Genomic DNA, 57,671 nt, shown 5'->3' with positions numbered 1-57,671 from the left:
AATTAGCGAAGGCAAAGCGGTCATCAATAGTATTGAAGTCGAAAAACCCGAGTTAACGATTATTCGTCACGAAGATGGCACGTATAATTTTGAAGATTTGCTGCAAAGCAAAGGCAAGCAGATTCATTTGGCCTTAGATCGTTTCAGTTTTTCCGATGCGCAACTGGCTTGGCAAGATGAATTAGTCAATGAAACACTGCATTTAAGTCAGCTCAATCTAGAACTCGACAATCTAACCGACCCTAAAAAAGGCGATTTAAGCCTAGACGGCGAAATTTACCTCAATAACAGCGGCGAATTAGCGCGTTGGCGCGGCAAAGTCAAAGGCTCGGCCGCGATGCGCTATGTTGAGCAAGAACGACGCTTGCATATCGCCGACATTAAAGTGGCGCTCACCCAAGAAGGCGCCAGCGATGCTGGGCTTAAAGTTAGCAATACCCAGCTACAAATCACCGGCAATTTAAATTACGGTTGGGATCCATTGCGACTCACTGGCGGTGATTTAAAGCTCACAGGATCGGCCAATCGTGCTGGGCAGCAATGGAAAACCACGCTGGACGTACCTGAAATTCGACTTACCGACAGCGCATTGGCGCTCAATCGCTTGCAGTTTGATATTGAGATGCAAGACAAAGACGCCAAATTTAGCGCCTCGGCCACGGTGCCAACCCTCAGCGGCGCCCAGCGACACTTTTTGCAAAGTAATGCTGCCAAAATCAGCGTTAAATTCAATAGCCCAGAACAAAATCTGGACGTGGTTTTTAGTACGCCACTGGCGATTGAGCGCGGCAATTTAACCCGGCTATCAAACTACCGACTTACCGGTAGCTATACCAACCGCAGCTTGCCACGCGGCGCGATTCGCTTGGATTTAACCGGTAAAGGCGATATTGATTTACACAATGAACTGATCAATCTCGATAGCAATGGCACGCTAGATTACGAGCCATTGCACGCGCAAATTGGCATGGAAAGTTTTGTTGATCCGCAATTTAGGATCAATATGAATCTGGCTAAATTTGATTTAACCCCTTACCTCCCCGCCGTTGCTGCCGGAGCCAAAAAGAGCAATCCAAATACTAATTTTGATTTGTGGTGGCTAGCAAAATTCAACGCCATTGGCTCAATTAAAATCGGCGAGTTGGTGCTCAATAATTTGCACGTTGACGATTTAGACGTCACCTTAATTGCCCGCAAAAATCGTCTGGTGCTCGATCCACTGTCGGCCACGCTATACGAAGGCCAATTGGCTGGCCGCGTTGAAATCAACTCAACGCAAGCGTTGCCGTTTTTCCGGGTTGAGCAAACCTTATCGAATATGAATATCAACACTTTGCTCACCGATACCTTAGACACCAGCCGCTTTGAAGGCCGTAGCAATCTAACGATTGATGTCAGCGCCAAAGGGCAAAACTTGGCGGATTTACGGAAATCGGCCAACGGTAAAATCAAAGCTAGCCTCAAAGAAGGCGCAATTCGCGGCATCGACATTAGTGGTTTACTGAGTTCGGCCAGCCAGCAAATCAAACTCATGAATGGCGAAGTGAGTAAAGCTGACCATAGCAATGGCAAAACTATTTTTTCAGAACTCAATGCCACCTTACATCTTAAAAATGGCATCGCCGAAAATCATGATTTAAGTGTAAGCGCCGACGTATTAAAACTCAGCGGTGGCGGCAAACTTGATTTGGTGGCTGGCACACTCGATTATCAAATGCAGGCCAGCGCCAACCCTAAAGTGCCAGAATTGGCGGGCTTAATTGGCTTAACCCTGCCAATTACCTTAAGCGGCCCGATTCAAAATCCGGTGTATAAAGCCGATACCGCCAACTTAAAAGAGCAAATCATTGCGCGGCAAAAAGCCGAGGCACAGGCAAAAATAGATCGCGCCGCAGCAGCACAAAAAGCACGAGAAGAAAAAATAGCGGCACAAAAGGCCGCAGCATTAGCTGAAAAGAAAAAAGCCGAACTCGCCGCCAAAAAGAAAGCGCGTAGCACGCAGCGCAAAACCACTAAAGCGGTAAAACCTTAATGCCTGATTTTTCTTTACGTTTGCGCCAATGGCAGCAGCATTCTGGCCGCCATCATTTACCGTGGCAAGTGAACGACGCTTACTGCGTTTGGCTGTCTGAAATCATGCTGCAGCAAACGCAAGTGAGCACGGTGCTCGACTATTACCCGCGATTTTTACAGCGTTTCCCAACGCTAGCTGATTTGGCCGCTGCGCCGCTCGATGATGTGTTGGCGCTATGGAGTGGACTGGGTTACTACACCCGAGCGCGTAATTTGCATGCTTGCGCTCAAGCCGTGGTGCGAGATTTTGCTGGGCAATTTCCTAACGATCCAACACTCATTGCCACCTTACCCGGTATTGGGCGCAGTACCGCAGCAGCAATTGCCGCTTTTTCCTACGGCTATCGCGCAGCGATTTTAGATGGCAATGTGAAACGCGTATTAACTCGCTGGGCAGGGATTGAAGGTTATCCGGGCGTAAAAGCCATCGAAAACCAGCTGTGGCAATTGGCTGAATCCTTACTCCCCGCCAGTTGCAGCGATAGCAATCAAGCCGCCAGCGAAATCAAAGCCCATACGCAAGGACTGATGGATTTAGGTGCGACGATTTGCACCCCAAAAAATCCAAGCTGCTTGCTGTGCCCGTTAGCCAGTGATTGCCAAGCTAGGCAGAGCGATCGGCAAGCGGTGTTGCCGACGAGAAAACCGAAAAAAACCATCCCAGAAAAAGCCACCACCATGATTTTTTTGCGCAATGATCAAGGTGATTTATTGCTGGAAAAACGCCCACCAACCGGCATTTGGGGCGGATTATGGAGCTTGCCTGAAGTCGCTCAGGATGCCGATCCAGTCGCTCAAATTGCAGATAAATTGGGTTTAAACATTGCGCTGAGCAACAGACTCCCAGATTTTGTTCACGTATTTACTCATTATCGCCTCACCATTACCCCGCAATTGGCGCAACTGGTGGGTAGTGATTGCGCCAAAGACAGCGCCAGTACCGCGTGGTTTAGCCCCACCGCAGCGCTGGCGGCCGGCATCCCAACGCCATTACGCAAAATCATTCACTCAATTTAAAACGCCGCGCAAGGGCAAATACAGTTCACTTAACGACAAACCCTGAAAATCTGACGCAGAGACACAGAGGCGCGGAGGAAATTCAGGGGTTTTCAATTGATTTTTTCTGCGCCTTTGCGTCAAAAGCGACATCAGCAATGAAATCGAGGAAAAAAATGCCGCTCACTTGGCTTAAGTGAACGGCATTACCGCGCAAGGGTTTTATTTATAGAGGCGGCAGCCAAGGTCAATAAACGCTAGCGTTTACTTTTGCGATTAGGACATTGGCTGCAGTCTTTTACTTCGCCAATTTTTTCTAAAGATTGGCTCAAAGCACACACCGAGCGGCGGCAGGCAACAAAGCGCACTTGCTCATCGTTGGCCAATTCTCGATACGCCTTCATCACGTTGTGACTTAAAAAATCAGTAAACAAAATCAATAAATCCGCCCCGTTTAAGCTTGCAGGCTTGCGCTGATGCGACACATTGCGCCCGCTAATGTGTTTTTGCACGCTAATGCCGTGCTCAGCCAATAGCTGCGGGATATTCCCTAAGGCATCGGCGCCAACCAGATAGGCCTTCATTGATTTTCCTTCGTTGGGTATGGAGGTAGAGCGATTATTGTATAGATGAGAATAATTATCAATAGCAATTGATTGATTTTTTTCATTCAATGAAATCATTACGTCAACAACACCTTACCTAGGGTTTTTACCTAAGTTGCTTTGCATCAAACTGTAACAAGCGCAGATCAGGCTAAATACCCTCATCATTCACTGTGCACAGGGAATAAAGCCAAGATGTTGATTGTGATCCCAAAAGAAAGCCAATACGGCGAGACCCGTGTCGCCGCCTCGCCTGAAACGGTAAAAAAGCTCATCAAACAAGGGCATCAAGTTCGCGTTCAGTCGAATGCCGGCCTCGCGGCAACATGGCAAGATAGCGATTACCAAGCTGCTGGCGCCAGCATTAGCGAAAACATAACTAGCATGTATAGCGATGCAGCGCTTATTTTAAAAGTGCAAGCGCCCAATACCCAAGAAATCGCCCTTTATCCCGAGCACGCTGCACTAGTAAGCCTGTTTGATATCCATCGCTACCCGCATCTAGGCTTACTCGCCGCCAAACACATCGACGCTTATGCGCTCGAATTGATTCCACGCATTACCCGTGGCCAAAGCATGGACGTATTGTCGAGCCAAGCCAATATTGCCGGTTATCGCGCAGTCCTGTTGGCGACGCATTATTTCCCACGCTTTATGCCGATGCTGATGACCGCCGCCGGCTCAGTCAAACCCGCACGAGTGTTAATTTTGGGTGCTGGCGTAGCCGGCTTACAAGCGATTGCCACCGCCAAGCGTTTAGGTGCCATCGTTGAAGTGTTTGATGTACGCCCAGCCACGCGCGAACAAGTTGAATCACTTGGCGCTAAATTTGTTGAAGTTGAACTCTCCAGCGAAGAGCAAGCGGCGTTTGCCCACACCGGCGGCTACGCCAAAGAAATGTCCGACGATTATCGGCAACGACAAAGCGAGCTGATTGCGCAACAAGCAGCGCAAGCCGACATCATCATTAGTACCGCCCTCATTCCGGGCAAAGCCGCGCCGATTTTACTCACCGCAGCCACCGTGGCGCGGATGAAATCCGGCAGCGTGATCATCGATATGGCCGTCAGCCACGGCGGCAATTGTCCGCTGTCGCAAGCCGATCAAGTGGTGGTGAGCGACAACGGCGTCAGCATTGTTGGGCAAAGTAATTTAGCCGCTTTAATGCCAACCGATGCTTCCAGTATGTTTGCGCGCAATGTGCTGACGTTTTTAGCACTGTTGGTCGATAAAGACGCCAATTATGCACCGCAGCAAGAGGATGAAATCGTTCAAGCCACTCGGGTTTGCCACGCCGGTAGTATTTATTTTGCTAGTGCCGGCCTTGCCGCTCAAGTCACTGCCGCCCAATCCAGTCAGACCAGCGCGGTGTCGGCCACTGCTGACGCAATCACTGCAGATGTCATCACTGCAGATGCCAACACAGCAGACGTCATCACTGCTTAAGGAAAACTCATGTCTACTCTTGCCCTAACCGCTTCTACAACGGCCGTCGCCCCCATCGCCCATGCCGCAACGAGCGATCCATTTATGGCCAGCTTAACGATTTTTGTCTTGGCGATTTTTGTCGGCTACCACGTGGTGTGGAATGTCACGCCAGCGCTGCATACGCCGCTCATGGCGGTGACCAACGCGATTTCGGGGATTATCGTCGTTGGCGCCATGCTGCAAGTGGTGGATATCAACGCCCAGCAAATTACGCTCACTAGCGTTCTTGGCGCGGTGGCGATTTTCTTGGCCAGCATTAATATTTTTGGCGGCTTTTTGGTCACTCAGCGCATGCTCGATATGTTCAAATCGAAAAAAGGAGCGAAATAATGGCGAACTTAACGGCCCTGCTCTATCTGGTTGCTGCGGTACTGTTTATTTTATCGCTACGTGGTCTTTCCTCTCCGCACACCGCTTTGCGCGGCAATTTATACGGCATGGTCGGCATGACCATCGCCGTGTTAACGACATTTTTTGTCGCCAACAGCCCGGTGGTATGGTTAATTGTCGCCGCAATGGCCGCTGGCGCCTTGGTTGGCGCGTATAAAGCACGCACCGTGGCGATGACGGCGATGCCAGAATTAGTAGCCGCAATGCATTCTTTGGTCGGTTTATCAGCGGTGCTCATCGCCATTGCCGCAGTGTTCCATACCGGAATGAGCCACACTGGCGCACAGCAAATCGAGCTATTTTTAGGCGCATTCATCGGCGCGATTACCTTTACCGCCTCGGTCGTCGCCTACGGCAAATTGTCGGGCAAATTTGGCGCACGCGCGATCAACTTTAAAGGCCAGCATTTAGTCAATCTACTACTGGCGCTCACCATGGTCGGCCTTGGGATTGCGTTTTACGTCACCGGCAGCCAAGCGGCATTTTTAGCCATGGTGGCGATTGCCTTAGCGCTCGGGGTGCTGCTAATTATCCCGATTGGTGGCGCTGATATGCCGGTGGTGGTATCGATGCTCAATTCGTATTCGGGCTGGGCGGCGGCTGGCATTGGCTTTACGCTAGATAACCCGGTACTGATTATCGCTGGTGCCTGTGTTGGCGCATCCGGCGCGATTTTGTCGTACATCATGTGTAAAGCGATGAATCGCTCGATTGTGTCGGTGCTACTCGGTGGCTTTGGCGCCGAAGTGGCTGCTGCGGGCCCAGCAGGCAGTGCGCAAAAAAACTATCGTTCAGGCTCGGCTGACGATGCGGCATTTTTAATGGAAAACGCCGAACGCGTGATTATCATCCCCGGCTACGGTTTAGCGGTATCGCGTGCGCAACATGCGCTGCAAGAGCTGACTGATTTACTCACCGAACGCGGTGTGGATGTGCGCTATGCAATCCACCCGGTGGCAGGACGTATGCCCGGCCACATGAACGTGCTGTTGGCCGAGGCCGAAGTACCCTATGAGCGCGTTATCGAAATGGAGGAAATCAATAGCGATTTTGCCAGCACCGACGTGGTGCTCGTCATTGGTGCCAATGACGTGGTCAATCCTGCCGCCAAAAACGATCCGAGCAGCAGCATTTATGGCATGCCGATTTTGGACGCGTATAAAGCGCGCACGGTAATGGTCGTTAAGCGCTCAATGAGCGCCGGTTATGCGGGGCTCGACAATGAGTTGTTTTATATGGATAAAACCATGATGGTATTTGGCGACGCGAAAAAAGTCGTTGAAGGCATGCTGCAAGCGGTGCATTAATCGCCTTTTACGCCACGAATATCTTCTTATTCGTGGCGTTAGAACGGATTTGCATAAAAACCCAAGGCCGCTTTCTGCGGCCTTTTGTCATGGCCTTTTGCAATTTCTACGAGTCAAAAAACCAAGAACAAGGTAAGCTTACGTTTTACTGCAGAAAGACCGCCATGATCACCACCACCAGCACCGACCAAACCGGTCGCCCAACGCCAAAACCCTGTCCTAAATGCGGCGCCATCGCCGAGCAGCACAAAGCCGGATCAAATCGCTTTTGGGTGCAATGCAGTAAGCTGGGTAAAAACGGCAATTGCAGCGCCATCGGCCAGCAAGGCAGCAATAAAAAAGAAGCCATCGCCAACTGGAATTCACTCCGCTAAAACAGCATGGGTATTTACCTCTAGCACGCTTGCCGCATGGCAAATGAAGTCATACCCAGTGTTATCTTTAGGCCACATTTTCACCTATACCGAGCGATGCTTTTGACGTGCCTGATTACACCGGCATATGCTGTCTGCTTGTGAAACCTTTTACTTGATATTCCCGTGCCTAATTAATTAGCCCCCACTGCCGATCAGCCACTTGCCAGCCAAGTTGGGATTTTGATCGTCCGCTACTTTCAGGCTATCCACTACCCGCCTTACAGAAGGCGCGGATGGTCACGGCTAATTTTAGGAATATCAAGTATGCAAACCTCGCTTTCTACTGCGCGCCTCGTGCTACGCACTTTCACCGGCAACGACTTTGCCGCGCTACGCGATCTCACCCAGCAAGCTGAAATCATCGACATCCTGCCCGACTGGGCGATGAGCGATGCGCAATTGCGCGATTATCTAGCGGCATGGCAGCGCATCTATTTGGCCGAACACGAACACGTCAGCGAATGGCTGTACGCCATTACGCTCGCCAAGAGCAATGAACTCATCGGCTGGGTCGGCATTTGGCCCAAAGACGGTCTGCAGTCGAGCTTCCCCGAAGTGGCGTATGCGATCAGCCACGAGCACCGTCAATGCGGGCTGACCACTGAGGCCGTAGCTGCGGCAACGCAGGCGTTTTTTGCCGGCAGCAACACCGCTGCCTTGGTAGCGATTGTTAAAGATTGGAATATCGCCTCGCGCCGCGTGATCGAAAAAACGGGCTTTTTGCCGCGAGGCAAAACCAACGTGCCGCGCGGCGAAACTACCGCGCCACGAGGCAAAACCAAGCTACAGGACGATGGCGAATTTGATTTCTTCATCCTACCGCGCCCAGCGCTAGCCAGCACCGCAGCCGTTCAACTACGCCCCGCCACGGCAGACGATGCCGAGCAATTGACCGCCATTCAGCGAGCGGCATATCAAGAACACGCCACGCGCTGGGGGCCGTGGAGCTCGGACAGTGATAGCGCAGGATCTGGCGGCTATGATTGCCCGCACAAGATGGCGTATGCGATTGCAAGCTCGCACTACTTTGCCATTGAAATCGCGGGTGTCTGCATTGGCGGCATTGCTTATCTGGGCCCCATCGCCGGACAAGCCTATGTTGAATATCTGCACGTTGACCCTGCATTTGGCCGCCAAGGCATTGCCACTCAAGCTTTGGCGCAACTTGAAGGATTAGTCCCCCAAGCCAATAGTTGGTCGCTCAGCACCAGCGCGCACAGCAAAGATAATGAGCGCTTTTATATTAAATGCGGCTACCAAGTGGTTGATCGCTACGACAATTGCGTCACTTTTATTCGCCACTTACGCGCCAACCCGAGCAATGCGCAGCACCATTGCGGTCTGAATTTAAACGCCAACGACTGGAATGACTGCGCCATCGCCGATGCGACATTTTTTAGTAGCAATTTAAATGGCAGTCGCTTTATTGATACCTGCATGCAAGACGCGCAACTGCACAATGTGAACCTGTCGCGGCTCTCCATTGGCGACGCGAGATTGGGCGGCATTAAAATCGGCCACGCCTCGTGGGGCGGCGCGCATTTACACGATTTAGCGCGCGGTTGGCATGGCGATACCGATGCGGTCACGATAGAGCGCTGCGATTTAGCGGGTGCGCAAATTCGCGATTGTGACCTAAGCCAAGCGCAGATAAATAGCGATCAACTCGATGGCCTACAGATCAACGGCGTCGCCTACGCCGATCTACTTGCGGCGTGGAAGAGGAGTCAAAAAACTTAAATCTAAACGGTATTTACCACCAAGCCATGCAATATATAGCTTGGTGGTAAATACCCACTAATCATTGAGCATCGGCAATAGCGGCAAATCGGTCACGCCAACATCAATCCCCTGTTGCATCAGCAAGGTACTCACTTGGCCGCGATGATGCGTTTGGTGATTGAAAAAATGCTGCACCTGCACCCAGCGTGGAATGGTTTGGGTAAAACCATACACCTGACTAGTCCACGTCACTGGCTCGTTTAGCCAAGCCGCATCCAAACCATTGGCCCACTCAATGATCCGTGCATCAAGCGCCATCCGCGCGGCGTGCAACTCGGCAAAATCAGCGTAAACATCCACGCCCGATGGTGAGCTAATCAGCGTTTCTCCGGTAAAGCGCGACAACCACATTAAATCCCCCCAAACAATATGATTGAGCGTGCTATGAATCGACTTAAAAAACGCCCCACGATCCGCCTTGCGCTCAGCATCACTCAAGGAGGCAGCGGCAGCATACATTTGCTGATTTTGCCATTGGTTATACGCCGCCATCAGTTGCGGCATGTTGCCTTGAAACATAAACCCTCTCTTATTCAATCGATTCGGTAAGGAGCACCACTTTGCCGCAATTGCGACTGGCGGCAATGTATTCATGCGCGGCTTGCGCGTCTTTGAGCGCAAACGTGCGATTGAGCGTAATGCGATATTGGCCGCTCACGATGCGCGGCAACACCGTATCGCGCAGCGCCTGCGCCAATTTGGCCTTTTCGGCTAGCGCTTGGCTGCGTAGCGCCGAGCCTTGAATTTTTTGCCGCTTGACCAGCAGCAAGCCCAAATTAATCTCGCAGCTCAGGCCTTTGAGTAAGCCAATCACAATGATAGTGCCGTCGCTATTGAGGCATAGTTGATTGGCGGCGACATAATCGCCGCCCACCGTATCCAAAATTAAATCCACCCCGCCAGCGGCTTTAAGCGTGGTTGCAAAATCTTGGCTGCGATAATCAATGACTAAATCCGCGCCCATGTCACGACAAAAAGCCTGCTTTTCAACAGAGCTGGTCGTAACCGCCACCCAAGCACCGACTGATTTTGCTAGCTGAATCGCCGCCGCCCCCACGCTACTAGCGCCAGCGTGAATCAACACCCGCTGCCCGGCTTTGAGCTGGCCAACGTCGATTAAATTCAACCACGCCGTCATCCACACTTCGGGCAAACTGGCCGCCGCAGCAAAATCGAGGGTATCGGGCTTTAAGCAGCAAAGCGATTGCTCCAGCAAGCAATACTCGGCATAAGCACCGCCACCGACCAACCCGAAAACCGCGTCGCCGACCGCAAAATCGCTCACGCCCTCGCCCAAGGCCACCACCACGCCTGCCACCTCCAAACCGATGATCAGCGACTCACCGGCGGGCGGCGGATATTTGCCTTGCGCCTGCATCAAATCCGCCCGATTCACCCCCGCCGCCATCACCTTAATCAACAACTGGCCCGCTGCCGGCTGCGGTGTTGGATATTCAGTCAAAACCAATTGTTGATTCAGCGTCGTAATCGCCAACATAAGCCACCTCGATAAAAGGGAAGAACAGGGTTGAGTTACCGGCAAATAGCATTAATTTGGTTTTAATAGCAGGGTATCTTGCGTCAGCTCATGAAAATATTGAGCTAGCAGCAGATACATCCAATATAGGGTTTAATCAGCGCCAGCGCATTACACCAAACCATGCAAACGGTGCAATGCGCTATCGCTTATTGGCACCCTACGAAATTGCGACCAACGAAAACAGCTGTCATTCGGCGCGCTGCGCCTACACCGCTTAGATTTTGTAAGTTGGGCTAAGCGTCAGCGCAGCCCAACAATCGCGCGGTAAACGTTGGGCTATCGAGCCCAACCTACTGGACTAAAGCCAATGAGTTAAATAGGTTTCAGACATTTGTCTAACGGAATTGCATGATCTAAGTTTATATTTTTCCACCATATCAATGCAGCTTCTGCAACATCATAAAAATATTTCTTATTTCCACAATACGTTAATGTTGGAATAAAATACATAATTCTGCCTTCTTCTGTTAAACGACCAAACCCCTTTTGTTCATACATTTTCATGCTTTGCTCAGGAACAAGAGAAATATCAAAAATAACCGCCAAATCTAAACTATTTGCACTGTAATTAGAACATTTCCGATTCGCGTGTTTGCATTCATTCGATATATCAATAAATGCAGCTACTTCTGGACTTTGAGAGCGAATCCAATTACTAAAATGTGTTTCTTTGGATACACTCCATTTGGGTTGATCAGTAAGGCGGAGATGAAATGTCCAATCGGCAATAGAGGCAATAGTTACAGAAAAATTGATCATATGGTCATACATTAGTAAAGCATCCTGACAACTCTTCACACGTCCTAGCTCTCGAATAGCTTTCTCAAGCATAAAGTTTTCATCAAATCCAGGGCCACTCAAAAATTGATGCGCAGAAAGAGTTACCATTTATTTACCCCTGTAATTTCTGTGAATACTACTTGGCAATATTTGTCCAAGCCCATTCATCACGTCTCCACCACCCCCGCCGTCTGTTGTTCCAACGTTTGATGCGCGAGGGCGAGGTATTCTTTGGATTGCATTTCAGTTAGGCGGCTGGCGGTGCGAAAGAATTCGGACGCTTGCAAGCCGGCAACGTAGACTTCTTCCACTGGCACATCAGCGGCGATGATGAGTTTGACGCGGTTGTCGTAAAACACGTCGACCAGCCAAGTAAAGCGGCGCGCGAGATTGCTTTGTTCGGCGGTCAGTTTGGGCAAACCGGATAAAAATACCGTGTGATATTCCTGCGCCAAGGCCAAGTAATCGGCTTGGCCACGGCCGTCGCCGCACAGCACAGCAAAGTCAAACCAGATTGCGCCACCGGCGCGGCGCCGTGCTTTTAGCTTGCGGCCTTCGATTTCAATCTGGGTGCTTTCATCGTGCGCGGTGGCCATTTTGATAAAAAGCTCGGTCAGTTCCTGCTCGTGCTCGGCGTTATTTGGGTATAAATAGGTGCGCGCTGCAGTGAGCGTGCGCAGGCGAAAATCTTGGCCACCATCAACATTCAGCACATCGAGTTTGGCTTTTAAGAGTTCAATCGTCGGCAAAAAACTCGCCCGATGCAGACCATTGGGGTACAAGCCATCGGGTGGATAGTTCGAGGTCGTCACCAAAATCACGCCGCGCGAAAATAACTGCTCCATCAACCGCCCCAAAATCATCGCGTCGGCAATGTCAGACACATGAAATTCGTCAAAACACAACACGCGGCAAGACTTAGCCCAGTGCTCGGCGACTTTACCCAACGGATCATTTTGCCCTTGCTGGGCGCGTAAATCTTTATGGATTTGCTGTATAAAATGATGAAAATGCAGCCGCTTTTTGCGCTTAAACGGCAAACCGGCGTAAAACGCATCCATCAAAAAGCTTTTACCGCGCCCCACGCCGCCCCAAAAATACAGGCCACGCGGTAGCTCAGGCATGGGCAATAAACTTTTGCCAAACAGGCGATTGCGCTTTTGCTTAAACACCACCAAAGCTTGCCAAAGCGTTTCGAGATGATCAATCGCTGTGGCTTGCGATTGATCGCTAATAAAGCCTTCTTGGCTCGCCAGCGATTGATACCAAGTGAGCGGACTAATGCCAGCGGCGGGCGGCGCAATAACATGTTGTGACATACAAAATCTCGTGGTGAAGCCAAGCAATTCAAAAACCAACAGCAAAAAAAACCCTGCAACAGGGGCAGGGTTTTTATCGTTTAGCGAAAAATCAATTACAACGCTGCGGCGTTGTTCGCAAGGTAATCGGCAACACCGTCAGCCGATGCCGTCATGCCTTTTTTGCCTTTGTTCCAGCCGGCTGGGCAAACTTCGCCGTGTTCTTCAGTAAATTGCAAGGCATCCACTACGCGCAGCATTTCGTCGATATCACGACCCAATGGCAGGTTATTGATCACTTGGTGCTGAACGACACCGGCTTTGTCGATCAAGAATGAACCGCGCAAGGCCACGCCAGCGTCAGCCAATTCAACGTCGTAGGCTTTGCAAATTTCGTGTTTTACGTCGGCTACCAAGGTGTAGCCAACTGAGCCAATCCCGCCTTTATTCACTGGGGTTTTGCGCCATGCCGAATGCGAGAATTGGCTGTCGATCGAAATACCAATCACTTCTACATTGCGTGCTTTAAATTCAGCCAAACGATGGTCAAAAGCGATTAATTCTGACGGGCATACGAAGGTGAAATCCAATGGATAAAAGAAAATCACTGCATACTTGCCAGCAGTGGCTGCTTTCAAATTGTAGTTTTCAACGATTTCGCCCGAGCCTAAAACAGCAGCGGCGGTAAAATCAGGGGCTTGCTTCGCAACGAGTACAGACATGTAATGCTCCTAGCGGGATTAAATCGTAAGGGTTGAACAGCTTAAATATCGGGGCATGCCGAGTCAATTCAAGGCTTGCAGTGTGATTTTTACTGATTATTTCATATTCCATAGCAAATACCATCAACAAGTAAGCGGTGCTTGCCAATTTTCTTACAGCTTGCCATCATAGGCAAACTGACATATTCATCACAGAGGCTTGCAATGATCGGCTTAAAACTCACTCAGATTGCGACTGGTTTTTTACTATTTGCCGCAAGTTTATCAGGGTTTGCCAATGAGAAAACCATTACGATTCTGACACAACAAGATGTATTTAATGACTACCAGCAATTTATTGCCGGCCGCGACCCCATCACACTTACGCAATATGGCGGCACGGGCTCGCGCCGTGATGTCGTCGAGCTGGTTTTAGTTCAGCAAGCACTCAAAGCCGGCGGCAATAGCTATCCGGTAAAAATCGTCAAGGTCGACAACACCAGCGATTCATATAGCCGCTACATTAAAGAAATTACCTCGGGTACGGCGACCATGGGGGGCAATAGCGCTTGGTTTATCGACTTAAAACAAATTAACGACAAAGTGTTTATTAGCGAGCCTAGCATTCGCCAAGGCGAATTTGAGGCTGGACTGTACACCACCGCCGACAATGCCGATGCGCGGCTATCAAAAACGCTACCACAAATTCAAGCGCTGACTGCCGTCGTAGCCGAAAGCTGGCTGCCCGATGTCGCAACGCTTGAGGGCATTAAATTTAAGCATGTATTAAAAACCCAAAGCTGGGATTCAATGGTAGGGATGCTGGGAAAAAAACGCGCCGATGTCTTACTGGCGCCGTTTCAACCGACTGCCGATTTATCCATGGAAGCGGGTGGGCGTAAACTAGTGCCGATTAGCAATGTTAAGGTCGGGTTACAAGGTAGTCGGCATTTCTTTGTTAGCAAAGCCTCACCGATCGGCAAAGAAGTCGCTCAGTCGCTCAATCTAGGTTTAGCCAAACTCAGAGAGCAAGGCACCATCGAAAAAGTGTATCGTGACTCTGGTTTTTTCAACCAAGCCACTCGCAATTGGAATCGACTCAATTAGAACGACGGTTTAATACCCAGTAAACCTCGCGCCGTCATCGTCCGTGCCAAACACAAGCGATGACGCGCTAGTAGGCACAAACCGAAATAACATCCTCGCCACAATGATTCAAGCTTTGCTGCAAACACCATCAGAACGTGGTGGGTATTGCCTTGTACCCTTTCCAATAAATAGCGTAGCGAGCAATACCCTTAGCTACCTTGGTTACACCAAGGGTGCAGGCTCACCAAAGTAATAGCCCTGCGCAAAATCGACGCCGATCGTCGCCAATTGCGCCAAAATCTCTTCGGTCTCGACAAATTCGGCAATGGTTTTGCAGCCTAAGCTGTGCGCGATGTCATTAACGGCAATCACCATTTGCCGGCAGACCCGATCATCCACAATATCGGTCACTAAACTGCCATCGATTTTTAAATAATCCACTGGCAAGGTTTTCAGGTAATTAAACGATGAAAAACCACTACCAAAATCATCCAAGGCAAACATACAGCCGCGAGCACGTAAGGTTTCAATAAACTGCGTTGATTCTTTTAAATTAGAGATTGCCGCCGTTTCGGTGATTTCAAAACACACAAACGTTGGCGACACGCCGGTTAAATCCAGCTGCTGCAAAATAAATGCCAAGGTTTTTTTATTTAATGATTTGCCGGATAAATTAATCGCTAATTGCGGTAATGCGCGCTGCTCCAGTTTGCATTGCGCCAAGTATTTCAAGCTGTGCTCTACCACCCAGCAATCAATTAAAGCCATCATATCGTAACGCTCGGCAGCCGGAATAAAAGCCCCCGGCGGAATGATTCGGCCGTTGGCATCGACTAAGCGCAATAAAATCTCATAATGCGGCAGTTGATGCAGCTCGCGATCAAAGGGTTCAATTTTTTGGTAATACAATTGAAAGCGATTTTGCTCGATGGCTTCTTTTAGGGTGGCGAGTAATTGCAATTCGTTATGTCGCTCTTGCAATTCAGTATCATCCTGACTGTACCAACTCAGGCGATTGCGACCAGCGTCTTTGGCGGCAAAACACGCGATATCCGCTTGGCTCATGGCTTCTTGCGCGCTAACGCAATGCGCGTCAATCATTACCAAACCAATACTCACCGTCACACCGTGCGGCCGTCCTTGCCAGACAAAACGAAACTGCGCCAAAGCGTGCAAAATGCGCTCTGCCAAAATTTGCGCCTGCGGAATTTGGTCACCAGAAATTAAAATCCCAAACTCATCCCCGCCTAAGCGCCCTAGCATGCTGTTTTCGCTACTCATTAAGCTTTGCAATAAATTAGTGACTAAGCGCAGTAATTCATCGCCAGCCAAATGCCCGCAGGTGTCGTTGACTAATTTAAATTGATCCAAATCGAGCAACATTAAAATGTGCTGCTGATTCGATTCGGTGGCCAGCTGATGCGCCGCGATCAATGCACGTTCAAAACCACGCCGATTGGTAAGGCCAGTCAGGTAATCATGGTCAGCTTGGTAAGCGAGCTTGGCGGTGAGCGCTTGCGATTCAGTCACGTCGTGCAGCACCAGCACCATGCCTTCAACCTGACCATCGGGATCATTAATCGGTGCTACTGCATACTCAACGATAAATCGCTCACCGCGACGATTGGCCAAGGCCACGGTTTGCCGTGCAATGGCTTTATTGCGCTCGCGGGCATGCAGCAAAACGGCAAAAAAATCATCGGCTTTTAAATCTCCCCCCTGACAAACGACTTGGCTCACACAAAGATCTCGCGCCTCAGCTTGCGTCCAAGCGAGCAGTCGCTCTGCGGCAGGATTGAGTAATTTGATTTTAAAGTCGGGCGTGGTGGTTAAGATGGCATCGGTAATTGAAATCAGCGTCACATCGGCCAATTCTTTTTCTACATACAAAGCCCGCTGCGCTTCTTCTCTTTGCTTTACACCATACTGCAAATTGATCCGCATTTGATTAAAAGCATGGACTAATGATTGCAGCTCATCATTCTCTGCGCGGCGTGCCAACTTGAGTGGTGCAGCCAATAAATTGTAATTTAACTGCCCGGTGTATTGCGCAATGTGGCTTAAGTGACGAGCAATTAAGCGATGATACAAAATCAAAAAGCACAGCCCGGCCGCCCCCATACCAAAGCCTTCGAGCAACAGTAAACGCAAAAATTGATCGAGCAATTGGGTTTTAAACCCATCGAGCGACACCGTCAGGCTCAATTGTCCCAGACTGACGTGCTGATTGGTGAGCGGATGCAAATAGGCAATTGGAAAGGTTTCGGTCAGCGTGTTTTCTGCGCCTTGAATGTCAACACCAGAAGCGTAAATTTGCCCGTCATTTTCAAGCAATTGCACATAGTCAATCACCCGCGTTTGCCGCAGTGAATTGAGCTGACTATGCACCGCCTCGGTATTGACCAGCCATAAATTACTCGCCAATTGCGAGACGGCGCTATGCCCTAAAGTTCGCAAATCGGACCGGGCTTTTAATAAGCCACGGTTATATTCAACCTGCAGCAAAACCAAGGTGAGCGAAACGGTCACGACCAAGCCGGCAGCAAAAACCGACCATGCCAAACGCCATGCCAAACGATTGCCTGCATACCAAGCGCTTAAACGGGAAAACAAAGAGGGCTTCACACCGAGGATTTCCAAATCACAAGCGTTCGAGGATAAACGCGTAGTCGTTTAGAAACAACAAAAACCGTAAGGAATATTAGGAAATGCTACGATTGACTAAAAATCAACAAGCTGATTATCAGGCTGTAAAAATCAGGCAAGAAAAACGGGGAGAATAAGTAGAAATGGTGCGCCCGGAGCGATTCGAACGCCCGACCCTCTGGTTCGTAGCCAGATACTCTATCCAACTGAGCTACGGGCGCACTGGCATGAATCAAAGGCTGACTCATGCAAAGAGGCGTGATAATACAGCCCCTATTCGCTATCGTCAAGCCCATTTCGCCAATTAATCGGCCTATAATGCGCCAATCCAATCCACTTCAGAGACGGCCAACATGCAATTTGAACATCTCATCCAAATTAACGACCTCACACAAATGCTCACGCCATTACTCACTCGGCAACAACTGTGGCAAGGCTTAGTCTATCGTGCTGAATCGCCAATGGCATTTATGGACCACGTCGATGAAGTCACGCTGCTTGAGCGTGGCCAAGACTGGGTGCAACGCAAAATGGTGATGGGCAAACTGACTGTCATCGATAAAATCCAATACGAGCACCAAACTCGGGTGCATTATCATACCGCAGCCAGTAGTGAGCATGGCGGCGGACAAATGATCATGAAAATTGAAGAGCCAAGCCCAGAAGCACTATTTGTTCGTTTTACTTATATCACGCCGCATCCAGACTCTCCTGATCCGGAAACGGCGCATTATCTTGAGTTTCTTAAATCAGCATGGCGTGAAACCGATATTGATACCGTTCGCAAAATCCGTGAGCTCGCCGCATCAGGACAACTGGGCTAAATCACCTGACACCGAGCAGCCAAAAAGATTACACTCAAAGGCTTTCTTCGCTTTTTGGCACTCGGCATGCAACTCGGCATTATTTACACCCTGCTGGCCTTTTTGATCTGGGGATTATTTCCGCTTTATTTTAAAGCACTGCATGGCATCGCTCCTGAAGAGATTGTGCTGCACCGCTTTATTTGGTCGCTCATCTTTTTAAGCGCAGTGCTACTGATCAAACAACGCTGGGCATGGCTTAAACCGGCACTCAAACAACCCAAACTCATTGGCGTTTTTATCTTGAGCGCCGTTTTACTCGCCAGCAACTGGTATACCTATATATGGGCCGTCAATGCTGGGCGCGTGGTTGATGCCAGCCTAGGGTATTTTATTAATCCTTTGATTAATGTGTTGCTAGGCGTTATTTTTTTGCACGAACGGCTACGCCCTACCCAATGGCTAGCGATTGCCATTGCCGCAACAGGCGTTGCTTGGCTTACGTGGCAAGCTGGCCATTTACCTTATATTGCGCTGATCTTAGCGTGCACCTTCGCCCTGTATGGTTTACTGCGCAAAACAGCACAACTTGGCGCACTCGAAGGTTTGTCGCTTGAAACCTTGGTGTTATTTCCCATAGCGCTGGCTGCCATGGTGTATTTACTCGCCACAGGGCAAAGTGATTTTGTACGCGCACCAGCATCCACCCAAGCGCTAGTCTTGTTGGCGGGCCCGATTACCGCCATTCCACTGCTTTTGTTTGCCGCTGGCGCTAGAAAAATCCCACTGTCTTTGGTTGGTATTTTGCAATACACCGGCCCAACGCTACAGCTATTGATCGGCGTGTTTGTTTTTCATGAAGCGTTTGACGCGGCTCGAGCCATCGGCTTTGGCTTAATTTGGCTGGCCTTAGCGGTGTATGCCATCGATGGCTGGCGTAGTTATCGCGCAAATAGTAAATAATTATACCAATCAGCTATTTATTGATACGTTACAAATCCTATATCATTGCGCCCCTGTATAAAGCAGCTCTAATTGACAATTTATAGGAATACGCAAGATGACGGCCCCAACACTATTTGCCGAGAAAGACCTTACTGCCAACCCTGCGCCATTGGGCCTAATGGGTTTTGGCATGACGACTGTGCTGCTAAACCTGCACAATCTGGGCTTGTTTGGCAATAGCGCCATGATTTTAGCCATGGGCATTTTTTATGGCGGCCTAGCTCAATTGATCGCCGGCGTCTTGGAATGGAAAAAAGGCAATACCTTTGGCACGACTGCATTTACTTCATACGGCTGCTTCTGGCTGTCTTTAGTTGGTTTGTTGGTACTGCCTAAAATGGGCCTAGCCGAAGCGGCAACCAGCTCAGCCATGGGTGCTTATTTATTAATGTGGGGTATTTTCACTGCATTCTTGTTTATCGGCACGCTCAAAATGGACAAAGCATCGCAATTTATCTTTGGTTCTTTGACCCTGTTATTTGCTTTGCTGGCGATCAGCGATTTCAGCGAATCAGCAACGATTAAACAAATCGCCGGTTTTGTGGGTTTACTCTGCGGCGCATCGGCAATTTACACCGCCATGGCGCAAGTACTCAACGAAGTGTACGGCAAAACAATTTTCTGCCTTGGCGGTAAAAGCCATTAATCGGTATTAAATCAATTCCGAACAGATCAAAAGCCATTCAATCTATTTGAATGGCTTTTTTTACGGCAGCGCATCGAGCAAAGTGCGCGTGGCAAAGTCGGGATTGCGGCTCGCAACTTTGGACAAATGTAATCTAGTGCATTGTCGTTCATACATAAGCATGAAACACTCACGCATACTGATCACTTGGAGTTGACGCCATGTCATTCAAAACCAAAGCCCTATTTCCCTTACTGTTGGTTGTAGCAACTTCAGCATGGGCATCTAGCCCTTGGCGCGAAGGCCGCCATTACCACCAAGGTGAGATTGTTCGCTATCAAGGCCAAACGTATGAAGCGCGTCAAGGCCATAAAGCCGAGCGTGGTGCCAATTGGAATCCCGAAGCAGCAGCTTCACTGTGGGCGCCGGTTGAACGGCGTAATCACGGTCGCTTTGGCTGGCAAGAAGGCAAGTACTACAGCAAAGGTCAAATTGTTAATTATCAAGGCCGCAGCTATCGCGTTCGCCAAGGGCATCAATCTGAGCGTGGTGCCAACTGGAATCCTACAGCCGCGCCATCGCTGTGGGAAGCTTTAGATGGCGATCTCAATTGGCGCTAATTGAATTGGCAACAATTGACTTTCGCCTCGCAATAAAAAAGCGCATCAATCGATGCGCTTTTTTATTGGGCAATATACCGCTTAATGCAGTTTCAACGACGGGCGTGCGACTCGGCGCAATTTATCCCCCACCCACAATAAGCCGGTCAATACCCAGCCATGCACTGCCGCTTGATGCATCCGGTAGAGTGAAGCGTAAATCAATTTTGCGCCACGGCCTTCAACATAATAATTGCGTTTAGGTCCAACAATCGACGCCAAACTGCCCACCGCCGTATGCTTACCCAAAGACACCATCATGCCTTGCGGCTTAAACACAAACGGCAAAACTTCACGCCCCGTCAATTGCTGCCAAATCGCATCAGCCAACCATTCCGCCTGTTGATGCGCTACCTGCGCCGTCGCCGGCAAAATCACCCCATCATCATTGGGTGAGCATGACGCGCAGTCCCCAATGGCATAGATGTGTTTATCGGTTAAGGTTTGCAAGGTGGCGGTCACTTCAATTTGATTTAAACGATTGGTTTTTAATCCCAAAGTCGTCAACCAATCTGCGCCTTTCACACCAGCAACCCAAACTCGAATATCACTGTCAATGGTGCGGCCATCGGCCAAGACAAAACCTTGCTCGGTGACTTCAACAACACGGCTATTATTGGCAACGAGAATCCCGCGCTCAGCCAAAGACTCGGTTGCGTATTCAGAAAGAGACTCCGGCGCACCAGCCAAAATCCGATTCATGCCCTCGATGATGGTGATTTCTAGCTGTGCTGGGCTCAATTCAGCGCCATAAATATGCATTTCACGAATGGTATGATCAATTTCAGCCGCTAACTCAACGCCAGTCGGGCCGCCACCCACAATGCCGATATTGAGTTTACGCACTGAATTGCCTGAAATCCCGACGGCAAAAGAGAGATCGAGAATTTTTTTGCGCAGCTGTTCGGCTTCAACGGGATTATTTAAAAACATGCAGTGCTCTTTGGCACCGGGCGTTGCAAAATCATTAGCAATCGCCCCCAATGCCAGCACCAAGGTGTCGTAGGCAATTTCACGCGGCGCGGCGATTTCATTACCATCTTGATCCAAGACTGCGGCCACTTGAATCACTTTACGCTCACGATCAACGCCGGCCATCCAGCCAAATTCAAATTGATAATGATTACGCCAAGCATGACCAAAATAATTGACTTCGTCTTCACCGGTATTGAGCGCACCAGTCGCCACTTCATGCAATAAAGGCTTCCAGATATGCGTCGCCGAGCCATCGACTAACACTACCTTAGCTCGCTTGCCCGAGCCCAAAGTACGTCCTAATTTAGTGGCTAACTCTAAACCACCAGCTCCGCCGCCCACAACGACGATACGATGCAACTTTGTGCTCATAAAAGGCTCTCCAAATGACGTGCCGTAAGGCGAATTAATTTGTCTTGAGTATACCTTGAGCTTGAAATTGATTGTAATTTTAATACGTAATAATCAACAATATGAACAACAAAAAATTACATCGTCATTTTGATGGCGTATTCAAATATCGAGTATAGCCTGCCAATTCAAATGAATAAAAGCACAGCGATCAATACCTATTAAAATAATCCTAAAGAGACTCAGCTCGCGGCGCCAATACTCGCTCCAACAATGATTTCACCATTGTCGGCTCAAACGGCTTATCACAAATACCCGACACCCCCGCCTGTTCAATCGCAGCGAGTCGACCATAATCGGTTTCAGAAGAGACCATTAAAATCGGCAATTGGCTTTGCCAACTCTGAGTACGAACATACTCAATTAATGCCTGACCATCCATTTCGGGCATATTGTAATCGGTGATTAACAAATCAAAAGCACTGTCTTCTAGCAAGACTTTGCCATCTTTGCCGTTCTCTGCCTCAGTAATATGTCGAATGCCCAGGTTTTCTAGCACTTTTCGCATGTAGTTTCGCGCCGCGCGTGAGTCATCCACCAATAAAACGCGAATATATTCCAATTCGATATCATGCTCTTCAAGCGAATGATCAACCGTTAAATAATCCAGAGTCATCATTAGCGCATTATTTAAATGCTCATTACTAAATGGCTTAGGCAATATTGCACAAGCCCCCAGTTGTCGCACTGGTTCGAGCACCTGAGGCCGCATTTCACTTGAAATCAAAATAAACGCCAGATCTTGCGTTTCAGCCCGATCTCGCAAATGCGTCAGTAATTGAACACCGGTCATATCCGATAAATACAAAGCACTTAAAATCAAATTAGGGGATTGTGCGGTCAATGGCTCTAGCAATGCGAGGGCTGCGCTGGCGGTTTCAACCCAACGCACATTGACGATGCCCAATTCAAGTAAGCGCGCCTCCATGACCTTACCCTGAACCGCCGACGGCTCAATGACTAAAGCACGCAAATCACTAGGTACATAGAAAGAACTCATTTGGGCCACCAAATTAACGATATTCTTTCTTTATAGCGAGTTTTTGACAAATCCAGCAAGAAATACAAACCTAATTCAAAGCAATTTATGTAAGCGTAATTCTGTTTTTAGATAGGCATACAACACAGCAGCCATCACCAAGCCCGCCACACCAAACATCGCCTCCATCAGCAACATCGCCAATAATAATTCCCATGCTTTGGCGCGAATTTGAGTGCCAATAATTTCTGCATTTAAAAAATATTCACTTTTATGAATCAAAACCAAAAAAACCAGCGATGCCATCGCAATCGACAACGATTGCGAGAAACTGACCGTAACAATAATGGCATTAGAAAATAAATTGCCCACGATCGGCAGTAAACCCAAAACAAAAGTCAAAACCAGCATCGTTTTAACAAATGGCAAATGAGCGCCAACTGCAGGCAAAATCAGCAGCAAATACACACTCGCCAACGCCGTATTAATTAAAGATATTTTTAACTGCGCCAACATCACCGCACGAAATGCGGCGGTAAATCCTTGCACTCGAATCAGCAGCGCTTGACTCAACACCCCCAATCGATCACGCCGATTAACCTCGTTAAACGCCACAATCCCGCCAATCACCGCCCCAACGATAAGATGCGCCAACAACAACCCCAACTCTTTGCCCGTTGCTTGCAGTTGAGCAAGGTGATGTTGCAATAAACTCAGTACTGCGGCTTGAATACCAGTCGGGCTACTTGGCCAATCGTAACTTAACCATAAAGGTAAAAAACCTTTTGCCTCACCAATGATTTGCACCATTTTATCGAGTAAAGCAATCAAGCCATGTTCCGACTTCATGATGGACAGCAGCGCTAAAATTAAGAAAAACAGCGCCAAAAATACCAACCCTGACATCAATGTCAAAGCCAGCCAACGGCTCCATACTTTTGAAAGCATGCCCAAAGACAGTCTAGCCAAAGATTGGATGAGTAAAAAAATCAGCATGCCTGCCAATAACGCAGGTACAAGATGCAATAAAAAAACCAATAGCAGTAAACTCACCACAATACCCAGCGACGCCAAATTGACGCCAGATCGAGGATGAGGGCACTGCGGCGGCGTTGTCGGCAACGGTTTTACACGAAATAAAGTCATCAGAACCACCTTACAATAAAGCGGGGTATTGCCATCCGAGCTTCATACTTATTAATAAATACGGCAATACCTAATTAATTCAAACAAAGCGCTCAACGTTTTCAGCAAGCTTAATTCAATAAAGCCAAGCACGCCGTTCAATTTAACTGAATAACTTACTCAAGTCTTTTTGCTATTCAATAAAACATTGCTCGACTACGATGTATCAAGATCAACCCAGCAGGAATATCGCAGAATGCCAACAACCAAAGTACTCGCTCTCAGCGGCAGCTTACGCGCCAAATCGAGCAATAAAGGCTTACTTCGCTACGCACAAGCCAATGCACCGGAAGGCATGCAAATTGAAATCGCCGATTTATCTGATGTTCCTTTTTATAACGCTGACATCACCGAGCAACCCACTGCGGTTAAAACACTACTCGCGCAATTTGCTACGGCAGATGCTTTTTTGTTTGCTGGCCCTGAATATAATTATTCAATTTCTCCCGCACTAAAAAACGCCATCGACTGGGCGTCTCGCGCGCCAGACAACGCATTGCTTGGCGGCAAAGCGGCCGCTGTAATGGGCTCTGGTGGCGGCATGGGTACCTCACGGGCTCAATATCATTTACGCCAAGTTTTTGTCTTTACCGACATCCACCCCATTAATAAACCCGAAGTTTTTGCCAACGCGTTTGCTGGTCAATTTGACGCCGATGGCAATCTAACCGACGAACGAATTCAAGACGGCGTCAAACAATTATTAGCTGCACTCGCTACTTGGTCGCTGCAACTGCGCAAATAAAATTGCGCGCCAAACTGACCAAGACCTAAGCGATATCAGCAATAAAATAGTCGGCATAAAAAAACACCCTCGATCTCTCGAGGGTGTTTTGCATTTATAAATACAACAAATCAATATTACTTATCGGTTAAAGCATCAACGCCTGGTAGCGCCTTGCCTTCCAAGAATTCTAGTGATGCACCACCGCCAGTTGAAACATGGCTGACTTGATCTTCAAGACCGGCTTTTTCAACCGCAGCCACTGAATCACCACCACCCACAATGGTAATTGCACCATTGGCTGTGGCTTCAACCAAAGCATGGGCAATCGCGAATGTACCAACCGCCGAAGCATCGATCTCAAACACGCCCATCGGGCCATTCCACAATACAGTTTTAGCTGATTTGATAATCTCAGCATACTGCGCACAAGAAGCCGAACCGATATCCACACCTTCTTGGTCAGCAGGAATTGCTGTCGACGCAACTTCAACCAAACCATCTAAAGTGCGAGCATCAAAATTTAAAGCGCGTGTCACCATGGTGTCGCTTGGCAATACCAACTTATCACCCGCTTGGGCAATCAATTCACGTGCCAAATCAACCTTGTCGTTTTCGCACAATGATTTACCAATCTCAAAGCCTTGCGCTTTCAAGAAAGTAAACGCCATACCGCCGCCAATGATCAATTTATCCACTTTTGGCAACAAGGCTTGAATCACATCGATTTTGCCGGATATTTTCGAACCACCAATAATCGCCACCAAAGGACGAACTGGCTTATTAACCGCTTCACCCAAAAAGTCGAGTTCTTTTTTCAGCAAGTAGCCCGCAGCGCGTGGCAGATCGACACCCACCATTGAAGAGTGTGCGCGGTGAGCCGTGCCGAATGCGTCATTCACAAACACATCACCCAATTTAGTCAAGCTAGCGCGAAATGCCGCCACTTGTGCTGGATCGGCTTTAACTGAGTTGCCATCAGCGTCTTTAGCCTTGCCTTCTTCTTCAATATGGAAACGCACGTTTTCCAGCAAAATCACTTGACCTGGTTGAACCGCAGCACAAACCGCTTCAACTTCTGCGCCGACACAATCGTTCAAAAATTGTACAGGGCTACCGAGCAACTCAGTTAAACGCGCAGCAACAGGTGCTAAGCTGTATTTTTCTACTTTCTGTCCATTTGGACGACCCAAATGTGACATCAAAATCACTGAAGCACCTTGTGCTAAGGCGTAACGAATCGTTGGCAATGCGGCACGGATGCGTTTGTCACTTTCAACCACACCATTTTTAACTGGCACGTTAAAGTCAACACGGATCAGAACACGTTTGCCTGCAAGATCGAGGTCTTCAATAAATAACTTAGCCATACACAGTTCTCCAATTAAGAGCGGGTGAATTATATCAAGTGCCGATTGTAGCAAGAACCAGCGCGAAAAACGTTGTCGATTCTCAGTTTATCTCGATACAACATGGGAAATACTACGTATTAATACTAGATTTTCTCTACCAGTAAAATAATACCTATCTCATTAACTTACTTTTTAGCGCCATTGAACCGCCATTCGCGCAAATTGTAAGCGACGAGCTGCGCCCAAAGCCTTAGAATAGCGTCGCTTACAAAGGAACTATCATGACAATGAAGAAATTTGAATTAGAAAAACGTAAAGCTGAAAAGCTACACAATGATCTCGGTGCAGCCAATGCGCCAGCTCGTTTTGGCCAAGCGGCAGCAACACTGCTCGACAAGAAAGAGCAGCGCAAACAAGATCAAGCTAAAGGCTTGGTACCGTTTGCCTGCAAACTCAATAAAGATCTCGTACAAGAGCTACACACCCGTTGCTCAGAACGTGAAATGACGCTTAATGATTTGGTGGCTGAGTTGATTCAAACCGGCCTCGCTAAATAATGCAACGCACCATTTTTGATACGCCCATCATTCGTGATGTTATGCCAAGGCTATCAAAATGGTTGCTCAAGCGATTAGGGTGGCGCCTAAAAGGTGACTTTCCTGCGCTGGATAAATACGTACTTATCGCCGCTCCTCACACCAGCAACTGGGACTTCCCCATCGGGCTGGCGCTGTGCTTTATTGCAAGGCAAAAAGTCTACTGGATGGGCAAACACACTTTGTTTGTCGGTCCACTTGGGCCTTTAGCGCGTTGGTTAGGCGGTATTTCAGTAGATCGACGCAAGTCCAATTCTTTAGTGGAACAAATTGCCGATGTTTACCAACGCAGTGAGCGACTGATTATTGCAATTCCGCCGGAAGGCACACGGCAAAAGGTAAATCGCTGGAAAACTGGATTTTACTATATTGCACTGAAAGCCAATGTACCCATCGTGCTGGGGTACATTGACTTCAAAGAAAAAACCGGTGGGTGTGGCATGGTTTTTTATCCAACAGGTGATATTGACGCCGATATGCAGGTAATTCAGCATTTTTATCAAGGCATCAGTGGAAAAAACCCGCAATACCAATAAGATGTAAACGTAAAAAAACCCAGCAAGCTGGGTTTTTTTCTACATCAACAACCCAAGTAATTAAACTGGTTGAATGTTAGATGCTTGCTTGCCTTTAGGACCAGTAGTAACGTCAAACGAAACTTTTTGGCCTTCAGCTAAAGTTTTGAAACCTTTAGAGTTGATTTGTGAGAAGTGAGCAAACAAATCTTCGCCGCCTTCATCAGGAGTGATGAAACCGAAGCCTTTAGAATCGTTGAACCACTTAACTGTACCTTGAGCCATTTTGTATTTCCCTAAAAATAAAATAAATATAAAGCACGAAAATCAAGGGAAATGAAGCACTGCGGTACGGCAAGGCCACTACATCACACACATCCACTACTTGAAGATCCTGCAGCTCGTATCTTCGCTGAGCGCGCAGCTGCTGGCAAGCATTATTTGAAACTTTCCGACAAAAAGGGTGGTTTAAGTCAATATTTACTGAAAATCCTGATGCATTTAAGTGCGTACAACTAGCTTTTCCTGCATATCGACTAACATTGCCTTTAATTTCTCAACCTCTAGCTCCAAATCAGTCACTCGCGCCACAAGGTCTAATTGCGGCGCATCTGGCTGAACCAAGATTGGCGCTCCAGCCAATAAATGACACCAACGACATTCCCTCGCCCCTGCTTGTTTCGGCATTTGCAACACCAAAGCAGCGGATTGCCGCGAAGCTAGCTCTTCTAAAAAACCTTCAACCGCCGAAATATCAGCAAACCGATGCAAGCGCTCACAATTTAGCCGCAACTCGCCCGCTGTTTGCGGCCCGCGTAGCATCAACACAGCCAATAGCGCGACCGATTGACTCGGAATACGCAATACTTTTGCCAATGCCTGCTCATAGCGCAGTACACGCCCCCCACTCACTTCCGCAACCCAGCCTTGCTCGCGCAACTGATCAAGCGCCACCAGCAGCTCAGCCTCTGTCGCCTCAATCACCGGATCTCGACTCGACTTTTGATTACATGCCGCGAGCAAGGCATTCAAAGTTAAAGGATATGAATCCGGTACTGTATGTTGTTTTTCAATTAAAGCGCCCAGTATCCGTATTTCTAACTGATTTAATTCGTTAACTTCAGCCATCAAACGAGCTCCTTGCTAAATAAACACATTATCTTCGCTTCATGCTCAAATCAAAACTATAAATACAGCATGATTTATAAAATAAGCCCAAAATCAGTACAGACTACTCAATCTATTTAGATGTTTATCTTTCATGCGCTAGATAGCGCGTAGATATAATTTATGCCAGCACCACAATACTGGAAAACCACCTCAATCTCATCGAACTGATTTCAACAAAGGTTAGGTCACGCAATGGAAATCCAAGGGCTACAAAATCCACAAGTTATCGATTGGAATGCATTTGTCGATTTTCGTGACGGGCTCATCGACTCCGCACCACAAATTGAAAGTCTACTCGCCGAGCTCAAGCAAACCCCAGAAGACCTTAGCCGCATTACGCAGTTATTTCGTTTATTTCACAATATCAAAGGCGATGCGGGGCTCTGTCGCCTGCCGTTTGTTATTCCATTGATTCATGGTGTTGAAACCATTTTGTCGCGAATGCGCAGCAATGAATTAGCCTTTAGCGACCTACTAGCCGAGGTCATCTTACTTACCTTGGATCGGCTAGAACAAACTATTGAACTGCTTGGGGACAATGAATCCGCCGCCGCATTAGCGCTACCGACACTAGCACTAGGTCTAGAGGGTTTATCTTTGCAAGGCCCAGACAGCATCGATGCCAGCGCTATACGTCTTATAGAAACCGTTACTGGCTTTCGACCGGGATTGAGTAAACTACCACAAAGAGACGCCAGCAATGCTGCACGTAATAATGCAGAACGCCACGAAGACCTGAACTTCTTTCACCAGCTCGCGTTGCAACTTGAAGCGCGCTCACCTTTGTTTACAGGGCGCACAGCAAGAAATCTTGAATTGGCGCTTGAAACTAACCGTGCGGCAGGAAGCCGAGTTAACCCCATACAATTAGAAGCCGCCATTTACCTTCATGATATTGGCATGATGTTCTTGCCAGAAAACTACTGGCTAAAAATTGAATCGCTTGATGAGTCTGCACGCCAAAAAATCAACTTACATCCAGCGTGGGGGGCTGGGCTGACCGCCAGAATGGTCGGCTGGCAAGACGCCGCGCAAATGATTATTCAACACCATGAAAAACCCAATGGCAGCGGCTACCCTAACCAATTGATGCATTCTGAAATATGTGACGGCGCTAAAATCTTAGCCATTGTTGATGCTTTTGACTCGATTTTATTACGCCACAGCCATCGTGGGCAGCAACGCTCTATATTGCGAGCGATTGCTGAAATTAACGCTTCTGATCGACAATTCTCTGCCGAATGGATTGCGCCCTTTAATCAAGTCATACGGCAAATGCTGGAAAATAAATAATATTTGGCATCAGCACACACAAAAACAGCGCATTTCATGCGCCGTAAAACATCGACCACTTAAAATCGCTCATTACTTTGCAAAAAGCGCCACTGCCCTTCAGGCAAACTAGACAAACCAATGCGGCCAATCCGAATCCGCTTGTATGAGCGCACCTGAATGCCGACCGACTCACATAAGGCGGGTAAAAAATCCGGCATTGCAGCTCGTAAAACAATACGTAATTGCTGGTCGCTTTGTCGCGTGATCTTATAAGGCTTTAAAACAGCACCATCAAACTTAGTTCGACTATTCATCAGTTTTAACGATTCAGCGCTGAGTTCACCGTCAAACCACAATAGATATTCTTGCTCTAACTCGGTCGCCAAAGAGCGTACGAGCCGCGTATCTTGCGTCAGCACTAGCAATCCTTGCGCGGCAGAATCTAAGCCGCACGGTACTTGCAAATGAGGCAACGCCTTCTTTAACAACACAAACCCAGTTCGATCGCTTACATCACGATGTTCAGTATTCAATAGCGTTTGCCATGCCTCACCGTCAGCTTCTGGCCAAGCGGCATAAGCAACCGGCTTGTTCATCAACAGCGTCACTCGATCGGGTTGCTTATGCAACTGCATTTTAACCGCCTGCACGGCCACTTTTTGCGCCAGCGTCACACGACTACCCAGCTGATCAACAACCTGACCATCAACGGTCACGCGCCCCAGTTCAATCAACTCATCGGCCTCACGACGCGAGCACAAGCCAAGTTCGACCATGCGTTTGGAAAGACGAATCAGTTCTTGCGTCATGGAGGTTTCCTCATTTAAAAATTCATTATTGGGCACATTGCGCGGGACTTCATCATCGCAAACCATCTGCCGCTTAAAAAAACAAAAAACCGGCCATAAGACCGGTTTGTGTCAGCAAAGCACCAATTAACGCGTGCCGCTACCCACTTGTACAATACGCATTGTGTTCGCACCAGAACCAACGCCAGATTTATGCACACCCAAGGTAACCACTAATTTATCACCTGGAATCACAACACCAGCACGTAGCAATTCAAGTTGAGCTGATGCCAATTGTTCTTCACGATCAGCACCCACTTTAGCATCCATCATGATAGGACGAACGTGGCGGAACAAAGCCAATTTGCGGTAGGTATTCAATTCTTGCGTAAACACATAAATTGGCACACCGGTATTGTAACGTGATAACCACAATGCAGATGCACCTGAATGTGAAATACATACAATCGCTTTGATTGGCAATTTGCTAGCGGCATACAAAGCCGACATCGCAACGGCTTCGTCAATGCGAGAGAAGTCGCTCACATTATCAAATTCAGCCTCTACCTTGCATTCGCCAGAGCGCTCAGCCTCAAAGCAAGTACGCGCCATAGCTTGTACCGCTTCAAGTGGGTATTTACCTGCAGCTGATTCAGCCGACAACATCACCGCATCAGTACCATCCAAGACTGCATTGGCGCAATCGGAAACTTCAGCGCGTGTTGGCACTGGGCTTTCGATCATTGATTCCATCATTTGCGTCGCAGTAATGCTCAATTTGTGCATCTTACGCGCCATCTTGATCATGCGCTTTTGCAGTGCAGGTACAGTGGCATCACCCACTTCAACCGCCAAATCACCACGAGCAACCATAATGCCATCAGACGCAGCGAGGATTTCTTCCAGATTGGTAATTGCTTCGGTCCGTTCGATTTTTGCGATCAAACCACCGTGGCCACCCGCTGCGCGCAACAAAGTGCGTGCCATATACATATCAGCAGCCGATTTCGGGAACGAAACCGCAATATAGTCCGCTTGCAAAGCAGCGGCCGTTTTGATGTCTTCCATATCTTTGGCAGTCAACGCTGGCGCAGTCAAACCACCGCCCTTACGATTGATACCTTTATTGTTCGACAACACACCACCCATCGTCACGGTCGTGAATACTTTGGCGCCAACTACAGAATCAACGATCAATTGGATTTTGCCATCATCAAGCAACAACTCAACGCCCGCTTCCACGTCATTTGGCAATTCTTTGTAATCCAAACCCACGGTGTCTTGGTTACCCAATTCACATTCAGCATCCAAAATAAATTTGGCGCCTTTTTTTAGCTCAATTTTATTTTTTTCAAATTTACCAACACGGATTTTTGGGCCTTGCAAGTCAGCTAAAACAGCAACCGACTTACCCAATTTAGCCGCAATCGAGCGAACCATTGCCGCGCGATCAGTATGGTCTTGCGCTGTACCATGAGAGAAATTCAAACGTACGGTATTTACACCCGCAACGATGAGGCTTTCCAGCACTGCTGGATCATTCGACGCAGGGCCGAGGGTGGCAACAATCTTAGTACCGCATTGCATACTTTTAAATCTCCAATGAATAGCCGAAAAACACGTGCCAACAATACGCGACTTCAGCGCGTAAAAATATGATAAAAAACAGGAAAACTGTAGATGACGATTTTAAATAAAGCCGCTCAAGCATTGATGCTAGAGTGAATATCCGTCAAAGAAAACACGTATCGAATGTATTAACACAGACGCATTATAGCGATTAGTCTGTAATGATATACCCCAATAGGGTTTCAAACCACTATTGGGTATTTTTGCCAACGACATGGCTGGCTTTTTTGGCTTTGGTCTTTTCTGCCGATTGATAAGCAAGATAATAGCGATTGACGGCAGATACATAATCTACCATTCCTTTGCTGACTTGACTCATCGCCGTCTTTTCTACATTACCCAGCCAAACATTCGGGTCCAAACCTTGCGCTTTCGTGCGGTTTCTAATTTGCGCCAAACGCCCCTCACCGGCATTGTATGCTGCAATCATAAAATACAATTGATTGTCTTCTGAGATACCTTGCTGACTAAACATTTTACGCAAGTAAGCTAAGTACTTGGCCGCTGCGGTAATATTGCCCTCGTTGCCGTGCGGATCACTCACCCCCATCGCTCTGGCAGTAGACGGATTAACTTGCATCACCCCAGTCGGGCCGTTTTTCCGAATCACCGGATTTAATTTACTTTCTTTTTGCCCAATCGCTGCCAGTAGCATCCAATCTAAATTGTTCGCCGCCGCAATGGTCTGAAACATGGGCATAAAAAAGCCCAATTTATCCAGCGGTGAAATAGCCTCAGAACGCGCCGCTTTAGCATCTACAGGCAAAAAGCGCTGAGTGGCGCGAATCGCAGCATCTATCGATACTTTTTTGCTCGCTATATAACGATTTAACGACGCCAGTAATGCGCTATCTGCTGGCCGCGTCACCCATGCCAAATCAACCGACTCTGCCAAGCAACTTCCCACTTGAACCTCTTTAAATCGCTCACCCCACAACTTTAATACTGCCCGACTCATGACGGTGTACACCGCTTTACCGGCATTGATTTCCGCTAGCAACGATTCAACAGACTGCCCGATTGGCGGATCTTCAAGCGTGAGTCCACTCCATTCTGCTTGCCCGGCCAACAAACGGCGCCCCAAACTGCTCGAGCTCAGCACCAACGGCGTATCACCCAAGGTTTCAAAACGAGGCGCATCACTCGACTTGGGGCCAAGCAAACACCATTCATCCTGAGCATAAGGCGTAGAAAATGAGACCAAGGAACGTGCGCCCTCAGTAATCGGAATCAACCCTGCAGCAATATCACCCTTGCCCGCCAACAAAGCCGAAATGAGCTCCCCGCTGTCCATTGGAATAAATTGAATCCGAATCGGCGGCAGACCTTTGGCACGATTGCGATTAAGCTCAGCCTCAAAGCCATTTAACAAGGCGTACTCTAAACCATGAGGGCGACCATCTTTTAAAAAGTACGTCGAAGCCCCCAGCCCCACCAACACACGAATCCGGTCCGGTGGATTATTCACATCAAAAGCACCCGCTTGCGCCAAAGCACTTTTCGCTTTGAGTGCCGGATGAGTGCTTTTTACACTAGCAACCTCTGCTTTAGCCTTGCCTGCCTTAGGCTGACTAGCCCAAGCGACACCAGCCAAACAGAGTAATACGAGACACAGAGCGAGTCGTTTCATCCCTCTACTCCACTATGAGATTGAGCACGATTCTAATCGTTAACGTGCCGAAGACCCAACACACCCGTATAATCGCCGCTTAAATTGCAAATTAAAGAGTCTGTTATGCCCTTGTTACTGGTTGAAAATGCCCACCTCGCCTTTGGTCACTGGCCACTATTGGATGGCGCAGGCCTTGTGTTAGAGCCTGGAGAGCGGGTTGGTTTAATTGGCCGCAATGGTGCAGGTAAGTCGTCATTATTAAAAGCCATCGCTGGCGTGCAAAAACTCGACGAAGGCACGATTCGTTTGGTTGACAACGCCAAAATGGCGTTTGTTCCGCAAGAGCCCATGCTCAACCCTGAGCACACTGTATTTGAAGCGGTCGCCGAAGGCTTGGGTAATATTCGCCAAGTCTTGCTCGATTACCATGCGGCGCTCGACCACTTAGACGATAGCCAAGAAAGCCTAGATCGTCTGACCGAAATTCAGCATGAACTCGAAAGCCAAGATGGCTGGCGCTTAGATTCGCTCATTTCGACCACTATGTCGCAGCTCAGTCTACCGCCCGAAACCTTGATTTCAGAACTCTCTGGCGGCTGGAAAAAACGCGTCGCCATTGCCCGCGCTTTGGTCACCGAACCCCAAGTTTTACTACTTGACGAACCAACCAACCATTTAGACGTTAGCGCGATTGAATGGCTAGAAACCATGCTCAAGGGCTTTGGTGGCAGCGTATTATTTATTACCCATGACCGCCGCTTCTTGGACAACGTCAGCAATCGTATTATTGAGCTCGATCGCGGCAATATTGTGAGCTTCCCTGGCAATTTTGCGGCTTATGAAGCCAAAAAAGAAGAACTCATCGCGCAAGAAGAAGTAAACAATAAAAAGTTTGATAAAGATCTTGCTGCAGAAGAAGTTTGGATTCGCCAAGGTGTCAAAGCACGTCGCACCCGCAACGAAGGCCGCGTTCGTCGCCTTGAACAATTACGTCGTGAACGCTCTGAGCGCCGCGAGCGTTTGGGCAAAGTTGAATTTCAAGTTGAAGCTGGCGATCGCAGCGGCAAAATTGTCGCCGAACTGGAAAACGTCAGCAAAGCCTATGGCGATAAAGTCCTCATCAAAGACTTTAGTACCCGCATCTTACGCGGTGACAAAATCGGCCTAATCGGCCCGAACGGCGCTGGTAAAACCACCTTACTTAAAATGATTCTTGGCGAACTTGAACCCGACACCGGTTCAGTTAAAGCGGGCACCAAGATCCAAGTCGCTTATTTCGATCAGTTCCGCGAGCAACTTGACGAAGAAAAATCAGTCGCCGACTCCGTCAGCCAAGGCGATGATTTCGTAGAAATCGGTGGACAGCGTAAACACATCATGGGTTATTTGGAACAATTTTTGTTCCCTGCCGAGCGCGCGCGCAGCCCGGTTAAATCACTCTCTGGTGGTGAACGCAATCGCTTATTGTTAGCGCGTTTATTTACTCGTCCAGCAAACGTTTTGGTGCTGGATGAACCCACCAATGATTTGGACATTGAAACGCTAGAATTACTTGAGCAATTACTCGATGAATATCCGGGTACCGTTTTCTTAGTCAGCCATGACCGTGCCTTTCTCGATAATGTCGTAACTCAAACCATCGTCTTTGAACCTAACGGCCAAATTATTGAAAACGTCGGTGGCTATCAAGACTGGATTGATGCTAAAGCACGTATGCTCGCTAGTCGTGAATCAAATAACAAAATCACAACTAGCAAAGAAAGCAAACCAGCTGAACGCACCAAAACAGCAAGAACCAAATTAAGCTTTAATGAAGCCCGCGAATTAGAAAACCTTCCAAAGGAAATCGCATTACTCGAGCAAGAACAGACAGAATTACAACAATCTTTGCTTGATCCGGCAATTTATCGCGATTCTCCTGCAAAGGCCAAAGCAATGCAGGCTAGAATCGATGAGATTGATGCAATCACCATTGAAAAAATGGAACGCTGGGAAGCTTTAGAGGCCAAATAAAAGCATGATAGGGTCACGCCAAAACAATTTATCAACCGAACCGAATACGCATAAAACACTTCGTGTATTGCGAATTGGCTTGTTGACTTTTTATGGCGTGACCGTCTTTGTGGTTTTACTGACTTTAACGTGGATTACCATCCGTGATTATCAGCAAACAATGCGAGAAGCGGAAAACTATAATTTATCGCTGGCTCGGGCATTAGATGAAAACGCCACGCGAGCTTATGTTTCTGTTGAACAAGCCATGCAAAATGTGGCTGAAGATTTAGATCGACAAGGTGGTGTCGATAAAGCTGACGAATACGTCATGCATTTACTACTCAAAGATAAAGTCCGTTTAACCCCACAAATACGCGGCATTATCACCATCGGTCCAACCGGTATATTGCATAGTCATGGTCTTGAGTATCCAGCACGAAAAATATCGCTCGCTGACCGGGTTTATTTTAATTACCACCGTGATTTTGATTCAATTCGCCCCTATATCAGCGAGCCTATTTTATCTAGAACGGATGGCAAATGGTTACTCCCCTTAACTCGTCGCGTTAATTTACCCAATGGTGAATTTGGTGGCGTGCTCTTATCAGGAATGGAACCGGCTTATTTCCTTAAATTTTATGACTCTTTGCAACTCCCCAAAGGAATGCAAATTCAATTACTGCGTAGTGATGGCGTCGTTTTAATCAACTATCCATTTGATGAAAGTGCCTTAAATAAAAACATTCGTAACGACGACCCACTACTATTTGAGCAATTACGACTCAAACGCAGCAGTACTTATATTAAAAATGATAATGGCGAAAAACTAATCACCTTCATCGTCAATCAAAGTGATAATCCACTTATCATTCGTCTGTCTTTTAATGTTGATTTTATTTTAGCTCACTTTAAAACCCAAACTTATATCCGAACGGCATTGGCCGCCTTATTAATGCTGGTCATTTCTATTTTGACTTACATTTTAATGCGACAAATCAAACGGGCAGAACAAATTGAGGCTCGCCTGTATTTAACGCAGTTTACGGTCGATGAATCACCCGACATGACATTTTGGTGTAATGAATCTGGTCGCATTTACTACGCCAATAAAAGCCTCACCAAGCATTCCGCTTATCGCAGTGATGAACTTAGTTCACTCAATTTTAACGACTTATTTACCGAGATTTCCGAAGCAGATTGGCGACAATTTTTATCGCAACTACACGACAACAACACCATCAACTTTGAAGGTCTACTTAAAAACTCATTGGGTAAAATCACCCCAATGGAAATTACTTTATCGCTCATTCAATTTCAAAAACAATCTTATATCTGCTGCAACGCACGTGATATTTCTGCGAGGCGCGAAGCCGAGCAAGAATTACGTCGCCACCGCGACCATTTGCAAGAAATGGTCATGGAGCGCACGGCAGAAATCCGCACCGTACTCGATGCCAGTCCACTCGCCATCATGCTATCAATGCGCGGCACTATTCGCTTGGTCAACCCCGCTTTTGAGCTACTGTTTGCCTATGCCGCTAGTGATATTATCGGCTCGCCGACCCACAATATTTTTTCATCTACCGAACAATTTAGCGAAGCCAATCAACTGATCTGGAGCAAAATTGCCAGTGGTGGCGTATTTCGCGGTGAAACTGAACTGTATCGCCGTGACCATACGCCATTTTGGGCGATGGTTTACGCCAAAGCTTTGGTCCCTGGAGATATGTCAAAAGGGTTGATCGCGGTCATTGAAGACATCACCTCGCAGCGGATTGCCGCCCAAGCGATGCGCCAATCAGAACGGCTTAATCGCACCATTATTGATCAAACCGCAGACGGCTTCTTATTGATTGATGCTGGCCATCGCATTTGCGACGTCAATCATTCATTCACCCGTCTGCTGGGATTTAGCCGTAAAAACCTGATTGGCCGACACCCGCATGACTTATGGGGTGAAAATGCTAAAAAATTCTTCCCAGATCAATTAGCCAGCTTAATTGATAAACACCAAGCACCGATTGATTTAGAGCTACTCAATCACGAAGGCATTGCGCACCCTTTCCTTATTAATAGTGGCGTAGTGCTTGATGAGCAAAAATCGATTGAATATGCCTATGCATTCTTTACCGATATTACCGTTTTAAAGAAAATAGAAACGCATTTAGTTGAAGCTAAAGAAGCGGCCGAAAGTGCTAACTTTGCCAAGTCTTCTTTCCTTGCCAATATGTCACATGAATTACGCACGCCAATGCATGCGATTTTATCTTTCTCTGAAATGGGTTTAGGCAAAACACAAAATCCGAATCACAGCGAAAACCTCAATTTAAATCGTTACTTTGAACGTATTAATGCCTCAGGAAAACGACTATTGGTCCTGTTGAATGACCTACTGGATATGTCGCGACTTGAAGCTAACAAAATGACTTATGACAAAGGCGTTCATAGTTTACAAATGATTGTGCGAATGGCGTGCGCTGAAATTAGCTCACTCATTAGCAGCAAGCAATTACAACTGCATATTCAAGATGGCGAAATTGAAGCCAGCGCCCATTTTGATAAAGCTCGCCTAACTCAAGTGCTAGTTAATTTATTATCCAATGCCATCAAATTTAGTCCGCACGGTGGCGAAATTGAAATTCACTTTATTGCCAATGCGCAATTAGAGCCTGACCAACCGGCCATCGGCGTCAGCGTTCGTGATCATGGTCCGGGCGTGCCCGACGACGAGCTAGAATATATCTTTGATAAATTCATCCAAAGTAGCCGCGCTCGCAATGGCAGCGGCACTGGGCTGGGTCTGGCGATTAGCCGGCAAATTATTAGCGACCATGAAGGACAAATTATCGCTAGCAATCACCCGCAAGGTGGCGCGATATTTACCGTCCTACTGCCGAGTCATCCGCGCTAAAGGTTTTGCTTATCGCCACATTCGCGTACAATTGCGCGTTTTTCCCCTTTGACATCAATACCATGCCCGACATCATCAGTGAAGTGGCGCGCCGCCGTACTTTCGCCATTGTCTCCCACCCCGATGCGGGTAAGACCACGCTCACCGAAAAACTGCTGTATTTCTCGGGCACGATTCAAAATGCGGGTACTGTAAAAGGCAAAAAAGGCGGTAAGTTTGCCACTTCTGACTGGATGGACATTGAAAAGCAACGGGGTATTTCGGTTGCGTCTTCAGTCATGCAGTTCGATTACCGCGATCACGTGGTCAATCTGCTCGACACCCCAGGTCACCAAGATTTCTCGGAAGACACCTATCGCGTACTGACTGCGGTGGATTCGGCCTTGATGGTCATTGACGCGGCCAAAGGTGTTGAAGCGCAAACGATCAAACTATTGAACGTCTGCCGCATGCGCCACACCCCGATTATCACCTTCATGAATAAGTACGACCGTGAAGTACGAGATTCTTTAGAGCTGCTCGATGAAGTCGAAAGCGTGCTCGAAATCCGTTGCGCGCCCATTACTTGGCCAGTTGGTATGGGTAAAACCTTCCGTGGGGTATATCACATCCTCAAAGACGAAGTGATTATCTTTACGCCGGGCAAAGGCCCTCTTGATGAAGTTGAAGTCATCAAAGGCATCGATAATCCACGTTTGGACGAACTCTTCCCACTCGAAATCGACCAAACTCGGATGGAATTAGAGCTCGTGCGCGGCGCTTCGCATCCTTTCGTGCTCGAAGAATTCCTCGATGGTACGTTGACACCGGTCTTTTTTGGTTCGGCTATTAATAACTTCGGGATTCGTGAAATCTTGAATGCGCTAGTCGATTGGGCGCCACAACCGTCGGACAGCGCTGCGGTACAACGTGCCGTTTCGCCGACTGAAGAAAAATTCTCCGCATTCGTCTTTAAAATTCAAGCGAATATGGACCCGAAGCATCGCGACCGCATTGCGTTCTTACGGGTTTGCTCGGGCGAATTTACGCGCGGCATGAAATTCAAGCATTTGCGCCTGAACCGAGACATCGCCGCCAATTCGGTAGTGACGTTTATGGCGCAAGGCCGTGAACAAGTCGAAGAAGCTTACGCTGGCGATATTATTGGTCTGCCGAATCACGGCAATATTCAGATTGGCGACTCGTTTTCTGAGGGCGAATTGCTGTCGTTTACCGGCATTCCTTACTTTGCGCCGGAAATGTTCCGCATCGTGCGCATCAAAAATCCACTCAAGATCAAGCAATTGCAAAAAGGCTTGCAGCAGTTGGGTGAAGAAGGTGCGGTTCAGGTTTTCAAACCGCTCAATGGTGGCGATTTGATTCTTGGCGCGGTAGGGGTATTGCAGTTTGAAGTCGTTGCCTCGCGCTTGCTGAATGAATACGGTGTAGAAGCGATGTTTGAATCGACGACGATTTACACTGCGCGCTGGGTGTCTTGTGATGACGCGAAAAAACTCGCCGATTTTGAGCGCACGCTCACCAATAACCTCGGCCGCGATGCTGCCAACAGTTTGGCTTATTTGGCCACCAGCCGTGTCAATCTGGATTTGACGATGGAACGCTGGCCAGAGTTGCGTTTCCACGCCACACGGGAACACGCCATTACGCTCTGAGGGTATTGCTCTGGATGCAACATATTTAATTCGTTGCATCCAGATACCCCGTAGTAAATATCACCAAAATCAAACATAGCATCTCAAAAGTGATGGGCTATAACTACATTATTTCTTTCATAGAAGTATTGCCATCATGCCTCACGCTCCCCTACCCGATTGGCTAAGCACTCTGGCCATTTGCAGCATACTCATCGGTATCGCTTGCTTTATTTACATTCTGCTCGATCAACGTCAACGCCCCAAACCCATGATGTCGATCATGCTCTGGGTATGGCCAATTAATGCGCTTTGGGCTGGTCCATTGGCGATTTGGGCTTACCGCCACATTGGCAACGGCAGCAAACCGCGCATTTCGCACAGCGCATCCACCATGAAAATGCCCTCTCCCCCATCAACGCCGCAAGGCACGAGTGATGAAGCCAAGCCCGCAATGATGAACAGCATGCCGATGCAAGACATGCCAAACATGCCCAAGATGGATATGTCTAATATGGACATGTCCAATATGAAGATGCCTGCCCCTACTTCAACCCCAAACTCAATGTCGTCCATGCCAGAAATGAAAATGGAGATGCCGCCGCATATGAAAATGGATATGAAGATGGATATGAAGATGCAGATGGGCGCAAAAAAACCCTTCTGGCAAAGCATTACCGCCGGAACACTGCATTGTGGTGCCGGCTGTAGCCTCGCCGATTTAATTGGACCGTGGCTATTTGCTGCTTCACCCTTTTTATTATGGGGTAGTCCGGTCTTTGGCGAATGGGCGCTTTCCTATCTGCTAGCACTCGCCATTGGCGTTACCTTTCAATACGGTGGTTTAATCGGCATGGTGCCAGAAACCGGCGCTGCACTCTGGTGGCGTGCACTCAAAGTGGACTCACTGTCTTTAACTTCATGGCAAATTGGCATGTATGGCTGGATGGGATTGGCTATTTTTGTGCTCATTGGGCCAATGTCGCCCACCGAGCCAATATTTTGGTTCATGATGCAAATCGCCATGGCTTGCGGCTTTATCACCGCCTACCCCATGAACTGGTTTTTAGTCAAAGCGGGCATCAAAACCGCCATGTAACTGAGATTGATTCGTCAGCAATGCCATTGTCGCTCAGGCATCAGCATGCAAGATCGACGTGGCATGCTGACGCCCAAACCTTAGCTTGCATATTTCTGAATCACACCCGAGTGTAAAGCGTAAAATACCCCTCTCTGACTCAGCCTGCGCCGACTATGTCTCGTTTTTTTACTGTATTTTTGCTACTCATTTTCTCCAAAGCGATTGCTGCGCCGAGTGATTTACGTTTAACGCCTGCGCCGCTCAGCGCCAGTAGCACAGCATTAGTCAGCAGCAACAGCGAATTTGAACGCTTAAATCAGCGGCTGGAATTAGCCCAAGCAGCGCTCGCCACCTTAGAAAAAAACCCTACAGCACCAGATCGAGAATTAAATCGATTTTGGCTCACGCTCGAAATCTATGCCTACCGCCAGCATCTAGCCGCACTCAACGGCTTGAGTGCGCTCGAGCAAGAAAACCACACCCCACCTGCAAGCCTGCAAGCGAGCCAAAGCAAGGTACAGCTGCAAGGTGAGCGGCAATTGCTAGAGCAAGAAGTCGATATATTACGAAGCAACCTCAGCGTGCAAGAAGCCTACCTCAATACCATCCATGATGAATTAGGCCAAGCACAAGCCGAGTTACGCCTCAATCAAGATTTGCTGGAGAAAGCGCCAGCTCAAAGCAGTGCTCGCAGCCAAATTGCCGCCAAAATTGTGACTTCGCAACAAAAAGTCGACACTTGGCTCGCCACCTTGGCCAGTATTGATGCACGCCAGCAGTTTAATCGCGCGCAATTACAAGCCCGCCGTGAACAAGTACTGGCGCTCGATGCCACATTGGGTCCCAATCAAGATCAATTGCAAAGCGCGGTGATCAATGACGAGCTGCAACAAATTACTGCGCAACAACAGCATTACGCGCAATTACAAAACAATCAAATCACTAAAGAGCAGCAACTTCGCCAACAATTAGCCCAGCTAACAACTCAGCGCGACACACTCACTAGCAAATTGGAAAACCCTAAAACCAGCAATACCGCTGTTTTGCAAACGCAGCTATCTGCACTCGATCAACAGCTGCAAGGGCTCCAGCAACAACTGGAAACGCTGGCCATTGAATCTGGCGTTTTATCTGACTTAATGATGGCCAATACCATTGAGAGTAGCTTTTGGAAAAAACGCCTGGCACTGAAAAACTCCGGCAAACAAGCAGAAATTCAACAGCTCAATGAAGAAGCACAAACCTGGCAGCGCACCTTGCAAGGCACCCTCGTTGCCATGCAAAAATCAGCAGGTATTGCTCAGGACCAAATAGACCAACTAGGCCGAGCAAGTGATACCCCTGCAGCTTTACGACAAACGTGGCAAGACCGCGAAAGCATCTACCGCGAAGCGGCAATTGATTTACGTCGCTCGAATGAAAAATTTAATCGCTGGCTCAATAATGCCGCCCAACAAGACAAAACGCTGGCCATGCGTACCGATTATTGGCAAGAAAAAATGCATCGTCTGCTCACTCAAATCTGGCGCTATGAATTATTTAGCGTGAATGACAGCGTTGAAGTGGATGGACAAAACATCAGTATTTCGCGCGGCGTCACCATCGGCAAAATGTGCATCGCGGTGTTATTAATTACTGTTGGCTTTGCGATGTGTATTTTCTTTGGGCATTTAATCGAAAAAATCCTGATCAAACGCAGCCGTTTCCCCGAAGTTTCAATTCGAATTGCCAAGCGCTGGATCTTATCCATCGCCTTTATTGGGCTGCTGATCAATTCATTGCTGATTGTGCAAATCCCTCTCACGGCGTTTGCATTCTTGGGGGGTGCGATTGCCATTGGTCTAGGTTTTGGCATGCAAACGCTACTCAAAAACCTAATCAGCGGCCTGATGATGCTGCTTGAACGCCCGTTTCGTCCTGGCGACACCATTGCGGTTGCCGGTATTTTGGGGACCGTCGTCGATATGAATGTGCGTGCGGCCGTGGTGCGCGATGTGAATGGCATCGACACCTTGGTGCCCAATAGCACTTTTTTGGAACAAAATGTCACTAACTGGAGTTATACCAACAGCGTGATTCGCCAAGGCTTTCAAGTCGGCGTCGCTTATGGCAGTGATTTACGACTGGTTGCCAAGCTGCTCGAAGACGAAGTGCTGCGGCACGGCCAAATCTGCAAAAATAAACCACCCGAAATATTGCTCGAAGATTTCGCAGCCGATGCGCTCACCTTTGGTATTTATTATTGGGTGGATATCGGCGCCGGCATTATCGGCCGTCAAGTGGCCAGTGACTTGCGCTTTATGATCGATGCCAGTTTTAGAAAGCACGACATTTGCATTGCTTACCCGCAGCAAGATGTTCATCTAGATATCAAAAACCCACTCCAAGTTCAGCTCCAAGCGTCAACAGACCCTAGCACAACCGATCCACATTAAGGCTTTATATGTCAGAACACACATCCCTACTTCATATCGACTGGACGCCCGACGAAGCAAAAATCTATCAACGCCTCAGTCGGCAGCGGCAATGCACCAGTGTTGAGCTGATCAAGCACTGTGTAATTCAAAATCCGCATGGTTTAATTGCCGCGATGAATCAAAAACTCGCTGACAGCGACTGGCAGATCTTTGTGAGTGTGGCGCGTAGCAGTCGGCCACAAGCCACGCCAATTGCCTACTATCGTCTATGCCGAAAACCGTTAATGAGTTTTGACCCGCCACCGACACCGTCACTTTAAAGCGGCCTCATGTCTGCTGGCTGAGGCTAAATCATGTCACACGGCATACACGTTAATCAATGTAGGTATATAACTGCAAGCTTTGTTAAATAAAGTTTAAAAGCCAATACCTCAATATATTTATCGACATTAAACCCAAACACAGGGCAAAACACTTGACGGGCTAAAGTTAAGCCTGTCACTATTGGCCCATGAACATGATCCAACACCCCCTTTCTGTTGCTTATTACTGGTGGCGCCTCTAGGCGGCACTGGGCTTGTTGGTATCGACAAAACCTGCCGCCGGATTACGGTGACAGGTTTTTTGTTTTTTTACCCCTCTCCCATCCGGCGGCTCCACTTTAAGGAGCAGCATCATGTCACAACCATCTACCTCGTCGAATCCATCGGCAGCCACCATCGTGGTCACTGGCGACCGCACCACTGGCCCACTGCATTTAGGCCATTATGTTGGCTCATTACAAACTCGCCTTAGCTTACAAGAAACCCATCAGCCCTTTATTTTATTAGCCGACACGCAAGCTTTGGCTGATCATCAAGGCGATTATCGTGCTGTACGCCAGTCAGTGATTGATGTGGCACTAGACTACCTTGCCGTCGGCATCGACCCACAAAAATCAACCATCTTGATTCAATCGATGGTGCCGGAACTGGCTGAGCTGTCATTTTATTTAATGAATCTGGTCTCTATTGCCCGCTTAGAGCGCAATCCAACGGTTAAATCCGAACTCAAAGCCAAAGGGCAAGATCGCGATGTAGCCGCTGGTTTTTTAACTTACCCCGTGAGCCAAGCTGCTGACATTACCGCTTTACGCGGCACCTTGATTCCGGTCGGTGCCGATCAATTGCCGATGATTGAGCAGACCAATGAAATTGTTCGCCGGTTTAACCGCATGGTGGGCGACAACGTACTCAGTGAATGCACTGCCTTACTATCGAATACCAGTCGCCTACCAGGCATTGATGGCAAAACCAAAATGAGTCGTACCGCAGGCAATCACATTAGTCTTGCTGCCAGCGCCGATGACATTGTGCAGGCGGTCAATAAAATGTATACCGACGCCAACCATCTCACCATTGGCAGTCCGGGGCAGATTGAAGGCAATGTGGTGTTTAGCTTTTTAGATGCATTTGATGCCGAACCGGCACACGTCAATGAATTAAAAGCGCAATACCAGCATGGCGGTCTGGCTGATCGTGTGATCAAAGCGCGCCTTAACGAGCAATTACAAACCCTGATCGGACCGATTCGCGAACGCCGCGCGCAATTGGCAAAAGATCCGGATGCCATTTTGTCGATGTTACTGTGTGGCTCAGCCAAAGCACGACAAACCTCCGCACTAACCTTGCATAAAGTAAAAACTGCGATGGGGATGTACTACTTTTAAACCAGCTTTAAGCTGTCACTAAACTGCCATCCATTAAAATATAAACTATAAAGAGCCAAAGCAGCTGCATTCTGCTTTGGCCTAGCTTAAGCGACGGTCATTATATTTAAATCGTTAAGCAAAAGTTTTCTGGCATCGTAGCCTCGCCTTGCCGTACTCGATGTACTGCCGACGGCTTGGACGCCTTGCCATAAAACTTTTAAATCAATAGTTATCCGCTATTTCAATGGAAAGTTAGCCAATGCCACTCACGCTACTCATTGTTGATCCAGATTGTTCTGCTTACGACGCTTTGCGGCCCAATATCGAGGCGCATTTTGCAATACAAATGGCCCAAAACGGCTTAGATGCATTGGCGCTACTTGAGCAAACTCAGCCTGACATTCTACTCATCGACGGTAATTTAGCCGATCAGACTGCCTATGCGATTTGCCAGCGCTACAAAAACAACAATCCAAATGGCCAAATATTGTTTATTGCCAGCACTGAAAAAGCGGATTATGTCGCCGCTTATGGCGCTGGAGCGGACGACTTTATTAGTAAGCCATTTTGTAATGATGAATTACAACAAAAATTATTATTGTTTCAACGCAGCATCGAAGAGACCCAGCAACTGCGCAGCTCAGTCCAAGCGGCGACCGTTACGGCCATGCAAGCGATCTCAAATTCGGCCGAATTGGGCACAGTAATTAGTTTTTTTAAGCGCGCCAGCTTAGCGCCCGATGAAGCCAGCTTGCTCAAAGCGCTGGTACAAACCACAGCCAAATTCAACGTGCAAGTTGCCGCCCAAATTCACCAACAAAACACCTTGCACACGCTCAATAGCCAAGGACGCTGCAGTCCGCTCGAAGAGCATATGCTGCAAACCTTAGCGCAAGATCCGCAGCGCATTTATGAAATGGGCAAACGATTGGTGATTAATTTTCCAAGAATTATCTTGCAAGTCAAAGATATGCCCGTTAACCAGCCCGATTTGTGTGGCCGATTACGCGACCATATCGCCATTTTGGTTGAGGCGGCAGAAACACGACTCGACGGCATTTTAAATGAAACGCAAATTCGCGCTCAGCAGCAGCTCACCTTAAATGCAATTAGCTTAATTCAGTCCTCCATTCAAAAACTAGAAAACGAGTATCGCCATCAGGCGAGTTCCTCGATGTTATTGTTTAGCGAATTACAAGATCAGTTTGAACACAAGATGGTGTATTTGGGCCTCACCGATTCACAAGAAGGGGCTCTACTGGATATGATTGCGCATAGTCTGGCAGCAGCTACCCAAATTTATGATCAAGGTTTATCGCTCGATGATGAGTTTTCGCATGTGATCGCCACCTTGATTTATCTAACCCAACAATCACCACAGGCCGTTATAGCTGCGGCACCCGAGCCCGCAGAACCAAGTGATGACATCATGTTGTTTTAATTACGCAGCATAAAACAATCATCAAAAACACAGGGTATAGCCTCGTAAACTATTAACAACACTAACTAGATAGCAATACCTATAATATTTAGACTCACTTTTTAGTCATCGATGCTCTTTTTTATCTGTCTGTGGGAATATCCCTAATACTTTTCAGCGTCATATTCCCCCAGCATCAACTCACATCGATACACGCACCAGGGGCAGATCATGGACGAAGAACTCAGAAAGAAAGCACTTGAATATCACCGTTTCCCAAAGCCGGGCAAGATTCAAGTGGTGCCCACCAAAGGGCTAGCTAGCCAGCGCGACTTAGCTCTTGCCTATTCACCCGGCGTGGCTGCAGCCTGTGATGCCATCGTTGCCGATCCATCCGAAGCGCGCAATTTAACCGCGCGCGGTAATTTAGTTGCCGTGGTCACCAATGGCACTGCGGTTTTAGGTTTGGGCAATATTGGGCCTTTGGCCGGCAAACCGGTTATGGAAGGCAAAGGTGTATTGTTTAAAAAATTCGCTGGCATCGACGTTTTTGATATCGAAATCGACGAAAACGATCCCGACAAACTGATTGAAATCATTGCCTCGCTAGAGCCGACTTTTGGCGGTATCAACCTCGAAGACATTAAAGCACCCGAGTGTTTTTATGTAGAAAAAAAACTGCGCGAGCGAATGAATATTCCGGTGTTTCATGATGACCAGCATGGCACGGCGATTATTGTCGGCGCTGCGGTCAAAAACGCCCTCGCCTTACTGGATAAAAACATCGCCGATGTTAAATTAGTCGCCTCAGGCGCCGGTGCCGCCGCGATTGCGTGTTTAGACTTATTGGTTTCTTTAGGCGTACAAAAAAGCAATATTTTTGTTTGCGACTCCAAAGGCGTGATTTATAACGGCCGTGGCCCGCTGGACGAAACCAAGCAACGCTACGCGCGCGATACCGACATTCGCACGCCAGCCCAAGCGCTAGTCGGCGCTGATATTTTCTTAGGGCTATCAGGTCCTGGCGCGATTGACGCCGAAATGCTCAAAACCATGGCGGTCTCGCCATTGATCTTGGCTTTGGCCAATCCAAATCCAGAAGTGACTCCGCCAGAAGCGCGTGCAGCGCGCCCAGATGCGATTATTTGTACCGGTCGCTCGGATTATCCAAATCAAGTAAACAACGTACTTTGCTTCCCATTTATTTTCCGTGGCGCACTCGATGTCGGTGCCACGACGATTAATGAAGCGATGAAACACGCGGCAGTGAACGCGATTGCCGAGTTGGCGCACGCCGAGTTATCGGATGTGGTCGCCAATGCCTATAGCGGCAAATCACTGGCTTTTGGCGCAGAATATTTAATCCCAACGCCGTTTGATCCGCGCCTGATCGTTAAAATTGCCCCAGCAGTGGCCAAAGCGGCGATGGACAGCGGCGTTGCCACTCGCCCGATTGAAGATTGGGCAACGTATATCGAAGAACTCACGCAATTTGTGTATAAATCGAGTCTCTTTATGCGGCCGGTGTTTATGGCGGCCAAAAAAGCGCAAAAACGCGTGGTGTTTTGTGAAGGTGAAGATGAACGCACCTTGCATGCCGTGCAAGAATTACTCGATATGCGCTTATGCCAACCGATTCTAATCGGTCGCCCCCCGGTGATTGAGGCACGCATTGAAAAGCTCGGCTTGCGCATTCGCCTGGGTATCGACTTTGAAGTGTGTAACCCAGAAAATGATCCACGCTATCGCGAATACTGGCAGCTGTATTACAGCATCATGCAACGCAAAGGCGTTTCAGAAGACCTCGCCAAAGCCGAAGTTCGCCGCAAAACCACCCTGATCGGCGCTTTAATGGTCGAGCGTGGCGAAGCGGACGCCATGATTTGTGGTACTTACGGTTTGTATCACAATCATTTGGCGCACGTTAAAAATGTGCTGGGCTTAAAACCGGGCGTTTCGACGACGGCGGCAATGAATATTTTGCTCTTGCATTCAGGAAATATTTTCATCACCGACACCTATGTCAATGCCGACCCGAACGCCGAACAACTGGCTGAAATCACCATGATGGCGGCTGAAGCGGTGCGTAAATTCGGTATTGCTCCGAAAGCAGCGCTATTGAGTCACTCCAGCTTTGGCAGTAACGACAGCCCGTCAGCGCGTAAAATGCAAGAGGCACTACGTATTGTCACCGAGCAAGCGCCTGAATTAGAAATCGATGGTGAAATGCATGGTGATGCGGCGCTTTCGACCGCTATTCGGGCGCAGGTTTTCCCAAATTCCCGTCTCAAAGGGGAAGCCAATATTCTGATTATGCCGAATTTGGATGCGGCGAATATTTCGTTTAACTTGCTCAAAGCCACCGCAGTCGATGGCGTGACCATTGGTCCGATTTTGATGGGCATGGCCAAACCGGTGCATATTTTGACCCCAACTGCATCAGTTCGCCGTATTATTAATATGGCGGCATTGGCAGCGGTTGAAGCCGCAATGGCTGAGGAGCAAAATAATGAGTGAATTTAATCCAAACGATCCCTTTGGCTTTTTTGCCAATATGCTCAAGCAAGGTGCGAATAACCCATTTATTCCACCGCTGACCGAAGAAGAAATCGAGCGTAAAATAGTCGAATGTAAAACCGTCGAGCAATGGCTCAGCATGCAAATTGGCATGCTGCAAATGACGGTTAAAACACTCGAAATTCAAAAAGCCGGCTTAGCCGCTTTTAAACAAAATATCGACCCTAACCCTGAACACAGTTAAAACGGATCACAATGATTGAACGTCGCCCCGCCAAACGTCCTACTTTGGCGTTAAAGCACACACTGGCCAGCTTGTTGCTGGCCAGTTTTTTTACCGCCTGCGGCACTGCACCAGTCAAGCCGCCAGCGCAACCTAGCCCAACACCAAGTACCACCCCAGAACCCACAAGCCCCACACCAACAGCCGCACCACGCTATGTCGCCAGCAGCTGGCAAGCACTACCAGCTTGGTCACAAGATGAACTGGTTAAAGGTTTTCAAGCATGGCGTAATGGCTGCGCTCGACTACAAAAAAATCCAATTTGGGCTCCGATTTGCCAAGACGCCGCCAATGTAGCGCTAACCACACCGGCTATTCGCCAGTTTTTACAAACTCGGCTTACGCCTTATCAGTTACAAAATCCAGACCAAAGCACCACTGGACTCATCACCGGGTATTATGAGCCAGTCTATGCCGGTAGCCTCACGCAGACCAATACCGCCAATCAAGCCGTTTACGGCCCGCCGCGTGACATGATTACCGTCGCCTTAGAGAGCGTGTACCCTGAACTCAAAGGCAAACGCTTACGCGGTAAAGTGCTCGGCAATAAGCTGGTGCCTTTTCCTGACCGCGCCGAGATTGTTAAAAATGGCGTCAATGCCCCCGTATTGGCGTGGTTAAACGACCCAATGGACGTGCAGTTTTTACAAATCCAAGGCTCAGGGCGCGTGCAACTCAGTAATGGTGAACAACTGCGCTTAGGCTACGCCGACCAAAATGGTCGCCCGTATAAGCCTGTCGGGCGTTGGTTGGTCGAGCAAGGTTTGCTGCCAGCAAGTGAAGTCTCTATGCAAAGCATTCGTGCTTGGGCCAAAGCCAACCCTAAGCGAGTGAATGAATTACTCAATAGCAATCCAAGCTATGTGTTTTTCCGCACCTTACCCGCCAGTAATGACGGCCCGATCGGCTCGCTTGGCGTGCCACTGACTGCGGCGTACAGCATCGCCATCGACCCGAATACTGTTCCACTGGGCAGCATGGTGTTTATCGCCACGACGCGGCCTGATAACGCCGGCGGCATCCATCGTTTAGTTGCAGCACAAGACACTGGCGGCGCAATTCGCGGCAGTGTTCGCGCCGATTTCTTTTGGGGAACGGGCGACGCAGCGGGTGAACTCGCCGGAGAAATGAAGCAAAGCGGTAGCCTGTGGCTACTGTGGCCGAAAGGGCAAGCACTACCTAAATAATCAAGGCAACAAAAAGGGCTGCGCAACGCAGCCCTTTTATATATTAAGGTATCGCCCTAAAAACCAATCTATTTATGGTCTATCGCAATATACACAGCCATTAAGCAAAAACCACTTTGCCCTTTACCAGCGTGAATTTCACTTTACCCAGCATTTCATGCCCAATAAATGGCGTGTTTTTACCTTGGCTTTTTAGGCGTTCAGGAATCACTTGCCAATGCGCTTGGGCATCAAACACCACCAAATCAGCGCGATTGCCAACGGCTAAACCCGCTTCAAAGCCAAGCATTTTGGCTGGCATTGACGTGATTTTTGCCAGTGCTTGCGGCAAGCTAATATGCTGACTGCTGGCCCATTTGAGCGTTAACGGCAGCAATAATTCCAAACCTGTTGCGCCGCGCTCAGCTTGCGCAAACGGTAGCAATTTACCGTCATCATCCACCGGCGAATGATCCGAGCAAATGGCATCAATCGTGCCGTCGTTCAGCGCCTTCACAATTGCATCGCGATCAGACACCGCCCGCAGTGGCGGATCGAAACGATATTGGCTATCAAAGAAACCAATATCAATATCAGCCAAATGAATATGGTTGATGCTCACGTCACACGTCAGTGGCAGGCCTTCTGCCTTGGCGGCGCGAACCAAATCCAGACCGGCAGCGCTCGACATCCGCGCTAAATGCACGCGGCAACCGGTGGCGCGCATCAGTTGCACGATTTGCGCCACGGCGATGGTTTCGGCAATCACCGGAATGCCGGTTAAGCCCAGACGAGATGCATACGGACCATCGTGCGCCACACCGTCGTTCACCAAAGATGCTTCTTCAGGGCGCAAGCGCAGCTCATAGCCAAAATTGGCCGCGTACTGCATTGCGCGGTACAGCACTTGCAAGTCAGCAATCGGCACATCACCTTGCGAAAAAGCCACGCAACCAGCTTCGTTCAGCATCGCCATTTCGGTGATTTCTTTGCCCTTTAGGCCCACGGTCAACGCACCAACCGGATATAAACGCGCTAGATCGAGATTTTTTGCCCGTTGGCGTAAATTCATCACCAAGCCTGATTCATCAAGCACTGGATCGGTATCGGGTGGGCACACCACGCTGGTTACGCCGCCAGCTACAGCAGCGGCCATTTCTGATTTGAGCGTTGCTTTGTACTCAAAGCCGGGTTCACGCAAACGCGCGGCTAAATCGACCAAGCCCGGCGCAACAATCAGTCCAGTTGCATCAATCGTTTCATCCGCCACAAACCCAGCCGGCACAACACCCACCGCAGCGATTTTGCCATTGGCTAAATACAAATCAGCCACTTGCTCCGTACCGGCAATCGGATCGACCAAGCAACCATTTTTAATCAGAATATTTTTCATTTTTTAACCCATTTTTTCAACGCAGAGGCGCAGAGACACGGAGGAAAACTCGCTTTAAAAACTTGTTTCATCATCATCTCCAGTAATTGTGTCATTCCCATTATGATGAGAATCCAGCTGCGCTACTGGCTCCCCGATACACATATTCGGAGATGATGGTCTTTTTGCTACGTTATTGCCAAGCCCATATGATTTAGATTTTCTCTGCGCCTTTGCGTCTCTGCGTCAGATTTTTCTAAATCAATTCACGTTGATTGGCCGCCACGATGCTGAGCACCGCCATGCGTACCGCGATACCGAATGTCACTTGCGGCAAGATCACCGCTTGGTCACCATCGGCCACTGCCGAATCAATCTCAACGCCGCGATTCATTGGCCCCGGATGCAACACAATCGCATCGGGCTTAGCAAACGCCAATTTTTCTTGGGTAAGGCCGTAGACCTTAAAGAATTCCTGCGTTGACGGCAGATACGCCCCGGCCATGCGTTCATTTTGCAAACGCAGCATGGCCACCACATCAACGTCTTTCAGACCTTCTTCCATATCGTGATACACATGCACGCCAAGCTGCTCGATGCCGGTTGGCAGCAAGGTTTTCGGCGCGATAACGCGAATATCAGGGCAACCCAAGGTTGATAAGGCGTGAATTTGCGAGCGCGCCACACGGCTATGCAATACATCACCCACAATCGCCACGCGCAAATTGGTAAAGTCGCCTTTGTAATGACGAATGGTAAACATATCGAGCATCGCTTGCGTTGGATGCGCGTGGCGACCGTCACCGGCATTCACCACTGCCACACCCGGTTTCACGTGCTTGGCAATCAAATGCGCCGCGCCCGAATCCGAATGCCGAACGACGAACAAATTCGCGCCCATCGCTTCAATATTGTGAATCGTATCGAGCAGCGTTTCGCCTTTGGCAGTACTAGAAGCTTGAATATTCAAACTCGATACATCGGCCGACAACCGCTTAGCGGCGATTTCAAACGTCGTACGGGTACGCGTTGAGTTTTCAAAAAATAAGTTAAACACCGAAGTGCCAGCCAAATCGGCGAATTTTTGATTCACCAACTCACCGCCCGAGACAAACTCGGCGGCTTTATCCAAAATCTGCGTCAAAACACGACGCGGCAGCCCTTCGGTGGTGAGTAAATGAATCAACTCACCTTGGGCATTCAGTTGCGGGTTATACATAGCTTCCTCGCTGATTAATACAATTTTTACCGCCCCGTTGGCATCCGCTCAATCTCGGCGCAACAGGGGTATAGGAATAAAAAATAAGGCTAGGTAATGTCGCCAACACCGTTTGGCATCGCCAAAAACCACTTACTTAGCGCCGGTAGCCGACGACTCACCATCAAAGTAAGTTTGCAGAATTTGCATCGCCGCCACTTGATCCAACGCCGTTTTTTGTTTACGGCCTTTTAAACCCGTCTCATTTAAAGCCGAGCTGGCCGCGGCACTACTTAAGCGCTCATCGACCAAATGCACTGGCAAAGAAAATCGCCCATTCAGGCGATTAGCAAAGCGGCGGGCCATGCGCGTCATATCATGCTCGGTGCCATCGAGATAACACGGCAAACCCACCACCAACAGCGAAGGTTGCCATTCTTTAATCAGCGCCTCGATACGGGCAAATTTTTTATCGTTTTCTTCAAAAGCAATGGTTTCAACGGGTGTTGCAATCCCGATTTCGGTCGAGCCTGTAGCCACGCCAATTCGCACTTCACCAAAATCAAAAGCTAAAATCGTACTCATGCGTGACCAATCTCTTTGGACAACATCGCCACATCCACCCCCAATAAAGCCAGCGCAGCGGCATAGCGTTCTTCAGAAGGGATATCAAAAAGTTGTTGCATGGTTTCAACCGGCACCGTCAGCCAAGAATTTTCAAAGATTTCTTTTTCTAGCTGGCCAGCTTCCCATCCAGCAAAGCCCAAAGAAACAAACAGTTTTTCTGGCCCCTTGCCTTCGCTCACCGCCAATAAAATATCTTTGGACGTGGTTAAGCCGATTTCAGGAGAGATAATTAAAGAAGATTGCCAATCGCCCAGTGGGGTATGCAACACAAAGCCACGATCGGTCTGCACTGGACCGCCGAAATGCACCGGCAATTCAGCCACATCTGGACGATGCATTTCCAGATCGATTTGTTCAAATAAGGTCGTCAGCGTCATGCCAAGCGGACGGTTCATAATCACCCCCATCGCACCTTTTTCATTGTGTTCACACACATAAGTGAGTGATTTAGCGAAAATAGGATCGACCAGATTCGGCATCGCGATCAGGAAGTGTCGAGAAAGATTCATTGTGTTGGCGTTTTCCATAACCCAATTATCGCATAGCTTTTGCAAAGTCGCTGCGACTAAGCGATGACTCTGCAGTTGCTCAACTCAAAAAGAAAAAGGCCTTAAGGTATTTAACCCTAGGCCTTTATTATAAATGACTACACAGCAATACCCATACCATTCAACTTCGTTTAACTCGTCGAATTGCTCCCAGATCGATTTTCAGCGCTTTGCGCAAGGAGACATAAGCCAGAATTGGTGCGACCAGCCCAAACGCTATAATCATCGCAGAGATGTTACTTTGCACGCCAGAACCCCAGATCACGGTGAGCCAGTACCATAAAAGGCCCAAGCAGAAAAAACTCTTGAAGGAGGCTTCTTGGCTTGTCCGACCATCCGCACTCACATTCCACATCGACATCCACGGCACACTAAAAATAAGATACCGTAAGCTGGCCAAACCAAACACAAACAACAGCGCGGCATTCAAAATATTTTTTGCGTTATCCATTTGCAGCAGCAGTAACAAGGCACCATTGAGCACAGCAGTTAGCAATAATGCGCCTAAAAATAATAGCTCATCTTGCCGCCATAACTGCGCCCGACTATGACTGCGCACCAGCCACGAAGCAGACCACTGCTGTCGACCATTAAACAACCCTAGAAATCCAGGAGTGAGTATTGCAAAAAACGCCCCAGCGCCCCATTGGCCTGTCGCGAATGATGCAGGCAGTAGGTGTTGATACATCAAGATGAATGCGTAGGGGACAAGAAGCAGTGAAACCAAAATTTTTCGCAGGCCTTTTTGATCCAAAGCGCCGCCCATATTCATTTCCAACCGCAACAGCAGCGGATGCTTGCTCTGCTGAGGTACTTCATTGGTATGACGTTCTGCATGTTTGATATTTGCAAGCTGACTTGCGCACCCGAATTTCCTCAACTGCCAAGCTACCGCCAACAACAAGCCAAATGTGGCTGCAAGTAGAATATTGCTAATTAAGACTTCGTGCTGGGGAAACAATATCAGCGCAAATGTCGGGATCAATACAGCCCAAATTCCCTGCCCCTGCAGCACTGGTGCATTCAGCAGGTTAAGTGCTTTTTTATCCAGTGCTTGTGGTACTGAATAGTTCATCAATAAAACATTCAACTGCACAAGACTCAGCAAAACCAACAAGGTCAAATTTGCCGAGCGATAACCAACCACCAATCCCAACAAACCCCACGCGAGCCAATAAAGTAATAAAGCTTGTGCGATGACAATCTGAAGCGGAGCAAGGCGTAAACGCCATTTTTTTAGTGCAGCGATGACCTCAACTACATTGGTAGCATGAAAATAAGCTAGAAAGCCCAAGACCATATAAGTGACTAGGAAGTGATTTTTTGGCCAAAGCCACATAAAGCACAACAACAGCAGATAGCCCAAAAACCACCACATACGCTGATTCGATGTCCGCCCCCAAAATTGCAGGAATAACCAATCCCGCTGCGCTTTCACTACTGGATCGCGCCACGTGGCAAAGATGTCATAACCCAAGCTCATTGCGAAATCTCCACAAAAGCATCCTCAAGCCCCAGCGCTTCAACTTGATAGGGCGAGCTAATTTGGACTGTGCACTCAGCAGCCAGCGCTTCATTCCAGCCGCGAATAATCCACGTTTCGCGCCCGGTATTCACCTCGGTGCGAATCACCTGCTTGGTGGTCAGCGCCAAGCTGCCATTCACTTGCAACGGTTTCGTTAAGTGCAAACGCACCACCGATTCTTTCAGCTCATCCAAGCCACCTTGATACGTGATGCGGCCTTTTTCTAGCAACCACACATCGCTAGCAACGCGTTCGATGTCGCTAAAAATATGGCTAGATAACAAAATAGATCGCTCGCCATCGGCGACAATATCAATCAATTCACCAATTAAAGCGCGGCGCGCCAGTGGGTCAAGGCTGGCGGCAGGCTCATCCAGCACCAGCAGTTTGGGTTCGTGCGCCATCGCGGCGACCAAAGCCAGCTTTTGCCGCTCGCCAACCGACATCTCACTGATATTTTGCCAAACCGGCACCGACCAGCGATCAAGCAGACGATCGACTAACTGATGATTCCAATGTGGATAAAACAGTCGCGTCGCCGCCAGCATTTCGCTGCCGGTGAGCCACGGCAGCAAATCATCTTGCTGCGCGACAAAACCGATCTGGCTGCACACTGCTGCGGGTAATTCAGTTGGATTGTGACCAAACACGGTCACCTCCCCTGCGTTCAAAAACGTATAGCCCAGCAAACCATCAAGCAAAGTCGTTTTACCTGCGCCGTTTTTACCCAGCAAACCGACCACTTGCCCCGGCATAATGCTTAGCGTTTGCCCCGCACAATTGACGACTCCGAGGGCGACATCTTTAGCCGTGACTAAGGTTTCCAATACAACAGGGTTGCGATCATTCATGGTCTTGATCCTGATTCAATTCAGCGTGAAGGGCGGCAATCAGCTCGGCGTCGCTCAAACCCAGTTGGCGCGCAGCGGTGATGGTGTCGCGTAAAATCGTTTGCAATTGCGTACTGAGTAAAATATGCGGCGGCGGGTGCTCGGCGACGGTCATTGCTTTACCGCGTTGCCGAGTCAATAGACCTTCGGCTTCAAGCAGGCTGTAGGCTTTGGAAATCGTCATTGGATTAACGGCGTGAATTTCGGCCAATTCGCGCACCGACGGCAGCGCGGTGCCCGGCAGCAATTGCCCACCCGCAATCAAGCGGCGCACTTGATCTTGGATTTGCCGATAAATCGGCGTGGGTAAAGCGGGGTTTAAGATGAACATGCGCAATCCGCTGGCTGGTGTATAAGTGTATTGTTGAACTAATACACAAAGACAGTCAAGCGAGGCGCAGAGTGTTAAGATGCGCTTATTCAAAAATGCAACAGAATGCAGTCCCCGTCATTCGCACTTCGCGCACTGCATTCAATAGGTATATGAATCTAGCGGTTTTTTATTAATGTCTAGATTCAGATACCCACCAAAAGGAATAAATATGACCACCACCGCCCTCGTCTGGCTGCGCCGCGATTTGCGCTTATTTGACCATCACGCGATGTATGAAGCGCTAAAAAATGCCGATCAAGTGATTTTGGCTTTTGTTTTTGATACGACAATCTTAAAAGATCTTCCTAAACCAGACCGCCGGGTGGAGTTTATTTGGGAAGCGCTCAAAGAAATTAAAACCGACTTGCGCCAATACAATACCGATTTGGTGGTGCGCCACGGTGATCCACTCACTGAAATCCCGGCGCTAGTCGAACAATTTGGCATCACCGCCGTGTATTGCAATCGCGATTACGAACCAAAAGCGATTGAGCGCGACAGGTATGTTGCTGCAAGCCTTAAAGAAAAAGGCGTAGCTTTTAATACCTATAAAGATCAAGTTATTTTTGAACAAGATCAAATCTTGTCGCAAAGCGGTGGCATGTATAGTGTG

Annotated in this window: 51 protein-coding genes and 1 tRNA gene (2 of these 52 running past the window's edge); 28 read left to right on the top strand and 24 right to left on the bottom strand. The window is 48.4% G+C overall.

Going from position 1 to position 57,671, the window contains the following annotated elements; genetic code table 11:
- Together K4H25_RS07445 and mutY are read left to right on the top strand one after the other, a co-directional pair.
- Nucleotides 1-2,032: the 3' portion of an AsmA family protein gene (locus K4H25_RS07445; RefSeq protein ID WP_221022685.1), read on the top strand. 293 nt of this gene lie to the left of the window's left edge; 2,032 of the gene's 2,325 nt are visible here — the last part of the coding sequence; the start codon falls outside the window, past its left edge; its stop codon occupies nucleotides 2,030-2,032.
- Nucleotides 2,032-3,090 (top strand): A/G-specific adenine glycosylase, encoded by a 1,059-nt coding sequence (gene mutY / locus K4H25_RS07440; RefSeq protein ID WP_221022684.1) that lies wholly within the window; start codon nucleotides 2,032-2,034, stop codon nucleotides 3,088-3,090. Before K4H25_RS07445 ends, mutY begins: the two co-directional genes overlap by 1 nt.
- Before the next feature lie 236 nt (nucleotides 3,091-3,326).
- Here the strand turns inward: mutY and K4H25_RS07435 are convergent, their stop codons facing one another.
- Nucleotides 3,327-3,653, bottom strand: a complete 327-nt coding sequence (locus K4H25_RS07435; RefSeq protein WP_221022683.1) for a DUF2325 domain-containing protein — start codon at nucleotides 3,651-3,653, stop codon at nucleotides 3,327-3,329.
- Nucleotides 3,654-3,869: 216 nt separating this feature from the next.
- On the opposite strand from K4H25_RS07435, the gene K4H25_RS07430 reads away from it, so the two are divergent.
- From K4H25_RS07430 to K4H25_RS07410, 5 genes are all read left to right on the top strand, one after another.
- Nucleotides 3,870-5,120, top strand: a complete 1,251-nt coding sequence (locus K4H25_RS07430; protein WP_221022682.1) for a Re/Si-specific NAD(P)(+) transhydrogenase subunit alpha — start codon at nucleotides 3,870-3,872, stop codon at nucleotides 5,118-5,120.
- An 84-nt stretch (nucleotides 5,121-5,204) separates the two neighbouring features.
- Nucleotides 5,205-5,492, top strand: coding sequence for a proton-translocating transhydrogenase family protein (locus tag K4H25_RS07425; protein WP_173534691.1), 288 nt, complete (start codon nucleotides 5,205-5,207; stop codon nucleotides 5,490-5,492).
- Nucleotides 5,492-6,859, top strand: coding sequence for an NAD(P)(+) transhydrogenase (Re/Si-specific) subunit beta (locus K4H25_RS07420; protein ID WP_221022681.1), 1,368 nt, complete (start codon nucleotides 5,492-5,494; stop codon nucleotides 6,857-6,859). Before K4H25_RS07425 ends, K4H25_RS07420 begins: the two co-directional genes overlap by 1 nt.
- Nucleotides 6,860-7,023: 164 nt before the next feature.
- Nucleotides 7,024-7,233, top strand: coding sequence for a Lar family restriction alleviation protein (locus K4H25_RS07415; RefSeq protein WP_221022680.1), 210 nt, complete (start codon nucleotides 7,024-7,026; stop codon nucleotides 7,231-7,233).
- Nucleotides 7,234-7,539: 306 nt separating this feature from the next.
- Nucleotides 7,540-9,015 carry a GNAT family N-acetyltransferase gene (locus K4H25_RS07410; RefSeq protein ID WP_221022679.1) on the top strand — a complete coding sequence of 492 codons (1,476 nt, stop codon included), beginning with the start codon at nucleotides 7,540-7,542 and terminating at the stop codon, nucleotides 9,013-9,015.
- A 57-nt stretch (nucleotides 9,016-9,072) separates the two neighbouring features.
- On the opposite strand, the gene K4H25_RS07405 is transcribed toward K4H25_RS07410, so the two are convergent.
- The 5 genes from K4H25_RS07405 to K4H25_RS07385 form a co-directional block, all read right to left on the bottom strand.
- Nucleotides 9,073-9,576: a DinB family protein gene (locus tag K4H25_RS07405; protein ID WP_255588143.1), complete on the bottom strand. Its 504-nt coding sequence runs from the start codon at nucleotides 9,574-9,576 to the stop codon at nucleotides 9,073-9,075.
- Between the two features lie 10 nt (nucleotides 9,577-9,586).
- Nucleotides 9,587-10,555 carry an NAD(P)H-quinone oxidoreductase gene (locus tag K4H25_RS07400; RefSeq protein ID WP_221022678.1) on the bottom strand — a complete coding sequence of 323 codons (969 nt, stop codon included), beginning with the start codon at nucleotides 10,553-10,555 and terminating at the stop codon, nucleotides 9,587-9,589.
- Between the two features lie 354 nt (nucleotides 10,556-10,909).
- Nucleotides 10,910-11,485, bottom strand: coding sequence for a hypothetical protein (locus tag K4H25_RS07395; protein ID WP_221022677.1), 576 nt, complete (start codon nucleotides 11,483-11,485; stop codon nucleotides 10,910-10,912).
- A gap of 59 nt (nucleotides 11,486-11,544) precedes the next feature.
- The gene (gene zapE, locus K4H25_RS07390) at nucleotides 11,545-12,696 is read right to left on the bottom strand and encodes a cell division protein ZapE (RefSeq protein WP_221022676.1); all 1,152 of its coding nucleotides are present in this window, start codon (nucleotides 12,694-12,696) and stop codon (nucleotides 11,545-11,547) included.
- Between the two features lie 95 nt (nucleotides 12,697-12,791).
- Entirely contained in the window at nucleotides 12,792-13,397 is a 606-nt protein-coding gene (locus K4H25_RS07385) for a peroxiredoxin (RefSeq protein ID WP_221022675.1), read from the bottom strand.
- A gap of 204 nt (nucleotides 13,398-13,601) precedes the next feature.
- Here K4H25_RS07385 and K4H25_RS07380 point away from each other — a divergent pair, with 204 nt between their 5' ends.
- On the top strand, nucleotides 13,602-14,483 hold the full coding sequence (locus K4H25_RS07380) for a hypothetical protein (RefSeq protein WP_221022674.1): 882 nt from the start codon (nucleotides 13,602-13,604) through the stop codon (nucleotides 14,481-14,483).
- 204 nt (nucleotides 14,484-14,687) lie between these two features.
- On the opposite strand, the gene K4H25_RS07375 is transcribed toward K4H25_RS07380, so the two are convergent.
- Together K4H25_RS07375 and K4H25_RS07370 are read right to left on the bottom strand one after the other, a co-directional pair.
- A complete protein-coding gene (locus K4H25_RS07375; RefSeq protein ID WP_221022673.1) occupies nucleotides 14,688-17,090 on the bottom strand; it encodes an EAL domain-containing protein in 2,403 nt (800 codons plus the stop codon).
- Nucleotides 17,091-17,255: 165 nt separating this feature from the next.
- Nucleotides 17,256-17,332, bottom strand: a tRNA-Arg gene (locus K4H25_RS07370).
- Nucleotides 17,333-17,464: 132 nt separating this feature from the next.
- On the opposite strand from K4H25_RS07370, the gene K4H25_RS07365 reads away from it, so the two are divergent.
- The 4 genes from K4H25_RS07365 (at nucleotide 17,465) to K4H25_RS07350 (ending at nucleotide 20,164) form a co-directional block, all read left to right on the top strand.
- Complete coding sequence (locus K4H25_RS07365) at nucleotides 17,465-17,935, top strand: SRPBCC family protein (protein ID WP_221022672.1); 471 nt, start codon at nucleotides 17,465-17,467, stop codon at nucleotides 17,933-17,935.
- A gap of 66 nt (nucleotides 17,936-18,001) precedes the next feature.
- Complete coding sequence (rarD, locus tag K4H25_RS07360; protein ID WP_221022671.1) at nucleotides 18,002-18,877, top strand: EamA family transporter RarD; 876 nt, start codon at nucleotides 18,002-18,004, stop codon at nucleotides 18,875-18,877.
- 97 nt (nucleotides 18,878-18,974) lie between these two features.
- Nucleotides 18,975-19,565 carry an acetate uptake transporter gene (locus K4H25_RS07355; RefSeq protein ID WP_221022670.1) on the top strand — a complete coding sequence of 197 codons (591 nt, stop codon included), beginning with the start codon at nucleotides 18,975-18,977 and terminating at the stop codon, nucleotides 19,563-19,565.
- 200 nt (nucleotides 19,566-19,765) lie between these two features.
- Nucleotides 19,766-20,164: a carbohydrate-binding protein gene (locus tag K4H25_RS07350; protein WP_221022669.1), complete on the top strand. Its 399-nt coding sequence runs from the start codon at nucleotides 19,766-19,768 to the stop codon at nucleotides 20,162-20,164.
- 81 nt (nucleotides 20,165-20,245) lie between these two features.
- Here K4H25_RS07350 and K4H25_RS07345 read toward each other — a convergent pair whose 3' ends face one another.
- From K4H25_RS07345 to K4H25_RS07335, 3 genes are all read right to left on the bottom strand, one after another.
- Nucleotides 20,246-21,550 (bottom strand): NAD(P)/FAD-dependent oxidoreductase, encoded by a 1,305-nt coding sequence (locus tag K4H25_RS07345; protein WP_221022668.1) that lies wholly within the window; start codon nucleotides 21,548-21,550, stop codon nucleotides 20,246-20,248.
- A gap of 211 nt (nucleotides 21,551-21,761) precedes the next feature.
- Entirely contained in the window at nucleotides 21,762-22,589 is an 828-nt protein-coding gene (locus tag K4H25_RS07340) for a response regulator (RefSeq protein WP_221022667.1), read from the bottom strand.
- A 75-nt stretch (nucleotides 22,590-22,664) separates the two neighbouring features.
- Nucleotides 22,665-23,714 carry an AI-2E family transporter gene (locus tag K4H25_RS07335; protein ID WP_221022666.1) on the bottom strand — a complete coding sequence of 350 codons (1,050 nt, stop codon included), beginning with the start codon at nucleotides 23,712-23,714 and terminating at the stop codon, nucleotides 22,665-22,667.
- Nucleotides 23,715-23,949: 235 nt separating this feature from the next.
- Here K4H25_RS07335 and K4H25_RS07330 point away from each other — a divergent pair, with 235 nt between their 5' ends.
- Entirely contained in the window at nucleotides 23,950-24,498 is a 549-nt protein-coding gene (locus K4H25_RS07330) for an NADPH-dependent FMN reductase (RefSeq protein WP_221022665.1), read from the top strand.
- Between the two features lie 116 nt (nucleotides 24,499-24,614).
- Here K4H25_RS07330 and K4H25_RS07325 read toward each other — a convergent pair whose 3' ends face one another.
- Complete coding sequence (locus tag K4H25_RS07325) at nucleotides 24,615-25,847, bottom strand: phosphoglycerate kinase (RefSeq protein ID WP_221022664.1); 1,233 nt, start codon at nucleotides 25,845-25,847, stop codon at nucleotides 24,615-24,617.
- Between the two features lie 263 nt (nucleotides 25,848-26,110).
- Between K4H25_RS07325 and K4H25_RS07320 the strand changes: the two genes are divergently transcribed.
- Together K4H25_RS07320 and K4H25_RS07315 are read left to right on the top strand one after the other, a co-directional pair.
- A complete protein-coding gene (locus tag K4H25_RS07320; protein ID WP_255588142.1) occupies nucleotides 26,111-26,386 on the top strand; it encodes a hypothetical protein in 276 nt (91 codons plus the stop codon).
- Nucleotides 26,386-26,961, top strand: coding sequence for a lysophospholipid acyltransferase family protein (locus K4H25_RS07315; protein WP_173533695.1), 576 nt, complete (start codon nucleotides 26,386-26,388; stop codon nucleotides 26,959-26,961). The genes K4H25_RS07320 and K4H25_RS07315 overlap by 1 nt, the downstream gene beginning before the upstream one ends.
- Nucleotides 26,962-27,021: 60 nt before the next feature.
- Here the strand turns inward: K4H25_RS07315 and K4H25_RS07310 are convergent, their stop codons facing one another.
- Together K4H25_RS07310 and K4H25_RS07305 are read right to left on the bottom strand one after the other, a co-directional pair.
- Nucleotides 27,022-27,225: a cold-shock protein gene (locus K4H25_RS07310; protein ID WP_173533694.1), complete on the bottom strand. Its 204-nt coding sequence runs from the start codon at nucleotides 27,223-27,225 to the stop codon at nucleotides 27,022-27,024.
- 216 nt (nucleotides 27,226-27,441) lie between these two features.
- The gene (locus K4H25_RS07305; protein WP_221022663.1) at nucleotides 27,442-28,068 is read right to left on the bottom strand and encodes a YceH family protein; all 627 of its coding nucleotides are present in this window, start codon (nucleotides 28,066-28,068) and stop codon (nucleotides 27,442-27,444) included.
- Nucleotides 28,069-28,302: 234 nt separating this feature from the next.
- On the opposite strand from K4H25_RS07305, the gene K4H25_RS07300 reads away from it, so the two are divergent.
- Nucleotides 28,303-29,403, top strand: coding sequence for an HD domain-containing phosphohydrolase (locus K4H25_RS07300; protein WP_221022662.1), 1,101 nt, complete (start codon nucleotides 28,303-28,305; stop codon nucleotides 29,401-29,403).
- A 59-nt stretch (nucleotides 29,404-29,462) separates the two neighbouring features.
- Here the strand turns inward: K4H25_RS07300 and K4H25_RS07295 are convergent, their stop codons facing one another.
- The 3 genes from K4H25_RS07295 to K4H25_RS07285 form a co-directional block, all read right to left on the bottom strand.
- A complete protein-coding gene (locus K4H25_RS07295; RefSeq protein WP_221022661.1) occupies nucleotides 29,463-30,194 on the bottom strand; it encodes a pseudouridine synthase in 732 nt (243 codons plus the stop codon).
- A gap of 126 nt (nucleotides 30,195-30,320) precedes the next feature.
- Nucleotides 30,321-31,760: a pyruvate kinase gene (pyk, locus tag K4H25_RS07290; RefSeq protein ID WP_221022660.1), complete on the bottom strand. Its 1,440-nt coding sequence runs from the start codon at nucleotides 31,758-31,760 to the stop codon at nucleotides 30,321-30,323.
- Nucleotides 31,761-31,992: 232 nt separating this feature from the next.
- Complete coding sequence (locus K4H25_RS07285) at nucleotides 31,993-33,432, bottom strand: MltF family protein (protein WP_221022659.1); 1,440 nt, start codon at nucleotides 33,430-33,432, stop codon at nucleotides 31,993-31,995.
- A gap of 105 nt (nucleotides 33,433-33,537) precedes the next feature.
- Between K4H25_RS07285 and K4H25_RS07280 the strand changes: the two genes are divergently transcribed.
- The 11 genes from K4H25_RS07280 to mltA all read left to right on the top strand — a co-directional run bounded on the left by K4H25_RS07280 (nucleotide 33,538) and on the right by mltA (nucleotide 50,546).
- Nucleotides 33,538-35,427, top strand: coding sequence for an ATP-binding cassette domain-containing protein (locus K4H25_RS07280; protein ID WP_221022658.1), 1,890 nt, complete (start codon nucleotides 33,538-33,540; stop codon nucleotides 35,425-35,427).
- Nucleotides 35,428-35,431: 4 nt separating this feature from the next.
- Nucleotides 35,432-38,320, top strand: coding sequence for a PAS domain S-box protein (locus K4H25_RS07275; RefSeq protein ID WP_221022657.1), 2,889 nt, complete (start codon nucleotides 35,432-35,434; stop codon nucleotides 38,318-38,320).
- Nucleotides 38,321-38,382: 62 nt separating this feature from the next.
- Complete coding sequence (locus K4H25_RS07270; protein ID WP_221022656.1) at nucleotides 38,383-39,972, top strand: peptide chain release factor 3; 1,590 nt, start codon at nucleotides 38,383-38,385, stop codon at nucleotides 39,970-39,972.
- Between the two features lie 136 nt (nucleotides 39,973-40,108).
- A complete protein-coding gene (locus K4H25_RS07265) occupies nucleotides 40,109-41,050 on the top strand; it encodes a DUF4396 domain-containing protein (protein WP_221022655.1) in 942 nt (313 codons plus the stop codon).
- A 155-nt stretch (nucleotides 41,051-41,205) separates the two neighbouring features.
- Nucleotides 41,206-43,467, top strand: a complete 2,262-nt coding sequence (locus tag K4H25_RS07260; protein WP_221022654.1) for a mechanosensitive ion channel domain-containing protein — start codon at nucleotides 41,206-41,208, stop codon at nucleotides 43,465-43,467.
- An 8-nt stretch (nucleotides 43,468-43,475) separates the two neighbouring features.
- Nucleotides 43,476-43,769, top strand: coding sequence for a hypothetical protein (locus tag K4H25_RS07255; protein WP_221022653.1), 294 nt, complete (start codon nucleotides 43,476-43,478; stop codon nucleotides 43,767-43,769).
- Between the two features lie 356 nt (nucleotides 43,770-44,125).
- A complete protein-coding gene (gene trpS / locus K4H25_RS07250) occupies nucleotides 44,126-45,157 on the top strand; it encodes a tryptophan--tRNA ligase (protein ID WP_221022652.1) in 1,032 nt (343 codons plus the stop codon).
- A 241-nt stretch (nucleotides 45,158-45,398) separates the two neighbouring features.
- Nucleotides 45,399-46,580 (top strand): response regulator transcription factor, encoded by a 1,182-nt coding sequence (locus K4H25_RS07245; RefSeq protein ID WP_221022651.1) that lies wholly within the window; start codon nucleotides 45,399-45,401, stop codon nucleotides 46,578-46,580.
- Between the two features lie 210 nt (nucleotides 46,581-46,790).
- Nucleotides 46,791-49,076, top strand: coding sequence for an NADP-dependent malic enzyme (locus K4H25_RS07240; protein WP_221022650.1), 2,286 nt, complete (start codon nucleotides 46,791-46,793; stop codon nucleotides 49,074-49,076).
- A complete protein-coding gene (locus K4H25_RS07235; RefSeq protein ID WP_182075157.1) occupies nucleotides 49,069-49,320 on the top strand; it encodes a PhaM family polyhydroxyalkanoate granule multifunctional regulatory protein in 252 nt (83 codons plus the stop codon). Before K4H25_RS07240 ends, K4H25_RS07235 begins: the two co-directional genes overlap by 8 nt.
- Nucleotides 49,321-49,331: 11 nt before the next feature.
- Complete coding sequence (gene mltA, locus K4H25_RS07230; protein WP_221022649.1) at nucleotides 49,332-50,546, top strand: murein transglycosylase A; 1,215 nt, start codon at nucleotides 49,332-49,334, stop codon at nucleotides 50,544-50,546.
- 100 nt (nucleotides 50,547-50,646) lie between these two features.
- Here mltA and K4H25_RS07225 read toward each other — a convergent pair whose 3' ends face one another.
- The 7 genes from K4H25_RS07225 to K4H25_RS07195 all read right to left on the bottom strand — a co-directional run bounded on the left by K4H25_RS07225 (nucleotide 50,647) and on the right by K4H25_RS07195 (nucleotide 57,016).
- Nucleotides 50,647-51,918: a dihydroorotase gene (locus K4H25_RS07225; RefSeq protein ID WP_221022648.1), complete on the bottom strand. Its 1,272-nt coding sequence runs from the start codon at nucleotides 51,916-51,918 to the stop codon at nucleotides 50,647-50,649.
- Nucleotides 51,919-52,153: 235 nt separating this feature from the next.
- Entirely contained in the window at nucleotides 52,154-53,116 is a 963-nt protein-coding gene (locus K4H25_RS07220; RefSeq protein ID WP_221022647.1) for an aspartate carbamoyltransferase catalytic subunit, read from the bottom strand.
- Nucleotides 53,117-53,248: 132 nt separating this feature from the next.
- The gene (ruvX, locus tag K4H25_RS07215; RefSeq protein WP_221022646.1) at nucleotides 53,249-53,680 is read right to left on the bottom strand and encodes a Holliday junction resolvase RuvX; all 432 of its coding nucleotides are present in this window, start codon (nucleotides 53,678-53,680) and stop codon (nucleotides 53,249-53,251) included.
- The gene (locus K4H25_RS07210) at nucleotides 53,677-54,231 is read right to left on the bottom strand and encodes a YqgE/AlgH family protein (RefSeq protein WP_254456618.1); all 555 of its coding nucleotides are present in this window, start codon (nucleotides 54,229-54,231) and stop codon (nucleotides 53,677-53,679) included. The genes ruvX and K4H25_RS07210 overlap by 4 nt, the downstream gene beginning before the upstream one ends.
- Nucleotides 54,232-54,391: 160 nt before the next feature.
- The gene (locus K4H25_RS07205) at nucleotides 54,392-55,753 is read right to left on the bottom strand and encodes a hypothetical protein (protein WP_221022645.1); all 1,362 of its coding nucleotides are present in this window, start codon (nucleotides 55,751-55,753) and stop codon (nucleotides 54,392-54,394) included.
- Nucleotides 55,750-56,646, bottom strand: coding sequence for an ABC transporter ATP-binding protein (locus K4H25_RS07200; protein ID WP_221022644.1), 897 nt, complete (start codon nucleotides 56,644-56,646; stop codon nucleotides 55,750-55,752). Before K4H25_RS07200 ends, K4H25_RS07205 begins: the two co-directional genes overlap by 4 nt.
- Entirely contained in the window at nucleotides 56,639-57,016 is a 378-nt protein-coding gene (locus K4H25_RS07195; protein ID WP_221022643.1) for a GntR family transcriptional regulator, read from the bottom strand. Before K4H25_RS07195 ends, K4H25_RS07200 begins: the two co-directional genes overlap by 8 nt.
- Nucleotides 57,017-57,227: 211 nt before the next feature.
- Here K4H25_RS07195 and K4H25_RS07190 point away from each other — a divergent pair, with 211 nt between their 5' ends.
- Nucleotides 57,228-57,671, top strand: partial view of a cryptochrome/photolyase family protein gene (locus tag K4H25_RS07190; protein ID WP_221022642.1) — the 5' end (the start) only. The gene runs 975 nt beyond the window's last position; only the first 444 of its 1,419 coding nucleotides appear in the window; the start codon lies at nucleotides 57,228-57,230; the stop codon falls past the right edge of the window.

Origin of the sequence: Deefgea piscis, assembly GCF_019665785.1 — a bacterium.
In the GTDB taxonomy this organism is placed as follows: domain Bacteria; phylum Pseudomonadota; class Gammaproteobacteria; order Burkholderiales; family Chitinibacteraceae; genus Deefgea.
Note: the sequence above shows the minus strand (reverse complement) of the source record. Positions and strands in the feature narration are given on the sequence as shown.

Excerpts from the sequence above, each read along its gene's own strand:
- mutY (WP_221022684.1), top strand. The coding sequence starts at position 2,032 with ATGCCTGATTTTTCTTTACGTTTGCGCCAATGGCAGCAGCATTCTGGC.
- K4H25_RS07435 (WP_221022683.1), bottom strand. The coding sequence starts at position 3,653 with ATGAAGGCCTATCTGGTTGGCGCCGATGCCTTAGGGAATATCCCGCAG.
- K4H25_RS07430 (WP_221022682.1), top strand. The coding sequence starts at position 3,870 with ATGTTGATTGTGATCCCAAAAGAAAGCCAATACGGCGAGACCCGTGTC.
- K4H25_RS07425 (WP_173534691.1), top strand. The coding sequence starts at position 5,205 with ATGGCCAGCTTAACGATTTTTGTCTTGGCGATTTTTGTCGGCTACCAC.
- K4H25_RS07420 (WP_221022681.1), top strand. The coding sequence starts at position 5,492 with ATGGCGAACTTAACGGCCCTGCTCTATCTGGTTGCTGCGGTACTGTTT.
- K4H25_RS07415 (WP_221022680.1), top strand. The coding sequence starts at position 7,024 with ATGATCACCACCACCAGCACCGACCAAACCGGTCGCCCAACGCCAAAA.
- K4H25_RS07410 (WP_221022679.1), top strand. The coding sequence starts at position 7,540 with ATGCAAACCTCGCTTTCTACTGCGCGCCTCGTGCTACGCACTTTCACC.
- K4H25_RS07405 (WP_255588143.1), bottom strand. The coding sequence starts at position 9,576 with ATGTTTCAAGGCAACATGCCGCAACTGATGGCGGCGTATAACCAATGG.
- K4H25_RS07400 (WP_221022678.1), bottom strand. The coding sequence starts at position 10,555 with ATGTTGGCGATTACGACGCTGAATCAACAATTGGTTTTGACTGAATAT.
- K4H25_RS07395 (WP_221022677.1), bottom strand. The coding sequence starts at position 11,485 with ATGGTAACTCTTTCTGCGCATCAATTTTTGAGTGGCCCTGGATTTGAT.
- zapE (WP_221022676.1), bottom strand. The coding sequence starts at position 12,696 with ATGTCACAACATGTTATTGCGCCGCCCGCCGCTGGCATTAGTCCGCTC.
- K4H25_RS07385 (WP_221022675.1), bottom strand. The coding sequence starts at position 13,397 with ATGTCTGTACTCGTTGCGAAGCAAGCCCCTGATTTTACCGCCGCTGCT.
- K4H25_RS07380 (WP_221022674.1), top strand. The coding sequence starts at position 13,602 with ATGATCGGCTTAAAACTCACTCAGATTGCGACTGGTTTTTTACTATTT.
- K4H25_RS07365 (WP_221022672.1), top strand. The coding sequence starts at position 17,465 with ATGCAATTTGAACATCTCATCCAAATTAACGACCTCACACAAATGCTC.
- rarD (WP_221022671.1), top strand. The coding sequence starts at position 18,002 with ATGCAACTCGGCATTATTTACACCCTGCTGGCCTTTTTGATCTGGGGA.
- K4H25_RS07355 (WP_221022670.1), top strand. The coding sequence starts at position 18,975 with ATGACGGCCCCAACACTATTTGCCGAGAAAGACCTTACTGCCAACCCT.
- K4H25_RS07350 (WP_221022669.1), top strand. The coding sequence starts at position 19,766 with ATGTCATTCAAAACCAAAGCCCTATTTCCCTTACTGTTGGTTGTAGCA.
- K4H25_RS07345 (WP_221022668.1), bottom strand. The coding sequence starts at position 21,550 with ATGAGCACAAAGTTGCATCGTATCGTCGTTGTGGGCGGCGGAGCTGGT.
- K4H25_RS07340 (WP_221022667.1), bottom strand. The coding sequence starts at position 22,589 with ATGAGTTCTTTCTATGTACCTAGTGATTTGCGTGCTTTAGTCATTGAG.
- K4H25_RS07335 (WP_221022666.1), bottom strand. The coding sequence starts at position 23,714 with ATGACTTTATTTCGTGTAAAACCGTTGCCGACAACGCCGCCGCAGTGC.
- K4H25_RS07330 (WP_221022665.1), top strand. The coding sequence starts at position 23,950 with ATGCCAACAACCAAAGTACTCGCTCTCAGCGGCAGCTTACGCGCCAAA.
- K4H25_RS07325 (WP_221022664.1), bottom strand. The coding sequence starts at position 25,847 with ATGGCTAAGTTATTTATTGAAGACCTCGATCTTGCAGGCAAACGTGTT.
- K4H25_RS07320 (WP_255588142.1), top strand. The coding sequence starts at position 26,111 with ATGACAATGAAGAAATTTGAATTAGAAAAACGTAAAGCTGAAAAGCTA.
- K4H25_RS07315 (WP_173533695.1), top strand. The coding sequence starts at position 26,386 with ATGCAACGCACCATTTTTGATACGCCCATCATTCGTGATGTTATGCCA.
- K4H25_RS07310 (WP_173533694.1), bottom strand. The coding sequence starts at position 27,225 with ATGGCTCAAGGTACAGTTAAGTGGTTCAACGATTCTAAAGGCTTCGGT.
- K4H25_RS07305 (WP_221022663.1), bottom strand. The coding sequence starts at position 28,068 with ATGGCTGAAGTTAACGAATTAAATCAGTTAGAAATACGGATACTGGGC.
- K4H25_RS07300 (WP_221022662.1), top strand. The coding sequence starts at position 28,303 with ATGGAAATCCAAGGGCTACAAAATCCACAAGTTATCGATTGGAATGCA.
- K4H25_RS07295 (WP_221022661.1), bottom strand. The coding sequence starts at position 30,194 with ATGACGCAAGAACTGATTCGTCTTTCCAAACGCATGGTCGAACTTGGC.
- pyk (WP_221022660.1), bottom strand. The coding sequence starts at position 31,760 with ATGCAATGCGGTACTAAGATTGTTGCCACCCTCGGCCCTGCGTCGAAT.
- K4H25_RS07285 (WP_221022659.1), bottom strand. The coding sequence starts at position 33,432 with ATGAAACGACTCGCTCTGTGTCTCGTATTACTCTGTTTGGCTGGTGTC.
- K4H25_RS07280 (WP_221022658.1), top strand. The coding sequence starts at position 33,538 with ATGCCCTTGTTACTGGTTGAAAATGCCCACCTCGCCTTTGGTCACTGG.
- K4H25_RS07275 (WP_221022657.1), top strand. The coding sequence starts at position 35,432 with ATGATAGGGTCACGCCAAAACAATTTATCAACCGAACCGAATACGCAT.
- K4H25_RS07270 (WP_221022656.1), top strand. The coding sequence starts at position 38,383 with ATGCCCGACATCATCAGTGAAGTGGCGCGCCGCCGTACTTTCGCCATT.
- K4H25_RS07265 (WP_221022655.1), top strand. The coding sequence starts at position 40,109 with ATGCCTCACGCTCCCCTACCCGATTGGCTAAGCACTCTGGCCATTTGC.
- K4H25_RS07260 (WP_221022654.1), top strand. The coding sequence starts at position 41,206 with ATGTCTCGTTTTTTTACTGTATTTTTGCTACTCATTTTCTCCAAAGCG.
- K4H25_RS07255 (WP_221022653.1), top strand. The coding sequence starts at position 43,476 with ATGTCAGAACACACATCCCTACTTCATATCGACTGGACGCCCGACGAA.
- trpS (WP_221022652.1), top strand. The coding sequence starts at position 44,126 with ATGTCACAACCATCTACCTCGTCGAATCCATCGGCAGCCACCATCGTG.
- K4H25_RS07245 (WP_221022651.1), top strand. The coding sequence starts at position 45,399 with ATGCCACTCACGCTACTCATTGTTGATCCAGATTGTTCTGCTTACGAC.
- K4H25_RS07240 (WP_221022650.1), top strand. The coding sequence starts at position 46,791 with ATGGACGAAGAACTCAGAAAGAAAGCACTTGAATATCACCGTTTCCCA.
- K4H25_RS07235 (WP_182075157.1), top strand. The coding sequence starts at position 49,069 with ATGAGTGAATTTAATCCAAACGATCCCTTTGGCTTTTTTGCCAATATG.
- mltA (WP_221022649.1), top strand. The coding sequence starts at position 49,332 with ATGATTGAACGTCGCCCCGCCAAACGTCCTACTTTGGCGTTAAAGCAC.
- K4H25_RS07225 (WP_221022648.1), bottom strand. The coding sequence starts at position 51,918 with ATGAAAAATATTCTGATTAAAAATGGTTGCTTGGTCGATCCGATTGCC.
- K4H25_RS07220 (WP_221022647.1), bottom strand. The coding sequence starts at position 53,116 with ATGTATAACCCGCAACTGAATGCCCAAGGTGAGTTGATTCATTTACTC.
- ruvX (WP_221022646.1), bottom strand. The coding sequence starts at position 53,680 with ATGAGTACGATTTTAGCTTTTGATTTTGGTGAAGTGCGAATTGGCGTG.
- K4H25_RS07210 (WP_254456618.1), bottom strand. The coding sequence starts at position 54,231 with ATGAATCTTTCTCGACACTTCCTGATCGCGATGCCGAATCTGGTCGAT.
- K4H25_RS07205 (WP_221022645.1), bottom strand. The coding sequence starts at position 55,753 with ATGAGCTTGGGTTATGACATCTTTGCCACGTGGCGCGATCCAGTAGTG.
- K4H25_RS07200 (WP_221022644.1), bottom strand. The coding sequence starts at position 56,646 with ATGAATGATCGCAACCCTGTTGTATTGGAAACCTTAGTCACGGCTAAA.
- K4H25_RS07195 (WP_221022643.1), bottom strand. The coding sequence starts at position 57,016 with ATGTTCATCTTAAACCCCGCTTTACCCACGCCGATTTATCGGCAAATC.